The 57,671-nt window shown below is 40.8% G+C and carries 39 protein-coding genes and 1 pseudogene (1 of these 40 running past the window's edge); 23 read left to right on the forward strand and 17 right to left on the reverse strand.

Translation table 11 applies throughout. The features are described from left to right. Positions 1–672: 672 nt before the first annotated feature. Positions 673–2,814: a polyphosphate kinase 1 gene (gene ppk1, locus UYK_RS0111100; RefSeq protein WP_016871410.1), complete on the forward strand. Its 2,142-nt coding sequence runs from the start codon at positions 673–675 to the stop codon at positions 2,812–2,814. Positions 2,815–3,010: 196 nt separating this feature from the next. After that, entirely contained in the window at positions 3,011–4,198 is a 1,188-nt protein-coding gene (locus tag UYK_RS0111105; protein WP_016871411.1) for an MFS transporter, read from the forward strand. Here the strand turns inward: UYK_RS0111105 and UYK_RS0111110 are convergent. From UYK_RS0111110 to UYK_RS0111140, 5 genes are all read right to left on the reverse strand, one after another. After that, positions 4,183–4,413, reverse strand: coding sequence for a type II toxin-antitoxin system Phd/YefM family antitoxin (locus UYK_RS0111110; RefSeq protein ID WP_016871412.1), 231 nt, complete (start codon positions 4,411–4,413; stop codon positions 4,183–4,185). The two genes, UYK_RS0111105 and UYK_RS0111110, sit on opposite strands and share 16 nt — an antisense overlap. Positions 4,414–4,583: 170 nt before the next feature. After that, on the reverse strand, positions 4,584–5,768 hold the full coding sequence (locus UYK_RS0111115; RefSeq protein ID WP_009459406.1) for a M20 family metallopeptidase: 1,185 nt from the start codon (positions 5,766–5,768) through the stop codon (positions 4,584–4,586). A gap of 453 nt (positions 5,769–6,221) precedes the next feature. After that, the gene (locus tag UYK_RS0111125; RefSeq protein WP_009459404.1) at positions 6,222–6,785 is read right to left on the reverse strand and encodes a pentapeptide repeat-containing protein; all 564 of its coding nucleotides are present in this window, start codon (positions 6,783–6,785) and stop codon (positions 6,222–6,224) included. Positions 6,786–7,179: 394 nt separating this feature from the next. After that, on the reverse strand, positions 7,180–8,943 hold the full coding sequence (locus UYK_RS0111135; protein ID WP_009459403.1) for a serine/threonine protein kinase: 1,764 nt from the start codon (positions 8,941–8,943) through the stop codon (positions 7,180–7,182). 251 nt (positions 8,944–9,194) lie between these two features. Then, positions 9,195–10,802 carry a peptide ligase PGM1-related protein gene (locus tag UYK_RS0111140; protein WP_016871414.1) on the reverse strand — a complete coding sequence of 536 codons (1,608 nt, stop codon included), beginning with the start codon at positions 10,800–10,802 and terminating at the stop codon, positions 9,195–9,197. A 651-nt stretch (positions 10,803–11,453) separates the two neighbouring features. Here UYK_RS0111140 and UYK_RS0111145 point away from each other — a divergent pair. Both UYK_RS0111145 and UYK_RS0111150 read left to right on the forward strand, forming a co-directional pair. After that, the gene (locus UYK_RS0111145) at positions 11,454–12,314 is read left to right on the forward strand and encodes an SDR family oxidoreductase (RefSeq protein WP_009459400.1); all 861 of its coding nucleotides are present in this window, start codon (positions 11,454–11,456) and stop codon (positions 12,312–12,314) included. Positions 12,315–12,467: 153 nt separating this feature from the next. Further along, a complete protein-coding gene (locus UYK_RS0111150; RefSeq protein WP_016871415.1) occupies positions 12,468–12,725 on the forward strand; it encodes a hypothetical protein in 258 nt (85 codons plus the stop codon). Between the two features lie 88 nt (positions 12,726–12,813). Here UYK_RS0111150 and mgtE read toward each other — a convergent pair whose 3' ends face one another. After that, positions 12,814–14,217: a magnesium transporter gene (gene mgtE, locus UYK_RS0111155; protein WP_016871416.1), complete on the reverse strand. Its 1,404-nt coding sequence runs from the start codon at positions 14,215–14,217 to the stop codon at positions 12,814–12,816. Positions 14,218–14,551: 334 nt separating this feature from the next. On the opposite strand from mgtE, the gene UYK_RS0111165 reads away from it, so the two are divergent. Both UYK_RS0111165 and UYK_RS0111170 read left to right on the forward strand, forming a co-directional pair. Next, positions 14,552–15,574 (forward strand): IS4 family transposase, encoded by a 1,023-nt coding sequence (locus UYK_RS0111165; protein ID WP_026086440.1) that lies wholly within the window; start codon positions 14,552–14,554, stop codon positions 15,572–15,574. Positions 15,575–16,517: 943 nt separating this feature from the next. Further along, complete coding sequence (locus UYK_RS0111170; protein WP_009459396.1) at positions 16,518–17,915, forward strand: PP2C family protein-serine/threonine phosphatase; 1,398 nt, start codon at positions 16,518–16,520, stop codon at positions 17,913–17,915. Between the two features lie 51 nt (positions 17,916–17,966). Here UYK_RS0111170 and UYK_RS0111175 read toward each other — a convergent pair whose 3' ends face one another. Next, the gene (locus UYK_RS0111175; RefSeq protein WP_009459395.1) at positions 17,967–19,001 is read right to left on the reverse strand and encodes a DUF2278 family protein; all 1,035 of its coding nucleotides are present in this window, start codon (positions 18,999–19,001) and stop codon (positions 17,967–17,969) included. Positions 19,002–19,474: 473 nt separating this feature from the next. Here UYK_RS0111175 and glgP point away from each other — a divergent pair, with 473 nt between their 5' ends. After that, complete coding sequence (gene glgP, locus UYK_RS0111180; protein WP_009459394.1) at positions 19,475–22,120, forward strand: alpha-glucan family phosphorylase; 2,646 nt, start codon at positions 19,475–19,477, stop codon at positions 22,118–22,120. Here glgP and UYK_RS0111185 read toward each other — a convergent pair. Beyond that, on the reverse strand, positions 22,106–22,915 hold the full coding sequence (locus tag UYK_RS0111185) for a DUF429 domain-containing protein (RefSeq protein ID WP_009459393.1): 810 nt from the start codon (positions 22,913–22,915) through the stop codon (positions 22,106–22,108). The genes glgP and UYK_RS0111185 overlap by 15 nt on opposite strands. Positions 22,916–23,514: 599 nt before the next feature. Here UYK_RS0111185 and UYK_RS27240 point away from each other — a divergent pair. Next, positions 23,515–23,751 carry a hypothetical protein gene (locus UYK_RS27240; RefSeq protein ID WP_009459390.1) on the forward strand — a complete coding sequence of 79 codons (237 nt, stop codon included), beginning with the start codon at positions 23,515–23,517 and terminating at the stop codon, positions 23,749–23,751. Here the strand turns inward: UYK_RS27240 and UYK_RS26540 are convergent. Beyond that, complete coding sequence (locus UYK_RS26540; protein WP_162138639.1) at positions 23,659–23,850, reverse strand: hypothetical protein; 192 nt, start codon at positions 23,848–23,850, stop codon at positions 23,659–23,661. The two genes, UYK_RS27240 and UYK_RS26540, sit on opposite strands and share 93 nt — an antisense overlap. Here UYK_RS26540 and UYK_RS27245 point away from each other — a divergent pair. Then, positions 23,809–23,991 carry a high light inducible protein gene (locus tag UYK_RS27245; RefSeq protein ID WP_009459389.1) on the forward strand — a complete coding sequence of 61 codons (183 nt, stop codon included), beginning with the start codon at positions 23,809–23,811 and terminating at the stop codon, positions 23,989–23,991. The two genes, UYK_RS26540 and UYK_RS27245, sit on opposite strands and share 42 nt — an antisense overlap. A gap of 77 nt (positions 23,992–24,068) precedes the next feature. Next, positions 24,069–25,028, forward strand: coding sequence for an orange carotenoid-binding protein (locus tag UYK_RS0111205; protein WP_009459388.1), 960 nt, complete (start codon positions 24,069–24,071; stop codon positions 25,026–25,028). A gap of 421 nt (positions 25,029–25,449) precedes the next feature. Here UYK_RS0111205 and UYK_RS0111215 read toward each other — a convergent pair whose 3' ends face one another. After that, positions 25,450–27,030, reverse strand: coding sequence for a B12-binding domain-containing radical SAM protein (locus UYK_RS0111215; protein ID WP_016871419.1), 1,581 nt, complete (start codon positions 27,028–27,030; stop codon positions 25,450–25,452). Positions 27,031–27,898: 868 nt separating this feature from the next. Between UYK_RS0111215 and trpS the strand changes: the two genes are divergently transcribed. From trpS to UYK_RS0111245, 5 genes and pseudogenes are all read left to right on the forward strand, one after another. Continuing rightward, on the forward strand, positions 27,899–28,912 hold the full coding sequence (gene trpS / locus UYK_RS0111225; protein ID WP_009459381.1) for a tryptophan--tRNA ligase: 1,014 nt from the start codon (positions 27,899–27,901) through the stop codon (positions 28,910–28,912). Positions 28,913–28,961: 49 nt separating this feature from the next. Then, on the forward strand, positions 28,962–29,903 hold the full coding sequence (locus UYK_RS0111230; RefSeq protein ID WP_039990947.1) for a methylenetetrahydrofolate reductase: 942 nt from the start codon (positions 28,962–28,964) through the stop codon (positions 29,901–29,903). Positions 29,904–30,095: 192 nt separating this feature from the next. Next, a pseudogene (locus tag UYK_RS0111235) lies at positions 30,096–30,389 on the forward strand (Uma2 family endonuclease); the annotation flags it as partial. A 169-nt stretch (positions 30,390–30,558) separates the two neighbouring features. Next, entirely contained in the window at positions 30,559–30,813 is a 255-nt protein-coding gene (locus UYK_RS0111240) for a FitA-like ribbon-helix-helix domain-containing protein (RefSeq protein ID WP_009459370.1), read from the forward strand. Further along, on the forward strand, positions 30,810–31,238 hold the full coding sequence (locus tag UYK_RS0111245) for a type II toxin-antitoxin system VapC family toxin (protein WP_009459368.1): 429 nt from the start codon (positions 30,810–30,812) through the stop codon (positions 31,236–31,238). Before UYK_RS0111240 ends, UYK_RS0111245 begins: the two co-directional genes overlap by 4 nt. A 77-nt stretch (positions 31,239–31,315) precedes the next feature. On the opposite strand, the gene UYK_RS0111250 is transcribed toward UYK_RS0111245, so the two are convergent. The 3 genes from UYK_RS0111250 to UYK_RS0111260 all read right to left on the reverse strand — a co-directional run bounded on the left by UYK_RS0111250 (position 31,316) and on the right by UYK_RS0111260 (position 34,520). Then, the gene (locus UYK_RS0111250; RefSeq protein ID WP_016871421.1) at positions 31,316–32,521 is read right to left on the reverse strand and encodes a DUF4336 domain-containing protein; all 1,206 of its coding nucleotides are present in this window, start codon (positions 32,519–32,521) and stop codon (positions 31,316–31,318) included. Between the two features lie 290 nt (positions 32,522–32,811). After that, entirely contained in the window at positions 32,812–33,477 is a 666-nt protein-coding gene (locus UYK_RS0111255) for a hypothetical protein (protein ID WP_009459364.1), read from the reverse strand. A gap of 92 nt (positions 33,478–33,569) precedes the next feature. Continuing rightward, positions 33,570–34,520 carry a class I SAM-dependent methyltransferase gene (locus UYK_RS0111260; protein WP_009459356.1) on the reverse strand — a complete coding sequence of 317 codons (951 nt, stop codon included), beginning with the start codon at positions 34,518–34,520 and terminating at the stop codon, positions 33,570–33,572. Between the two features lie 118 nt (positions 34,521–34,638). Here UYK_RS0111260 and UYK_RS0111265 point away from each other — a divergent pair, with 118 nt between their 5' ends. Beyond that, positions 34,639–35,898 (forward strand): hypothetical protein, encoded by a 1,260-nt coding sequence (locus tag UYK_RS0111265; protein ID WP_009459354.1) that lies wholly within the window; start codon positions 34,639–34,641, stop codon positions 35,896–35,898. Positions 35,899–36,105: 207 nt separating this feature from the next. Here UYK_RS0111265 and UYK_RS0111270 read toward each other — a convergent pair whose 3' ends face one another. The 4 genes from UYK_RS0111270 to UYK_RS0111285 form a co-directional block, all read right to left on the reverse strand. Further along, positions 36,106–36,801 (reverse strand): DevA family ABC transporter ATP-binding protein, encoded by a 696-nt coding sequence (locus UYK_RS0111270; RefSeq protein ID WP_016871422.1) that lies wholly within the window; start codon positions 36,799–36,801, stop codon positions 36,106–36,108. Between the two features lie 27 nt (positions 36,802–36,828). Beyond that, positions 36,829–38,001, reverse strand: coding sequence for an ABC transporter permease DevC (devC, locus tag UYK_RS0111275; protein ID WP_009459350.1), 1,173 nt, complete (start codon positions 37,999–38,001; stop codon positions 36,829–36,831). A 29-nt stretch (positions 38,002–38,030) separates the two neighbouring features. After that, entirely contained in the window at positions 38,031–39,239 is a 1,209-nt protein-coding gene (locus tag UYK_RS0111280; protein WP_009459348.1) for an ABC exporter membrane fusion protein, read from the reverse strand. Between the two features lie 305 nt (positions 39,240–39,544). Next, positions 39,545–39,859: a hypothetical protein gene (locus UYK_RS0111285; RefSeq protein ID WP_009459346.1), complete on the reverse strand. Its 315-nt coding sequence runs from the start codon at positions 39,857–39,859 to the stop codon at positions 39,545–39,547. Between the two features lie 830 nt (positions 39,860–40,689). On the opposite strand from UYK_RS0111285, the gene UYK_RS0111290 reads away from it, so the two are divergent. The 7 genes from UYK_RS0111290 to UYK_RS0111325 all read left to right on the forward strand — a co-directional run. Continuing rightward, complete coding sequence (locus UYK_RS0111290; protein ID WP_009459345.1) at positions 40,690–40,938, forward strand: hypothetical protein; 249 nt, start codon at positions 40,690–40,692, stop codon at positions 40,936–40,938. A gap of 398 nt (positions 40,939–41,336) precedes the next feature. Then, complete coding sequence (locus UYK_RS0111295; protein ID WP_009459344.1) at positions 41,337–48,467, forward strand: type I polyketide synthase; 7,131 nt, start codon at positions 41,337–41,339, stop codon at positions 48,465–48,467. Positions 48,468–48,752: 285 nt separating this feature from the next. Continuing rightward, a complete protein-coding gene (locus UYK_RS0111305; protein WP_016871424.1) occupies positions 48,753–51,971 on the forward strand; it encodes a PfaB family protein in 3,219 nt (1,072 codons plus the stop codon). Positions 51,972–52,201: 230 nt separating this feature from the next. Continuing rightward, a complete protein-coding gene (locus UYK_RS0111310; protein ID WP_016871425.1) occupies positions 52,202–53,854 on the forward strand; it encodes a PfaD family polyunsaturated fatty acid/polyketide biosynthesis protein in 1,653 nt (550 codons plus the stop codon). Between the two features lie 190 nt (positions 53,855–54,044). Next, entirely contained in the window at positions 54,045–54,962 is a 918-nt protein-coding gene (locus tag UYK_RS0111315; RefSeq protein ID WP_016871426.1) for a hypothetical protein, read from the forward strand. Between the two features lie 77 nt (positions 54,963–55,039). Then, positions 55,040–56,188, forward strand: a complete 1,149-nt coding sequence (locus UYK_RS0111320; protein ID WP_009459340.1) for a beta-ketoacyl-ACP synthase III — start codon at positions 55,040–55,042, stop codon at positions 56,186–56,188. Positions 56,189–56,359: 171 nt separating this feature from the next. After that, a protein-coding gene (locus UYK_RS0111325; protein ID WP_009459339.1) for an SBBP repeat-containing protein crosses the window boundary here: on the forward strand, positions 56,360–57,671 show its 5' portion. Its footprint extends 461 nt past the window's final position; 1,312 of the gene's 1,773 nt are visible here — the first part of the coding sequence; the start codon lies at positions 56,360–56,362; its stop codon lies off the right edge, out of view.

Genomic DNA, 57,671 nt, shown 5'->3' on the forward strand with positions numbered 1-57,671 from the left:
TTGTTAATTCATGACGCAACAACCGCGTCAAACTAAATAAACTCAGAGGCGCTCTCTAAAGGGGGCGCTTTTGAGTTTATAACCTGGTAATAGGTAATGGTAAAAACCAATGACCAACAGCGAAGCATTATATTGTAAGCAATTAGCCGAACTTGATATTACTTGAGTTCAATACTCGTGAAATTTATTTCTTAGCGGACGAAAAAGTAGGTGCAAGATCTCAGTTAGCAATTTTTGCTGATGTTCCCTTATGGGATCGCACTTTTTGCTCTAGTTAGTAACAAAACAAAATCAACATTATTTTTTGTGTTGAAAATGTAGTGAACTACTAAATAGGACTTACGCAGTGGTTACGGTAAAACGAACCGCAAAGGACACAAAGAACGCAAAGGAAAGAGGCTTTCAGAGGTTTTTTGCGTAAGTCCTCCTAAATTATTTATGAAAGATAAAATCTCCGACTTTGCAAGAGTTGTTGGAGATTTGAGGTTGGTGGCTGGAGAATTAATTGATACTTAATTTATATTTAAAATTGACTTAATTTTGCTTTTAAGTTTCATTAATCTAAAATTAAGAGACTGATATAGTTACACAAAAAATTAAATCAAAAATTATCTAAATTACTTAAGGATATTAGGTTAAGTCGAAAAAATATTCAGAAGTAATAAAACTAACATGACCAAATCTAAAGAGATAGTCAAAACTATAAACTTCAACGACTCACAGTATTACTTTAATCGTGAATTAAGTTGGTTAGAGTTCAATCGTCGAGTTTTGCATGAGGCGTTAGATCACCGTACTCCTTTACTCGAAAGGCTTAAATTTACGGCTATCTTCAGTTCTAATTTAGATGAATTTTTCATGGTTCGTGTGGCAATACTTAAAGATCAAGTGCAAGCACTCCTAAGCCAACGAACTCCAGATGGACGCACGCCACAGGAACAATTAGAAGCGATCGCTCAACTTTTGCGTCCTATGGTGGTAGAACAACATCATTTGTTTGAGAAGGTGCTACGCAAAGAAATGGCATCTCACGGTATCCATCTTCTCAATTACCCGGACATCACTAGAGAACAGCGTTTTTACCTAGAAGAATTATTTAAACAACGAATTTTTCCGGTTCTTACACCTCTAGCTGTAGATCCGAGTCATCCCTTCCCTTTGATGGCAAATCTCAGTCTCAACTGGGCGGTAGTTGTCAAAGATCCAGTTACAGGAGAAGAAAAGTTTGCTAGAGTTAAAGTCCCCAATATTCTGCCTCGATTTATTGCCTTACCCAAAGAATTAGAAACACAAAACGGCAAATTAAACCATTGGACTGGTATACCAATTGAACAGGTAGTAGCTCATAATTTAGATGCCTTGTTTCCAGGCATGATCATTAAAGAATATCACCTGTTTCGATTGACTCGTAAGGCTGACATCTCAGTAGTAGAAGAAGAAGCAGATGATTTGCTACTAGCAATTCAACAAGAATTACGCGGGCGACACTTTCGTGGTTCTGTAGTGCGGTTGGAAATTCAACCATCAATGCCCAAATCTTTGCGAAAGATGCTGATGCAAGAAATGGAACTGTCTGCAAGTGATATCTATGAAATAGATGGTTTAATCAATTTAAAGGATTTAATGTCTTTCATGGCTTTGCCATTGCCTGAACTTAAAGACAAACCTTGGACACCTGTAATTCCATCTCGTCTGCGTCATTTTCATCAACCAAGTAATATTAGTCAATTAGACGAAGCAGAAAATATTTTCTCTGTTATTCAGCAAAATGATTTGCTAGTACATCATCCCTACGAATCCTTTAGCGCTTCTGTAGAACAATTTATCGCCCAAGCTGCCCGTGATCCTCAGGTACTGGCGATCAAAATGACACTTTATCGCACTTCTGGGGATTCTGAAATTGTGAGTTCGTTGATTTCTGCGGCAGAAAGTGGTAAACAAGTTGCTGCCCTTGTAGAATTAAAAGCCCGTTTTGACGAAGAAAATAATATTAATTGGGCGCAGAAACTAGAAAAATCCGGTGTACATGTCGTTTATGGATTGGTAGGATTGAAGACTCACACCAAAATAGTGCTGGTGGTACGTCAAGAAGGAGAGAGGATTTGCCGTTACGTCCACATCGGTACTGGTAACTACAATCCCAAAACAGCCAAATTATACACTGATTTAGGACTGCTGAGTTGCCGAGAAGAATTAGGCGCAGATTTAACAGATTTATTCAATTACCTAACTGGCTATTCTTGTCAGAATTATTACCGCAAGCTACTAGTGTCCCCCGTAACTATGCGCGATCGCATGATTGCCCTGATTCGCCGTGAAATCGAACATAGCCAAAACGGTGAAAAGGGTCGGATCATCGCCAAAATGAACTCCTTGGTAGACTCCCAAATCATTGCTACCTTGTACGAAGCATCACAAGCTGGTGTAGAAATTGACTTGATTATTCGGGGTATATGCTGCTTACGTCCCGGTGTTCCCGATGTCAGCGCAAATATCCGCGTCATTAGTATTATCGGTCGCTTTTTAGAACACTCACGAATTTTTCACTTCCACAACAATGGACACGATGAAATATATATCGGTAGTGCTGATTGGATGCCTCGCAACCTAGATCGACGGGTGGAAGCCGTGACACCAGTGGAAGATCCAAAGATTTTACAAAACTTGCAAAACATTCTGGAAATCATGCTGGCAGACAATCGCCAAGCTTGGGAACTAAAATCAGATGGTTCTTATATCCAGCGACATCCTGGCAAAAATGAACTAGAACGTCATAGCCAAAATATACTCATGGGAATGGCATCAAAATCATGAAAAATCAGAGATGGTAAACAACAAACTCCAAAACTCCGCGTGCCTTTGCGTTTCAAAACACTATGATTTTCCATGTATGCATGACATCGTAAATATGTAAAAATTAAAAACTATGCATATCTGCAATCAGGTTTACAAGTCTTGCAACCACAGACCTGATCCCAAATAAGCCCAAATCACGCTGAAACAATCTACCATGAAGGCAGTATTCGCTCGAAGTCTCCCTCGTAACGTCTGGTTTTTGGGCTTTGTCAGCCTGCTAGCTGATGTAAATTCCAAGATGATTCAATCTGTCCTACCCTTGTTCTTGGTTTCTGTTTTGGGAACAAATCTGATTACGGTAGGGTTTATTGAAGGCATAGCCGAATCAACTGCCTCTGTATTAAAGGTGTTTTCTGGCGCACTCAGTGATTATTGGGGACGACGAAAGGAACTGGCAGTGGCAGGATATGGGCTATCTACCCTAGTGACTCCACTTTTTGCCCTCTCCACAAGTCCGGCTTGGGTACTAGTGGCTCGGTTTTTAGACCGGATCGGCAAGGGGGTTCGGGTTTCTCCCCGTAATGCTTTGGTTGCAGATGTTACTCCCGTTGCACAACGTGGTGCTGCCTATGGATTGCGACAATCCTTAGATACAATCGGTGCTTTCCTTGGGCCCTTAATTGCAACGGCGCTATTGTTCCTGTCTGCCCAAAATTTTCGCTTAGTATTTTGGTGTGCAGTGCTTCCGGGTATAATTGCGATCGCGCTCTTGGTGTTTGGAGTACACGAATCCCCTCAAGTTTCAGAAGCAAAACACAATCCTCTTCAATGGAGCGCTCTCAAAAGTTTGGGTAAAGATTACTGGATGTTAGTCGTGGTAGCGCTATTGTTTAACCTGGGTAATTCCAGTGATGCATTTTTATTGCTACGTGCCCAACAAACAGGTATTCCTACATCCCTAATCCCCCTGAGTTTTGTTGTTATGAATCTTACCTATGGCTTGAGTGCTTATCCCATTGGTGTGTTATCAGATCGGATTGGGAGAGTAGGATTACTAATTGCTGGATTTACTCTGTTTGCCTTTGTGTATCTTGGCTTGGCTTTTGCTCAGACACCTTGGCAGATTTGGGGACTTTTTGCACTTTATGGTTTGTACTTAGGCAAAACTCAAGGTTTACTGTTGGCTTTAGTTGCTGATCAAGTGCCAAATACCTTGCGTGGTACTGCCTTTGGACTGATTAATCTAGTAACAGGTGTGGCAATTTTGCCCGCTAGTTTGTTTGCAGGAATATTATGGCAAAAAGTTGGTTATCAAGCGACATTTATGCTTGGAAGCGTGTTAGCGATCGCTGCGATTTTGGTCTTGGTACTGAGTTTTAGGTGTAATCACAAGTTTTTGTAGACCTCGCCATCATTTTCTGCAATAGCACGACGCAACTTTTCAGAATTAATGGCATCTTCTGGGGCTTCTAATCGTTTGAGGTCTTCTAACCCGATAATTGCAACTACTGCTTTACCGTGTCTTTCAATTACAATACGTTCCCGTCCATACTCGACACGATTTATTATTTCTTGGAGATTGGTACGGGCTTGTGTTGCACTGATAGAATTTGTCATTTTAAATAAAATGTACAAAATACATATTTTGTACATTTTATTACAGCTATTTTCTTAGCCATCGAAACGTGGTAGATTCCGAATGCCCGGATTTTTGAGTACTGCAAATTTGCTACACAATTTATTTGTTGATTCTCAAGGAAAAGGCTGAATTTTCAAGGATTTAGAGGCTATGAAACCTGTTGCCAATATCGATAAGCTGTATATGCCATCGTCACAACCCCAGTGACGATCGCTGATTCATCGATTTCAAATTGGGGATGGTGTAGTGGGTAGTTAATAACCCTATCTTTAAAACCCACACCTAAACGAAACATACTACCAGGAGAGCGTTCTAAATATACAGAAAAATCTTCCGCACCCAGAGAGGGTTCGGGTAAAACTTGCACGCGATCGCTTCCCCAAGCTTCTTCTGCGGATGATTGCAATAACTGTGTCAGGAAGTAGTCATTTTGGACACTAGGAATACCCTGGCGATAGTTGACTTGATATTTTGCACCGTAGGAATTACAAACACTAGCAACTATTCTTTCAATCCAGTTAGGTAAGTTAGCACGGGTTTCAGGATGGAGCGATCGTACTGTTCCTAACAATTGGACTTTATCAGCTATTATATTCGGCGCTCTACCACCGTTTATTTTTCCTATGCTCAATACTACCGGACGCAAAGGATTCTGGGTGCGGCTAATTGCTTGCTGTAGTGTGGTAATAACTTGCGAAGCTATCCAAATAGCATCTATTGCTTCGTGGGGACGAGCGCCATGACCTGATTCGCCCATAATAATAATCTCTAAATCATCAGCCGCCGCCGTCAACGCGCCATAACGTACACCAATTGAACCTGCGGGGATAGAAGGGAAAACATGAACACCCAATATACCACTAACTTGATCCATTGCCCCATCTGCTACCATCCAGCTTGCCCCCTGGGCAATTTCTTCGGCTGGCTGAAATAAAAATCGTACCTTCCCAGAAATCTCCTCGGCAATTTGAGCCAAGATCATGGCAGTTCCTAAACCAACTGTGGTGTGAACATCATGACCACAAGCGTGCATAATACCTTCTATAAGGGAGGCGAATTCTAAACCACTACGTTCCTGTATGGGCAAAGCATCCATATCAGTACGAATTGCCAAGATCCGTTTATCCTCGCCTGTACCTTGTAATTCTCCAATTACACCTGTTTTACCTACTCCTTCTTGTACATGCAGTCCACTGGAAGATAAAACTCCAGCAACAAACGCAGCTGTTTGGTACTCTTGACCACTTAGTTCTGGATGAGAGTGGATGTGACGACGAATTTCTATTAGGCGCGGAGCTATGGTTGTTGCTAAATCTTTAATACGGCTAAGCATTTTTCAATTATTTTAAAGTCTTTAGTTTAATGATAAAGAAGTGTTAACCGACCAATAACTTTTAGCCCACACCAATAAGTGTTGCTGAGCCAAGTTATTGTAAAATAATTGACAAATACTTTTACATTGAAAGTACTGCACAGTCAAGAGTAATTTAGCTCGTTCTCGGTATTTAGCTCTTGACTATGCCAATTTTAGATTTTGTGAAAAGCATTCCGGAGCTAGGCGACTAAAAGTTGCAGCTACACACACAAAACCCACCTTCGTGGGTTAAACTCCTTGATTTTGAGTTGATCCACGTAGGCGAACGCGTGTTTGTATAGCCGCAATTTCTAATTGTAGGGCTAGGTGCTTTTCAAGACAGCCATTCATAGGCGATTTGCCCACAATGAGCATATGAAAATATGATTCTTCCTACACCCCTACAACTACTTTCAAGCCATTTATTCAGTGTCACTCTGCAAAGCAGGTCGAGCCATTGATATTGTTATTGTTAAATTTATTACACTGCCCCGCTGAGAAACGCTGTAAAGACCACCAATAAGGCTTATTAGAAGTGATCACGCCATTAGGTAGAGTGGTGACTCGGAAGTTTGCGCCTCGATAATTAGTCAATTGTTCTCTAGCACCTTTGAGGTTCGCACCTTCTAGATTAGCACCAATAAAACCAGTAAAACTCAGATTTGTATTGTCCAAGGATGCTGCTTTTAGGTACGCTCCTGTAAAGGAAGTCCCTGTGAGATTCGCTCCGGTTAATGTAGCACTTTCCAGATTAGCACTTGTGAGATCGGCATTTGTGAGATTAGCACCAGTTAAAATAGCTGTTTTTAAGTTAGCCCCGCGTAAATTTGCTCCAGTCAAATTCAATCTACTTAAGTCAGCACCACTTAAATCACACCGAGGACAAGAACCTGTTGCTTTTAACTGGTCTAAATCTAGTTGATTAAAAGCAAAAGCCTGGTTTGTTAATCCTATAAAAGTTAACAAAGTCGCTGTGGCAATAATCTGGCATTTCATGTTTTTTACAGTATTTATAAAGTTGAGAATTCACTTAGGTGATGTATTGTTATCATTATATGACTGATGCAAAAATTTATCGGTATAAAGCAGATATCAAGGAACTGTAAAACTACTGTAAAATCTCACAATTTCCCTGGTCAAAACCAGACAAAGTTCATACAATGAAAAAATCAAACTTTATACTGAAACTCTATAACGAAAATATTACATTCCCCCAAGCTGGATTAAACAATAGGCAAGGGGGAATTCTTATTTTTGGTATGAAAATTTACAGGGATAGAGGACTGGAGAGGTGGGGTGATGGGGTGATGGGGAGAATAATATGGTCACTAATTCTCCCTTGTCCCCCTTCCCTTGTCACCTTTTCTCCGACTCGACCCCTGATCGCTTGTCAATAACGCCAGCCCAACAAGCGCAATCCAGGCACAACTAGGTAATGACTCACTCCCAACCAAAAACTAACCACAACGCCTACAAAGCCAAAAAAGCCTATTTTCCACAATAATTCAGGCAAATGATGGGTAGGGCTAAAAAAATCGTTGAATATGGTCGGTGGTAGTCCCAAATAAAGCAAAAATGCAAACGGTAGCGCTGTACCAAAAGCAGTAACCACAGCATGAACTAGATGATGGCTACGCAGACCTAAGCCCAGGGTAAGCAGTGAAACTGCGGCTAAAATCAATGCTACTAATCCTTCACCATCTTCTTTTGGTGTGATTAATTGTAGAATCAACCAGCCAAATCCATAGCCAAAAATTCCCATCAGTGATGCCACTAAAAACCGTCGTCGCTGACCATAGCCTCCGGCTGTCACTATTCCCCATGCAGTACCAAACCCAGCACCAGCAAACAACAGGATCTCTGATCCCGATATAGAGTGACTGTTTCCTAGCAGGGGGGATAACTGACTAGACAAAAATTCGCCAACTTCTTTTCCCCATTCTGTGCGATAGGCTAAAACATAACCAGAAAAAGTACCCGCAGCAGCGCCAATACTGGTGAGAATCATTGTCCAAATTGTATCTAGACAAGCTCGGAAAACTTGAGCGATCGCGCCGAATACGAAAAGAATAATTTGAACAATGCTTTGAGCAGAATTAACAACAGAGTTTTGAATTTGTTTTCTAAAATCAGATAAAACTCCCAGAATCGGAGATAATTTAGTGTTGGCGATCGCTACAGTTACACTACCAGTATTTGTTCCAACACGATTTGGTAGTGCCTGAACAATCTGTGTCAAACGTCTTTGAAGAATCACCGTATTTGCTGGACGCGATCGCGCTTCTTCCTGCATCATTTCATCTAGCAAATCTGCTAATTGCGGGTCAACATTACGTTGCGATCGCCAGTGCAACTCGCCTGTTAAGGGATCTTCTAAGTCCACCGGATGCTTACCCGTCAACAACTCAATCATTGTCCGCCCCAAAGCATAAAAATCAGCACTAGGTTCAACATGACCACCCAGCACTTGTTCCGGTGGACTGTAACCAGAAGAAAACAACTTTGTAGATCGTGGCTGAGAACCAATATTGGCTGCACCAAATTGTTTTGCTCCACCAAAATCAATCAGTACCAGCTGACTCTCCCATTCCCCCCGTTGAGAAGGGGGAGTACGCAGCATCAAATTAGAAGGCTTGATGTCACGATGAATAATATTGCGTTGGTGCAAGTGGTGTAAAATTTCCACAGCTTGACTTAACCAGTTCAACACCAACTCTGGTGGACATCCTTGAGGATATTGCTTGTATAGTATTTCCTCCAAAGTCTGACCATGAATTTTTTCCATCACCAAACAAGGCAAAGTCTGTTGTCCCTTACCATGAACCCAAATGCGTTGAAAATAACCATCTGGATCGACCCTGGGAACACCTGGATGTCGCAACTTGCTTAAAACCGCCGCTTCTTGGGCAAACAATTCTCGTGCTTTCGGTGATTCTTCTACCAACACTTTCAGCACTTTTTCTGTTTGTGTCTTTTGATCCCAAACTGTGTAAATTTGGGCAAAACCTCCCGATCCCAAACGCGCTGTCGGGACATAACGGTCTATCAGCTGTAGAGGCGCACCACAGCAACTACAAAATTTGTGTCCCCAAAGCTGGGGATAGGGACGCAGACAGTCTGGATTGATGCAGTGAATTTCACTAGTGTTGAACACAACCGCTCAAAGACAATGGCTGATGTTGATTATAATCAGGAGCCGGGGTAATGGGGATAGGGGAAAGGGGATTGAATTAGGGATCGGGGATTGGGGACAACGGGGACAAGGGACAACGGGGACAAGGAGGACAAGGAGGACAAAGAGGACAAGGAGGACAAAGGGGAATTAGTGACTATATTATTCTCCCCATCTCCCCACCTCCCCACACTCCCCACACTCCCCATCTCCCCAGTCCCCACCTCCGGTCCCTAACAACTAAACCCATCCCAGGCTATGGGAAAAGTATGTTCTAAGACGGAACAAAAGTCTTGATTGTTGCTGTTGGTTTCCTCGTCCAAGACTTTGACGACCTTGTTATAAATTTCTTCTGCTTGTTGAGGAGAATCGCCAATGCTGGTTAAACCTAACTTGCCAAATTGGGAAAGACAACCCATCAGATGAAAAACTGTGCCTGTTTCTGTGCCAGTGTCAAAGTGCAGCCTGTGATGGGCGATGATGTCCATTAAGTCGTTGGGTAAGAGTCCTTGATAACGGTCTTTTTGGAGGTTGTCGGTGGCGATGTAGTATTTAGGACGTCCTTGCTGGGAGTAAAACAAGCCTGTGGAAAAGTCGTAACGACCGTTAGTTAATAGTTTTAAGGTCATAAAGGGGTGGGTGGTTCCGCCTTTACGTAGGTTAATTTCTATTGCTTGCATATCCCATTGTCCATTGCCTTGGTCAACAGCGATAAAATCGACGCCAAATCGTTCGAGTGCGCCTTTTTCTGCAAGTTTCATCCCAATTTTGGTTCCTAACAGTTGTAGCTGTAGACGATAAGTTTCATCCGCAGGAAATCGACAACCAAGGTAAACTTGTCCGTCAGGACCGCCAAGAATTTGGTCATGGGTAGAAAGAATTTCTACTTCGCCAAGAGGTGTGATCCGTCCTTGGACACTGGGCGATCGCTTGACTTCACCCTCGACAAACGCTTCTACAATTGCCCCTAACTCACCAATTCGTCCCGAAAAGTTTTCCCATGTTTCTTGGCTAGCTTGAAAACGGATATGGGGTAAGCGATCGCTAATCGCTGCTAAGCGTTCGCCATGGGAACCACCAGGAGGTGCAATATCCGCAATTGGTCTTAAGTCTAATAGGGCATTTCCTTCTCCCGATATGCCCTCGTTCAGCTTAACCACCATTCTTTTTAAGTTTGGCTGGCGTTCCCACAACTGCACGGCTGCTTCTTCCAAATCGGCAACACTCTTAACTAAATCACTGCCATCTGGATGTGGCACTCCGGTTTCTGCAAATATTTGACGGCTACCACTTTTTGTTCCCCAAGTCTGCAATTGTGGTGCAGCAGCATACAGTGGTACACCCAATTTTACAGATAACTCTGCTTCTAATGGTGTGGAATTATAGCATATCATAAATGATTTGTCTAGCCTTAAGGCTTGACGAATGCGATGGAGCAAGCGGGGACGTTCTAAAATTTTTTGACTGAGGGGTTTTAGGGAAGAATCATAGGTGGATAGTAATAGCAAGCGATTGCGAGCGTGGGAAAATGGGATTCCCGGCAACAGCTGTAAATAATAGTCGATAATACTGGGGTGCAAAGGCACAGATGTCACGTAGATGAGACGATTGCGGGGATTCCACAAACGAATAAGTGAGAACAATAATCGCTCTTCGTAGTGTTCGTAACCTTCGACTTTTCTAAGTTCTCGCTGATCGATGCTAAGAGAGGGAACAACTAATATATCTACATCACTGCTTTCGCTAGGGCCTTCAATACTTTGCCAGCGATCGCGTAAAGTTAACTGAAGACATTCAAATGAGTCAGTTTGCTCTAAATTAGTAATGTTAAATATTTGCATAATTTTACCCCTGCTTTGCTCCTTCAGAGGGATTGCTTAATTTCAGATATATCCTAAGGAATAATTGATTGCGATTGTATGCAATACTTCTTTGAAATTGTTTGGTTGATTGCTGAAATTTTACGATGTTGCACGTAAAATTTCCGTGAAAATTAGATATTGGTTATTGGGATCAATATATAGTAAATCATCCATTAATCAGGCCTAAAAAACAAGAGTTAAGTTTATTGCTTAAGTTATACTTAGAAGAAATAATTTTGCTTGCATAAATTTACTTCTCAAGATTGAGAGATTTTTATTTTGTTTATATCTTGAGAATGATAAATCACAATAAGTTAACAGTTAATTTAATTACTGAGAGGAGCGATTTATTAATCAGGTAGAGTCGTGTAGTGAGGTTCCCTTGTCAAATAAAGAGCGTGCTTTTGGTGTGAGGATAAAATATTTTGTTGGCATACTTTTGCTCCGGCGGCAATTAGTAAGCTAAACATTATCTAGAGAGTAAAACAATAGCTCGCCAATGACAACAGGGTGTAGTCGTAAGAACTAAACCTTGGATTGAATTTTCGATCCAAGGTTAGTTTTTGACTAATAGTTAGTAGTTAATAGTTAGTAGTTAATTGGAACAACCAACAACCAAAGGAGAAATGTATGCCAGAAAAAAAACCATTACAACCACCACAACACCAAGAAAAACAACCAGGAATAGAGTCAGAAATGACGCCCAAGCCAAAAGCAGATGATTCTCAGTATCAGGGAAGTGGCAAATTAAAAAATAAAGTGGCACTAATTACAGGCGGAGATAGTGGTATTGGGCGTGCTGTAGCGATCGCTTTTGCAAAAGAAGGTGCAGATGTAGCGATCGCTTATCTCAATGAACATAATGATGCTAAAGAAACTAAACATTTGGTAGAAGCACAAGGACGAAAGGCAGTTACTATTTCTGGCGATATTGGTGATGAAACCTTTTGCCAGCAGGCTATCCAACAGACAATAGATGAATTTGGCAAGCTTGATATTCTTGTCAATAATGCTGCGGAACAACATCCCCAAAAAAGCATTGAAGATATTAGCAAAGAACAACTAGAACGGACTTTCCGCACAAATATTTTCTCAATGTTTTTCTTAACTAAAGCAGCATTGCAGCATCTGCAAGAGGGCAGCAGTATCATTAATACGACTTCTGTTACAGCTTACAAAGGTAGTCCAGAATTGCTTGATTATTCTTCGACAAAAGGTGCGATTGTTGCCTTTACTCGTTCTCTATCGCAAGGTCTAGTAGAAAAGGGAATTCGCGTGAATGCTGTAGCTCCTGGTCCAATTTGGACACCTTTAATTCCTGCTACTTTTCCAGAAGATAAAGTGGCAAATTTTGGTAAACAAGTACCAATGCAACGAGCAGGACAACCAGAGGAAATTGCTCCTAGTTATGTATTTTTAGCATCCGATGATGCTTCTTATATAACTGGTCAAGTCCTGCATACGAACGGTGGTACTATCGTCAATGGTTAAATGTTTATTAGTTGTTTGTTCATAGTTGTTTGTTGTTTGGATGAAAACAATCAACAACCAACAAATTCATTTACCTTTCATTTGAGAGATGAGCTAGCCTTGAACAATTGATAATATAGCAAAAAAGATTGAAATCAATAAAAACTGTCTATTATGTCATCTCAAACACGTTTACATGGTACGGAATTAGTAGATTGTGCTAGAGCAAATGCCAAGCAGGGAATTGAAACTGCTGCTTATCAGTGTGGCTATGGTGATGATTTGAATACCTTTGCCCAAGAATTAAGAAAAGCTTGTGAAGAAATGAACTTGCAAGCTAAGGAACTTACTGATCTGATTATTGATCAAGACATGATGCTGAATTTGGGTGAAGGTGAAATTGTAGCGCCTGATAGCGATTCACAACTTTAACAGTTATCAGTTATCAGTTATTAATTTTATAATTTTGATAACTGTTAGCTGGCTTAACTCCTGACCTAAAACAACTCTGTTAAGGCACTCATACATTTAAGATCATCCTTGCTAGATTGAAGTAAATTAATACACCTAAGACATCCACTGCTGTAGTTATAAATGGTGCTGACATCAACGCCGGATCTAAACGAAATAGGCGAAACAAAAACGGTAGTGCGGAACCAGAAACAGAAGCCAAAACCGAAATTGCTACAAGACTGCTACCAACTGCGATCGCTACTGGTAAATTCTTTTGCAGAAAGAAAGCCCAGATAGTGGCGATCGCACCTAGCATGATTCCCAGCAACGCACCCGCCAACCCTTCGCGGACAACCACTTGCAACGGACCTCCCAGGGCGCGAATTTCTTCGGTATGCATCCCGCGAATAACGACTGTGGAAGATTGAGCGCCGACATTACCACCTGTACCCGTCAACAGGGGAATAAACGCCGCTAACACGACCACTTTTGCCAAAATATCTTCTTGGGACTTAATAATTGTGCCGGTGATCGTGTTGGTGATCAGCAAAACAAACAACCAAAGTACCCGCTTACGAGCCACTGTCAGCAAATTAGCCTGGAAATAGCTGTCACCATCAGATTGCACACCACCACCCACAGTATAGATATCCCTGGTGTTTTCCTCTTGTAAAATATCAATCACGTCATCAACGGTAACAATACCCACAAGCCGCTCTTCTCGGTCTACCACAGGTACAGCTAAAAAGTCATATCTTTGGATCAATCTGGCTACTTCTTCTTGATCTGTATCTGTATGGACAGACAGGACATCGCGAGTCATGATTTCGCCTATTATCTGCTGTGGTTGAGCTGTCACCAACTCCCGCAGCGATAAAATTCCCGTCAAGCGCCTAGCTGCATCCGTGACGTAAAGATAGTAAATCATCTCGCTAGCATTGGCTAAGCTGCGAATCCGCTCTAGAGTTTCTGCGGCGGTAAAATTTTCTTTCACAGAGATCAACTCCGGGGTCATAATTCGTCCAGCAGTACCAGCTTCGTAACCCAACAGTTGCGCTGTAGATTCCCGTTCGGCTGGACTCAGTTGTTCTAAGAGACGCTTGACAATTTTTGCTGGTAACTCATCGAATAACTTGGCTCGGTCATCCGGTGACATTTGCTCGACAATCTCGCGGACTTCCTGACTTCTGAGTTCTTCTATTAATCGTTCTTGTACACCGTAGTCAAGATATTCGTAAACTTCGATCGCCTCATCTTTGGAAAGTAAGCGAAAAGCGATCGCGTGCATTGCTTCTGGTAATCCTTCTATAGCCTCAGCAATATCTACAGGCTGCACGGGGACTAAAATAGCTTTAGCTCCACGTAAGTCTCCTACTTCCAACAAACTTTGTAATTGCGCTCGCACTAGATCCCGCAATTCCCTGCGTGACACATCTTGGAGAGTAGAGGAGTTACTATTTGGAGTTTGCATAGTGACAACGAAGGTGATGCGATTGTGTATAGTTTGCCCAATTTCAACATGGGAAAATAGATTTTACATTGATCCCGGATTTTGCGATCGCAACCACTTTCACAGATCCAATTTGAATCAAACAACCCCCAGTAGAGGGGAAAGTGGGAATGGGAAAAAATAAATTTATTGAAAGCGGCGGGAAACCCTATCTCCTCGTGGGTGGGGAGGAAAGCCGCCCCGCTGCTTTGGTAATGGGTAATGGGCAGAAATGTTGAATGTTAAGAAAAGTTAGATAAAAATAGCCCAAAATATGGTATTTTTGGGCAAAGGATTACAATATATTAGTTTGATTGTGATTATAAATTCATTTCCAACAATTGTCAAAGACATCCTGAAAAGCCTGCCAAAAAATGATTATCCGCTATTGAACAGTCGTTTATTCTTTGAGTGCTGGCTATCGTATGCTCTAGATAACAGTTTAACAAGTATGCGAGATTTATTTAAACGATTAAATAACACAGGATTTGATGTAGATATTTCTACTTTTTCTAAAGCCAGTTCTCACGACGCACACAAACCATGTCAAGAAATTTATCAGAAATTAAATGCGCAATTGCAAAAGAAATCTCATAAAAAATTACATGATAAATATGCAATTTGTCCAATTGATTCAACAATGGTTACTTTAACCAGCAAGTTGTTATGGGTATTAGGACATCATCAAGTTAAGCTTTTCAGCTCTTTCAATCTATCTACTGGGAGTCCAGAAGATAACTTCATCAATTTTGGGCATGACCATGATTATAATTTTGGCTCAAAAATGATGTTTGGTTTAGCAACAAATGCTATTGGAGTAATGGATAGGGGTTTTGCTGCTTTAAAATTTATTCAAGAATTATCTCAAGAAAATAAATATTTTGTTTTGCGAATAAAAAATAATTGGAAGCTAGAATTTTCCGACTCAACTGGATTAATTAAAGTTGGTACATCTGATGATGCCCAAGCCTATAGAGTTATTAGTTTTTGTGATTTAGACACGAAAACAGAGTTTCGCTTGGTGACTAATTTACCTACTGATGGAGACGCAGCAGTTACTGATGATCAAATTAGGGATATTTATCGCTTACGTTGGGGAGTTGAATTGCTGTGGAAGTTTCTAAAGATGCATTTAAAGCTTGACAAATTAATTACCAAAAACGTCAATGGTATTACCATACAAATTTACATTAGTTTAATAGCATATTTGATTTTACAGCTTGTATCTATTCCCCAGCAATGGGGACATACACTATTATATAAATTTCGTTATTTACAATCCTGTATGTGTCAAAAAATCAGTTATGTTCATTGGCTTGAGGAGATAATTTTATGTTGACTATTTTAGGATTTTTAGAGATAGTTTAATCAAATATGTAAAGTTTTGTATCGACATGCAACTTTTCTGATGCAGACAACCTTACTATTATCTGTCTTTCAACGCAGGCAGGTGGTTAGCGATCGCCTATTTCTTCCTGATTCATTCCATGCATTTTATGCCTATTTTGTCAATGCGTAAGTCCTGAAATAACCATTACCAATTACCCATTACCCATTACCTACTGACAACTTTTTGATAACGGCTGAAAACCTCTGCTAGAATTGCAACTTAATACTTTCTTTGAACAACTCTCAAAAGGGCTGTAAAATGTTCCTGCAAAATGGTTAATTGATCTGAGTCGATGGAAAAGGCAGTTAATCGTGCTTTCATCATCGCTTGTTATTTACTTGCCAAACAATATTCTCTCAAGGTAGTTTAAATAGTGTCAATCTAATAACTGCGTGAAAACACCATTTTTAATGTAGAGGTGAAAAATCTTGAGTTATTATTTTTCCGTAAGTCTTCTTTAAAACTTAATATTTGTGTATATAAGAACTTAGAGATCATATTAAATTCATCATGTCAATATGGTTAAGACTGCCTATTTACTTCACCCCTCAGTGCTAATTGTGATATCTAAAAATTTATATCTACTTCTTAATTTGTTTTTATATCTTAGGGTATATGACTTATTCATAAAGTTATGGAAAAATTTATTACCTTCTAACACTTAGTAAAAATGGTTGCTATTGATAGATCGGTTTTAAACTAAGAAGTACTCCTTAAAATACTTAGAGTTGATAAAGAAATCAAATAGAAAATGAAATACTTCTAAAATTTACACTTACGTCTTTCTACTCTTGCTAAACTGACAAATCTTATCTAAATATGGTTTAGCGATCCTAAAGCTAGTTTATTTATTAGTAATCTCAAACCTGCTTACTGAAGTTAAATAATACCTGTGCCTGTGCCTAAACTGCCTTCTGAACCTACCGACAGTAATAGTAGTGCCACAACAGATGTTACTCCAGTTGTGGCGCTGAAAGAACTCGTGGCAAGGCTGCACCGGGAGCAAAACAAAATCCAAGATTTGCTGAGTTCTTTAGGATTTGCCCTGAGAAGCTTCAATAACTTAAACCAGTTTTTGGAGTTAATCCCGCTAATGGCAACAAGAGTAACAGACGCAGATGGTAGCGCCCTGTTTCTCTACAAACCAAATGGTCAAGTTAGGCTAGAACAGCTACACTGGCAGGACAGTCGCCAAAGAAAAAATATCCGTAAAGCATTAGAGACAGTAAGTAGTCAAATTACACATCAGCAAAATGTATCTGGGCTAGCAACTACCACCAGTATTTTAGACGCCCAGATGCATTACCATTTGGGACCGGATGTACAAATCTTTGGTACGGCAATTCTAGTCAAGCATTTAGAAAGGGGATGGCTTTATGTTTTAAGCCGCGATCCTGACTATGGATGGACAGAAACCAGACAAAAGTTAGTTAGATTAGTCGCAGATCAAACGGCAGTCGCAATTGAAAACGATGAATTGGCTGTAGAACTAAGGAAAAAAGAACGCTTAGACCAAGAATTAGAAATTGGTGCCGAGATTCAACGGCGATTATTACCACGTCAATGCCCTAGTATTCCGGGAGTAGTTCTGGCTGCACGCTGTAAACCAGCAAATCGTGTAGGCGGAGATTACTACGACTTTGTTCCTACCAATCACAACTTAATTTTGCCGCCCAATGCCAGAGAAACTGCGGAATCTGGTCGTTGGGCTTTGGTAATTGGTGATGTGATGGGAAAAGGAGTCCCCGCAGGTCTGATTATGACTATGATGCGGGGAATGCTACGGGGCGAGGTGTTGCATAGTAACACCCCAGCACAGATTTTGCAAAACTTAAATCGAGTCATGTATGCGGATTTAGAAAATTCTAACCGCTTCGTCACCTTGTTTTATTCAGAATATGACCCGAAAACCAAGCTGTTATCCTACAGTAACGCAGCACATAACCCTCCCATGTGGTGGCACGCCAGTACAAAAACAGTGACGCGTTTGGATACTCTGGGGATGTTAATTGGTTTGGATGCTAATAGCCAATACGAAAATGGTCAAGCACAGTTAGAGCCAGGAGATACAATTATTTACTATACAGATGGCTTGACCGATGCCGCAGCTGCCAGTGGCGATCGCTTCGACGAAGAAAACCTCGTTCGTGAATTCAGCCTTGCTTGTAGATATTGTAATGGCCCAGAAGAAATACTAGATTACTTATTTGAGCGAGTGCAACAATTCATCGGTGCTGAAAAACAGAACACCGATGATATGACGTTGGTGGTATTGCAAGTTAGTAATTAGTTAGTTGTTAGTTGTTAGTTATTGGGTGTTTGTTCCAATCAACAATCAACATTAAAATACCGTCGTCCACCCTTCCTCTTGAGTATCTTTCTTGGTGTAGGAAACACCATCCACTTTAATACCTTCTTGATTGAGAAGAGATATGGTTCCACCTTTGTTGGAAAACTGAACATCTTTTCCACTCAAAGGCACTTTCACAACTCCACCAGGTTCAATTTTGAATCCATCTAAACTGGCTTTTTGTTTGAGTTGGTTAACGATCGCCCAACCTGTTAAATCTACTTTTTTCGGTGAAGGGTTAATTAAAGTGATTGATTCTTTGCCGAAATCTTCTCCACTAGGATTAAGTAGGGCAGCAATAATTTTTACCTGTGGCTTGACTACTGGAGTATCCGGTATTTCTGGTTCAGCTCCCACATTTTGATCGATGGGATTACCTGTTTTGTCATCTGTATGGAAAGACTGAGATTGGAATGCAAAAAAGGCAGCAACCCAATACTCTTGGGAACTAGATTTATAGTGAATTAATAACGCTCCATCTTGATAAACCCCATTATCCTTGGTAAATCTACCACTGCTGCCTTGATTCATGTGTATGTCATGAACGCCTCTACCTGGTTGGAAACCAAATATTTTATCAGGCTTATCTTCTGGTCCCCAGGGTTCACCAAAAACGTAGATATCAGCTTTCGTTTCAATTGCCCTTTGAATATATGAGTCAATAAACTCATTGAGGTCGTTATTTTCTCCAGGAACAGTATAGGGCAAAGCTTTCATCTTATTGACTTTAAACAAATTGCCCCGGATGTAATCCAGGGCAATTCCTCCAGCTTGTCTTTGAGAAACTTCAATTTTGTTGAACCCAAAGTCTAATTTTTTCAGCTTTTCAGTAATGTAGTGTTCAAAATTACTATCGATTAAGTACAACAAATCATAGGGTTGCTGAACAGACCGAACGTTGATTGCTAAGCGATAGTTAAACTTACCGTCTTTGGCATGTACTTGATAGTGTGGAGTATCATCGTCTAATTCCATCTTGCCAGCGATCGCATGACACTTTAATACACCGTAATCTTTCAAACCCATAAATCTTGTCCTTGTGATGAAAATGACTAAGTTTTTTGTGTTGCTTACGTTTAGTGATCAGCAATCAAGTCTTATATCTAGTTTTGGAATAGCAAAGAGCGATCGCTATTCCAATAACGGTTTCAGATTTTACTCTGTTTTTTTATTAGTAACCTGAGTATTGAAATTAGTTAATCGTATTATTAATTACAATTGTTTACTTGTTTTTACATCATTATCCCAAATCATAACTTGCAATGATCAAACACAGCAGTACCCCCAACGGGTAACATTTATCGAGCAAAAAGAGTTCACCAGAGGGGCTAGGGTTTTTAAACACAACTTGGTATCAGTTATGGAAGCATCAGTTGCTTAATTTTTTTCAAAACTTAACAATATTTAGGACGATTTGCGAACACAGTATAAAAAATTGGCAACATTAGCAAAATACAGACAACAATAGCGATAGCTAGACGTGGAGTTCTGTTAAGCCTATGCAGCCAATTCGTACATTTAATGTCTCACCTTCTTTGCCTGCGCGACTCGAACCACTACGCAAGCTGGCATACAACTTACTTTGGGATTGGAACGTTGAAACTAAAGATTTATTTCGCCGTTTAGATCCTGATTTATGGGAATCTAGCCGTCATAACCCTGTCTTGATGCTAGGAACCATCAGCCAAGCACGGTTGTTAGAAGTAGTGGAAGATGAAGGCTTTTTGGCACAAATGGATCGTGCTGCTTTGCAGATAGAAGACTATCTCAAAGAACGCACTTGGTATGAGAAAACGAGGGACAAGGGATCGGGGACAAAGAACTGGGGACAAGGAAGTAATTCTTCTCCTTCGTCTTTCCCCAATTCCCAATCGCCGATCCCTAATACCCGATCCCCGGAATGCTACGCCTATTTTTCTGCTGAGTTTGGACTTGTGGACTGTTTGCCTATCTATTCAGGGGGCTTGGGTGTACTCGCTGGAGATCATTTGAAGTCTGCCAGTGATTTAGGGCTTCCCCTGGTCGGTGTGGGTTTGCTGTACCAGCAAGGCTATTTTGCCCAGTATTTAAATGCTGATGGCTGGCAACAAGAGCGTTACCCGATTAACGACTTTTATAATATGCCTTTGCATCTAGAACGCAACCCGGATGGTTCAGAACTGCGAATTACAGTGGATTATCCAGGGCGCACAGTCTATGCTAGGGTTTGGCGTGTGCAAGTGGGAAGAGTGCCATTGTACATGCTGGACACCAATATTGAACCCAACAATCCTTATGATCACGACATTACAGATCAACTGTATGGTGGTGATATTGATATGCGTATCCACCAGGAAATAATGTTGGGTATTGGTGGCGTCAGGATGTTGAAAGCGTTGGGGTATAACGTCACCGCTTACCACATGAATGAAGGACATGCAGCGTTTTCTGCCCTAGAACGTATCCGGATTTTAATTCAAGAACAAGGGCTGAGTTATATTGAAGCGAGGCAAGTGGTAGCTTCTACAAATATATTTACCACCCATACACCAGTACCAGCTGGAATCGACTTGTTTCCACCAGATAAAGTTTTGTACTATTTGGGACACTATGCAGAAATTTTTGGTTTAAGTAAAGACGAATTTTTAGCGTTGGGACGAGAGAGTACGGGTGATTTATCTTCGCCTTTTAGTATGGCAGTGCTAGCGCTGAAGATGGCAACATTTTCTAATGGTGTGGCGCAGCTGCACGGTACGGTGTCAAGACAGATGTTCAAGGGTTTGTGGACCGGTGTACCAATCCAAGAAGTGCCAATTACTGCTATTACTAACGGTGTTCATGCCCGTAGTTGTGTAGCTAAATCAACTCAAGAGTTATACGATCGCTATTTAGGTCCAAATTGGTCATCAGCACCAGTGGATCATCCCCTGTGGGACCGGATGAACGCGATTCCCGATGAAGAGTTGTGGCGAAACCACGAACGCTGTCGCTTGGATATGATTTTGTATGTGCGGGAGCGCTTAGTCAAACATTTACGCGATCGCGGTGCATCTCCTAGCGAAATTGCCCAAGCCCAAGAAGTCCTCGATCCTTACGTTTTAACGATTGGCTTTGCCCGTCGCTTTGCCACCTACAAACGTGCTACTTTATGGATGCGTGATATAGAACGCATCAAGCGGATTTTATTAGGTAACAAAGACCGCAAGGTACAATTTGTCATTGCTGGTAAGGCACACCCTAAAGATATTCCTGGCAAAGAACTTATCCGCGAAATTAATCATTTCATCCGCGAAAATAATTTGGAAAAACAGATTGTGTTTGTTCCAAATTATGATATACATATTGCCCGGTTGATGGTGGCAGGTTGTGATGTCTGGTTAAACACACCCCGTCGCCCCCGAGAAGCCTCTGGTACTAGTGGCATGAAAGCAGCGATGAATGGATTGCCAAATTTAAGTGTACTTGATGGTTGGTGGGATGAAGCGGATTATGTCCGCACTGGTTGGGCAATTGGCCACGGGGAAATTTACGATGATCCCAATTATCAGGATGAAGTAGAAGCAAACGCTCTGTATGACATCTTAGAAAAAGAAGTCGTAGCGTTATTTTATCATCGCGATGCGGACGGTTTGCCCAGACGCTGGGTAGCCAAAATGAAAGATGCTATCCGATTAAATTGTCCCTTATTTAACACTGCGCGAATGGTGCGAGAGTATGCACAAAGAGCATATTTCCCTGCAAGCGATCGCTACCATATCCTGACTGGTGATAATTACGCTCCTGCCAAAGAACTGGCTGCTTGGAAATTAAATCTCGGTGAACATTGGTACAATATCACCATCAAAGATATTGATGTCTCTGTCGGCCCTGATATTGAGGTTAACCAAACTGTTACTGTTAAAGCCAAGGTTGATTTGGCAACTCTCACAAATAACGATGTACAGGTAGAACTGTATCAAGGTGCAGTAGATGCCAGTGGTGAGATTGTCAACGGTGTACCACTAGTAATGGAATACCAAGGAGAAGATGACCAAGGTTTAAGTATTTACAAGGCTGATGTTTTGTATACTACTTCTGGTTTGCAAGGATTATCTTTGCGTGTACTACCTAAACATAAGTACCTTTCTAGTCCTTATGAGCCAAGGTTAATTTTATGGGCACAGTAAGTAGTGACTAGGACGAGGGAAGGAGGATAAGGGAGAAAATTCCTCCCCCTCTCCCCGATCCCCTATCCTCTGGGGAACAACTATGTAACCTGTGGTGCGATCGCCTAGTACTAGGTTACGTTGTTCTCCCCAATACCACCAATATGCTGCTACGTAAGCGCAGATTAAGCTATCTAGTTTGTCTTCGGCTGCTTTGAGTGCTGCGCCTTTGGTGGGGATTTGGGGGAGAAGTGAACCGCGAAGGCGCAAAGTACACGAAGAAGGTTCTAAGGTAGGTAGGGTTTGTGTAATGTGATTGTAGAGTTTGATCAGTTCTTGGCGGCGATCGCTCAGGCGTCCTTTTTTATACTTGAGGATGCGTTCTAGGTTGAAGAGATGGACAATAGCAGGGTGGGGAAAGACTTCGATTTGATATCTGCCGGGTTTTTGCGGTTCGATGGTGGGGGCGTGGGCGAAGCCACGAGATTCTAGCTCTAAGCCAAAGTTGACGGTGCGTTGGGCGAAGGGAAGATTAAGATTGGCGGGGTAGCAACCGGCGTGGTATTTACCGAAGTGTTTATGGGTGAGTTTGTCGGGGAGGCGGCTACCGGTGGCGTTGGGGATGAGAGTCGGGGCGTCTACGGCGATGACGGCACTTTCACCTGGTGGAACGCAAGTATCGACCCAGTTGAGGATGTCTGCAATTGCTTCTTTGCGATCTAAATCGAGGATTTGTAGTTGCTGATCTGCCCATTCTATGCAGCATAGTCCACTTGGTTGCGATTTCCAGCCTAAGTCAATGCCTAAAAATTTCATCGGTTTTATCACCAGGTTATTTTAACTGGATACTTTGCTATCAAAGGATCACAACTAACTAAAATTATATTTTCGATATTTGATTGAGTAACTAATAATCTATCAAAAGGATCTTTGTGATGGAAATGTAATGCGCAATTACGAATTACGAATTATCAATACAACTAAATTCGCTCTATACCAAGGAGCCAGAAATCTCTGACAAGGAAATGGCAGCCTTAGCGCAACATGGTAATGGGCGATCGCAATAAGTACCCACGTCTTTATTTTGCAATAAAAGTTGCAAAATTGTAATAAATTTGTTAAATTTAATTTATGTGATGCCCCAAAAACAAAAAGCAGAACTTATAAAAAGCGATTTAGTGGCTGAAGAATTCGGTAGGCTGAACAACTACGCCATCGAACCTAACAATAACGTGATGGATCAGCTTCAGTTTGGCTTTAACTCAGTATGCAGAAAAATGAACGGAGACGTTAGCCATGATTGGTTTTGTTTCGTTCCTGGTTCTAGTAGTCCTGACTAAGCATACACAGGCTTCTAACAAATTGAGCTTCACTAGATATCCTCAACACTTTTGCAAAATATAAGGATGAAACTAATGAGAACTAATGTTGGCTTGACTAATCCCTCTCTGCTCAATCCCGTTGTCTTCAGATCCAGTTTCAATCACTTTGAGAAAATCAACGCAACTCAAGCTTGGTCACTGTTTTTCACTGGAGGTAAAGAAGATAAGGCACTGGGCCTAAGCTCCACAATAGGTCGTTTTTTCAACCTTAGCTTGATCGCGATCGCTATTGCAAGTATCTTCTGGACTTTCTGTCTGCGACCTTTTTAAACGAGCATGGAGACGAGAAGCAGAGTCATTACCAAAATTAACTCCCAGGAAACTGTTATGACCCAGACAAACATCACCTCGCCAATAAACGAAAACCATAAGCGCAATTCTTGGCTTTGGGGATTCACACCCCAGACTGAACTCTGGAACGGTCGTTTAGCCATGATTGGCTTTATATCTGCCGTCCTGATTGAAATGTTTTCCGGTCAAGGCTTCCTTCACTTCTGGAGTATTCTGTAAGTCAGCAGTTGCTGTAACAAGAATCAACAGGTTAATTTGAATCAATTCATGTAATTTCGTTCTGGAGATTTTGAAAAATGTCGTTTACTATCGAATCTGCACGCTCTATTTTTCCTGAAACTGAAGTTGCTAATGCAATTCCAGCTATAGTTGAATCATTCAATCAGCTCAGTGCTGAGGATCAGTTGGCTTTACTTTGGTTCGCCTATACCGAGATGGGAGTTACAATCACTCCTGCTGCTATGGGAGCAGCCAATATGGTCTTCGCAGAAAAAACCTTGACTCAAATCAAGCAGATGTCTGCTAGAGAGCAAACGCAAGTGATGTGCGATCTGATTAACCATGCTGACACTCCTATCTGCCGTACATATTCATCTTTCGGCACTAATGTCAAGTTGGGCTTCTGGTATCAGTTAGGCGAGTGGATGAAACAAGGAATCGTTGCTCCGATTCCAGAAGGTTATAAACTGTCTGCACAGGCATCAGATGTCCTCCAAACCATCCGTCAACTTGAAGGGGGTCAGCAACTCACCGTATTACAAAATATAGTCGTCAACATGGGGTATGCTCCAACAGTTAGCGCCCAAAAAGTTAAAGAACCTGTGGTTCCACCTAAAGATATCGCACCCCGAGCTAAAGTTAGCATTGAGGGCATCGACAACTTGACAGTCCTCAGCTACATGGAGAATATGAACGCCTTTGACTTCCAAGGGGCTGTGGCTTTATTTGCTGAAAATGGTGCCTTGCAACCCCCTTTCCAAGACCCAATTGTCGGTCAGGAGAACATCCTCGCCTATATGCGCGAAGAATGCTATGGACTCAAGCTCATACCAGAGCGGGGGATATCTGAGCCAGCAGAAGGAGGATTCACCCAGGTTAAAGTGACGGGTAAAGTGCAAACTCCCTGGTTTGGTGACAGTGTTGGCATAAATCTAGCATGGCGGTTCTTGCTCAATCCGCAAGGTAAGATTTTCTTTGTGGCAATTGACGTGCTGGCAACTCCCCAGGAACTACTTAACATGGGCTTTATCCAGTAGAACATGTTTAGGGTGTTTTGGGATGTGGATCCGACAAGTTCCTCAATTTAGTTCTTAAATGCTAGAGATTTTTATGAATTGGGTCAAGGTGCTTGCTCAAGATCCCCTCCCCCAAGATGCGCGCAAGGCTCTGACAATTTTTCCAACCCGTGTAGAAGAAGGCAGTGTCTGGGTGGGTCTAGAAGGGTAGAGTTGGTAAATACTCTGTTAGAAAGAGGTTATTGAAGTAGCGCCCAACCCATTTACATCTGCATAACCCTCCAAACCTCTAAAACAGGGGGTTTCTTTGTTTTTATCAAGCTCAATTATTAGCAATACTATTCGTTGAACCTTGGGTGCAAAATGAATTGAAGAAGTCAGAGATCAGAAGGTTAATTACAGGGGGATTCCGACCCCCAGTAATTGCATACCATTAAAGCTCTTAAACAGTGACTAAATCTTGTTCCACAGCATTAGGCATAGTCAGTGGATCAAATCCTAACTGCTGAGTAATGCGCTCTCTAGCTAAAATCCGATATTGCCAAAAATGTTCCCCAGCCGCACATAAACCCAAATACATATTCAGGAATTTAGGCTTGGTACGTAGAATCGCCCACAGCTGTTGCCAAAACTGAAGTCTAGTTTCCCGGCGTTGCCAACCTTGACGCCAGAGTAACTGGATGACTAATCTAATCCCTTTTCCGGGAGGAAAATACACTGTTTGCTGGAGGTAGGGATTAGGTTTGATTTTGAGGCATTGTTCAAAACAACGTCGCAGATAGTTTTTGGGTTCGTACATTGTCCACATCGCCTCTACATATTCTCTGGCAACTTCAGCCATTGGACGAGTTGGGACAAAGTTCATTAAGGCATTTTGATCTCCCACCTCTTCACCACCGAAACCTTCTAATAATCGCTGCTCCTGTTTTAGTCTTTGCCACAGCGCTGTGTTGGGGACAGCTTGTAAAATTCCTAGCATGGGTTGAGCAATGCTAGTTTGTTCTACAAAGGCTTGAATCCGCTCACCCGCACCACTGCGTTCGCCATCGAAGCCAATGATAAATCCTGCATAAATAAGTAATCCAGCTTGATGGATTTTCTGACAGGCTTCTACTAAAGGATTGCGGGTATTCTGATACTTACGAGTTACTTGCAGACTGTCTTGATCGGGGGTTTCTATACCAAGAAAAACTGCGTAGAATCCAGCCTGAGCCATTAAATCCAATAACTCTGCATCTTCTGCGAGATTTACAGAAGCTTCAGTCCAAAAAGTAAAGGGATAATTGCGCTCCTTCATCCAAGGAATTAACTCTCGTAGCAGGCGTTTAACATTACGCTGATTGCCAATAAAGTTATCATCCACCATGAAGATTGAACCACGCCAACCTAAGTCATAGAGGGTTTGCAGTTCTGCTAGAGTTTGACTTGGTTCTTTGGTACGGGGTTTGCGACCATAGAGATTGATAATGTCACAGAATTCGCAGTTAAAAGGGCAACCCCGGGAAAACTGAACTGCCATCATAAAATATTTATCCCGCTGGAGTAAATCAAAGCGAGGCATAGGACTTTGAGTCACATCTGGTTTTTCACTGGCGCGGAAAATACCTTGCTCTTGATTTTGGGCGATCGCTTCTAAAAATTGCGGAACTGTAATCTCCCCTTCGTCTAAAATTAGGTAATTGGCTCCTGCATTGAGGGCAGCTTCTGGTATTGAAGTTGGATAAGAACCACCTACTGCTACTTTTTTCCCTAGCTGTGCTGCTTTCTGAATCTGGGCTAGAAAATCTTCTTTTTGGGCAATCATCGCAGAAAGAATCACAATATCACACCATTGCCAATCTGCATCCGTTTCTGAGCTAACATTGCGGTCATAAAACCGAATTTCCCATTCTGCTGGTAGCATAGCAGCGACAGTAATAATACCCAGTGGTGGAATAGATGCCTTTAATCCTGCGATTTTCATGAATTCATCGTAAGACCAAAAAGTTTTAGGAAAGCGGGGATAAAGTAACAATGCTTTCATAGTTGTAATTCTCTTATTCTGAAGCTTTGCTATTATGAATCCTGATTTCTGCATCTCCATTGCAGATATGCAGAAAAATCACATCTAGTCGTCTGTCTCCAGACAGATATTGAGAGTAAAAGCAAATTTCCAGTCGTCAGGTTTTCAGCAATTTTACAATCTGCCAAATCAAAGTTTTTTTGGTAAAACTACAAGGAATAGGCAATACGAGCCACTCTAGTAAAGCTTTCATCAGCAAATACCCGATGAAAAAATAATCAATTACTTCTAAGGTTACTGCTAGTTTTTCTGAACAGATTTTAAATTTTATCTATTTTTATAAAGTAATTATACCAGCCCTTTGGTGGTGCGATCCTAAACAATAAGTTTTCTTTGTGCCTTGGCGTCTTTGTGGTGAAAAAATAAATTTTATTTAACCACCAAGACACTAAGACACCAAGTTGAATTAGCAAAAAGCAGGAAGATGACGGTTACTGATCTCCAAATCTACGGAATTAGACCAGAAGGTATTATCGAACTTTCCACGTCAAGCAATTTTGGAATTTCGCAAAGGTAGAGGCTTGCAATATCCAAGATTGAATGAAGTATACGATAGTTTGTTTGCTATACTTCGACAGCTAGGGCAACCAACAGATGCTTAACTGGCACTAATAAGGGCTACCCTACAGGGACAAAGGAAGCATATTATCAAACTCAAATGTTTTGTATCTAGCATATCTGCCTGTTGATTCCACAAGTGCTGACTTTGTTGCAGTAGCGATCACGCAAGAAATTGGGGTCGGGTATCGGCTTCCCTTTGATTCCCCAGTCCCCTTTTTGCCCATTTTTAAGTATCTTTGAAAAAAGTTAAAACTATTAATCCTACGTTATGTCTGTCAGGCAAAGAGTTCTTTCTGGTGTTCAACCAACTGGTAACTTACATTTAGGAAATTACTTAGGTGCGATTCGGAATTGGGTAGAAGGACAAAGCCAGTATGATAATTTCCTGTTTATAGCTGATTTACATGCTGTTACTTTACCACACAACCCGGCAGAACTAGCTAAAAATACTTATACCTTGGCTGCTTTATATCTAGCTTGTGGTCTTGATTTAACCCATTCCACGATTTTTGTACAATCTCACGTCCCTGCTCACACTGAACTTACTTGGTTACTCAACTGCATTACACCCCTCAACTGGCTGACAGATATGATCCAGTTCAAAGAAAAGGCTGTCAAGCAGGGTGAAAACGTGGGTGTTGGTTTGTTAGACTATCCTGTGCTGATGGCTTCTGATATTTTGCTCTACGAACCGGATAAGGTGCCAGTAGGGGAAGACCAAAAGCAGCATTTAGAACTAACACGGGATATTGTTAATAGGTTTAATCACTTATTCGCCAAACCAGATCAACCAGTATTGAAGTTACCAGAACCTTTGATTCGTAAGGAAGGGGCTAGGGTGATGAGTTTGACGGATGGGACAAAGAAAATGTCCAAGTCTGATCCTTCGGAATTAAGCCGGATCAACTTGCTAGATTCAGCGGATGAAATTGCCAAAAAAATCAAGAAATGTAAAACTGATCCGACTCGCGGTTTAGAGTTTGATAATCCAGAACGACCAGAAAGTAATAATTTGTTAACTCTGTATATGGTGCTGTCTGGCAAAACTAAGGAAGAAGTCGCTACTGAGTGTCAAGATATGGGCTGGGGACAATTTAAGCCTTTGCTGACAGAAACAGTCATCAATGCCCTCAAACCCATCCAAGAGAAATATCAGGCGATAATGGACGACAGGGGCTATTTAGAGTCTGTTTTACGACACGGAAAACATAAAGCAGAGGCTGTTGCTAACCAAACTTTAGCAAAAGTTAAAGCGGCAATGGGATACTCCACACCATTATGAGGTTTTCTGGGTAGGGTGAGTTGTGTTATAGCTTTACCCAAAGACAGAAATGCTCATTTTTATGCTGGATACTCAAAATCCAACTTCTTTAACTTCTTTTCGGACAGCAGCAAAAGCTGGTCAATTCCTAATTACCGCCGAGGTAGCACCACCAAAAGGCGGTAATCCAGAACACATGCTCAAAATGGCGGCGACCCTTAAGGGGAGGGTTCATGCTGTCAATATTACCGATGGCAGCCGGGCAGTTTTACGGATGTGTCCGGTGGTGGCATCGGCAATTTTATTACAACATGGCATTGAACCAATTTGTCAGATTGCTTGTCGCGATCGCAACCGCATTGGTTTACAAGCTGATTTAATGGGCGCTCATGCGCTCGGCATCAGAAATATCCTAGCCTTGACCGGTGATCCTGTGAAAGCAGGTGATCATGCTGACTGCAAAGGTGTGTTTGACTTAGAATCTGTGCGACTGCTGCAAGTCATACAAAAGCTGAATCATGGCGTTGATTACAATGATAAACCTTTAAATGATGGGGCACTAGATTTATTTCCTGGTGCAGCAGTTGATCCGCAATGTCCAAGTTGGTCAGGTTTGCAAAAACGATTTGAACGCAAATTAGAAGCAGGAGCCCAGTTTTTTCAAAGTCAATTAATTACCGATTTTGAAATCCTAGAAAAGTTCATGGATAAAATCGCTGCTGATTGTGGTAAGCCAATTTTAGCCGGAATTTTCTTGTTGAAATCGGCAAAAAATGCCCTATTTATTAATAGGTGTGTTCCCGGTGTAAATATTCCCCAACATATTATTGATAGATTGGCGCAAGCAAAAGATCCTTTAGAAGAAGGGATGAAAATTGCAGCGGAACAGGTACAAATTGCACAGCAATTGTGTCAAGGTGTCCATATGATGGCAGTGAAACGCGAAGATTTGATTCCGCAAATTTTAGAGATGGCTGGAGTGACACCAGTTAATCAAATGGTATCACTCTAAAATAATGGTTTCTCAGTTCAGATCCCCGACTTTTTGAAAAAATCGGGTATCTATAATCCTTCACAATTAATGTGGTAAAACACTAGGTGAGCGTTCGCATTTTTTTTGTTGATTGAAGAGAGTGCGATCGCTCTTTTTATTCCTCTATTGCTAAACTAAAATACAACCCTCACTTCTGGCAAAGGTAATCTTATGACCTCTGCAACCAATCCAACCACCGACCTCACTCCTTTCCCTGATCACACTCAACTTCCTGAGTCTGACGGTACATTTGTGAAAAATTGGCAAGAACATCCGCAAAGTATTTTACTGACTGACTCCATTACACCCGTCCTTCAGAAATTACATCCCGATAGTCAATATTGTATTGGTCAGGACTTAGGCATTTACTGGCGATTAACTGATCCCCCAGAGAAAGGAGCAGAAGCACCGGATTGGTTTTATGTAGGGAATGTACCGCCCTTGCTCAATGGTCAAACACGGAGGGAGGCCGAACAAGAACGCCAAAGGGCTGAACGTTTGGCTGAACAATTGCGATCGCTTGGGGTTGAACCAGAGGCTTAGTATTTTTGGACTGTGGCTTAAAGGTGCGATCGCCCCAGCAAGCTATAATCTCAAAAAGCTATTCAACATAACAAACTAAAAGAAGTCAACTATGGCTCAAGTCTTGGTTGAAGACCTAGACCCCATCATCCTAGAAAAGCTAGAAATCCTTGCTCAACAGCATGGTCACTCTTTGCAAGCAGAAATCAAACACATCTTGGAGATGGCAGTACAAAGCCAGGCAACTTCAAGCAAGCCAGTCAATATGGCAAAGGCGAGAGAGGCTGCTTTCCAAATGCGGCTACAGTTAGTGGGTAGCATCCATACCGACAGCGCAGAACTCCTTAGAAAGGAGAGAGAAAAGTGAATCGGTACGTGATTGATGCCACTGTCGCTGTCAAATGGTTCATCCCAGAGATTAACAGCGAAAAAGCAGCTCGTCTTTTGGACGGAAATTATGAGTTAATAGCCCCAGATTTACTGCTACCTGAGTTTGGTAATATATTGTGGCAAAAAGTTCAGTTAGGAGAAATTACCCCAGAAACGAGTCGCAGAATTATATATAACTTCAAAACAGTAATGTTGCAGACTTATCCTTCAACATTGTTGTTAGAAACTGCTGTAGAAATGGCTAACACTTTAGCACAAACTGTAGATGAATGTTTTTATCTAGCTCTTGCTTTTATGGAAGAATGTCAGCTTGTCACAGCTGACCGCAAATTTTATAACGCGCTCAAAATAAGCTTTTTTGCCGATAATCTTCTCTGGGTAGAAGATATTGCTAATTTGTAGTCGCACTCTTATTTTATCCACTCGTGTTGCTAATAGGTAATTGGGGTATTATCCCCATCACCCCATCACCCCACCCCTCACACCCTTTCTTTAGCTGGTGGCGTGATACCCCACTTGCTTAATCCTTGTGAAAGTTCATTTAAAAATTTCAAGTCCTCTTTAGGTAAAGAATGAAGGGAATTTTCTGTTCTTTCCAAAAATAGAAAAGCTTGTCGGAACTGAGTTGGTGTTGCTTCAATCGGTGAGTTGAGGTGACAAGGAATAATCCGTTGAAAATCCCAACTCGCTACTTGATTAGCCCATTTGATAGTTTTTTCTGGGTCTCGGTTCAGAATTAAAGTTTGCAGGATGGGTGCAACAAATAAGCGTCCGTCCCCCCTTAGGGCATCAAAAGACTGTTGCCAGTCATTCCACTTAAAGGGAAATAAACCGAAATAGGCTTTCTGAGAACGATCTGGCGCCCCCAAAGCATGACGCAAGACTTGCCTCGTACTAATTACTTCCAGCGCACTCGGTTGGAAGTAAAAAGCAAATAAGACAATTCGCTGCCACCCCTTACGACGGTTAGCCTCAGTGTCAAAAACAATGTGGAAGGCGTCGTCTCTGGCATGAAACAGTAGAGGATAGGGGTCAAGTTGAACTATTGGCGGTGGATTTGCGGGGATAGACAGAACTATATCCGTGACTAGCAATGTACGCGATCGCTTATGGAAAAATGCAACTTCGGCAAATCGTCCTACCCCCAATTCAATCGGTCCAAGAATTGCGTAGTCAAACTCATCGGCAAAGGGTGTATCACTGCTATTGGGTGGAAGTACATGAGTACGTCCTCTTGGTAAACCCAGCCAACTCAGGGGCAGGTTGAGAGGAAAACTCCACTGCTTCGGGGCTACAAAGACTTGTGCTTGGGGAAAACGTCTGGCAAAAGGGCCGACAAAGACTTTATGTTCTAAACCAGAAATGGTAGGCAGAATAATATATTTAACATCCCCGTGTTCTGTCACTAATTCTTCAACAAGGCGGATACATTCTGGGGTTGGTGCGATCGGTGCGTAAACGAGGAGTCCACCTGCTTCTAACTTCACAACAGTCATGCGAATAGGCACGACAACATAGAAAATCCCTTGTATCTGGTCAAATGTCCAAATTGTATCTTTTACTACTTCTTGCCGGAGTGTGCGTCGTCTGCCAAATGGGTAGAGTGGTAAAACAGGCCAGAAAGGCCAAGACCAATCTTTTAAACAGATGTCATCCTGTTGTGTTTGCATATTTTGCGTGTTCATCGTGGTTTTCTCCACGACTCGATCCTCCCGAATCCCCAAGGCTGAGAATATTTTATCTGAATATCTCAAACCAGCTGTCTTGAAAATAGGGTAAAGGGTAAAGGTGAAAGGGGAAGGGGAAGAACATAGGAATCGGAGATTAACTTAACAGCAAACCCATAATCCATCTGTGTACCCTGCAGGAAGCCGCGCTTGGGCGCGTCTACATCTGTGTTCATCTGTGTTCGTTTAATTCATCTCCTCGTTGTAAGCGATCGCCCTGGGGTTCTAGCATGAAAATTCTTAAACCATTATCTGTTTCCTTTTAAAAGCTGTTTAACTTCTGCTTCCTGCCTCTTGTCTCCTTTGATCCAAATCGCCAGTCCACCTCCACGCCCACGTGCTGCGATCAAATCTTCGGTCACAAGAAAGAAAGCAAAAAAGGGTAGTTTGGCAATAGATTGATTGTAGAAATCTTCTGTTTGACTCTGACCGCCTCGAATCTGTTGTTTGTAGACAACACGACCAAACAAGCTGATTTGCATTTGGGTAAAATCAAAAGCCAACAAGTTTTTCTTTCCCAAATATCTGGCTGGCCCTGTAAATTTTAACAACAGACCGCCAAGTTGTACTTGATTACTTATTTCCCCTTTGTCAGCAGCTATGTCTGTTGCAGCAAAACAAATGTGTGCCGCCCCAAACTTTGGTAAATAAAAACCCCTACCTAATTCAATTCCTCGCCTATTTTTACGTTTGCGAGTTCCAGTGGTAAAACATAGTCGCCACTGACCAAGTAAAGATGTCAAGGGATAAGTTAATTTTTTTTGCTTAGCAGCTTTTTCTGCTTGGAGTAAGGCATTTACCACTGTTGGGACGGCAGGGCGATCGCTTGCTTCTCCCCGATATGCAGAAACAGCCTGCTCAAGTACAGTTGTAAAATGTTGTAAAGTTGGTGATGTTAATTCAGGCGATCGCATTGATTTAATCCTCATTGAATTATGTTTATTTGTTGGTGTTTAGTAATTGATGTTCTTTCCAACCAACAACCAACAACCAACCATCAACAATACTACTGAGGCTTGCGGCTAATAATAGTGCGGTGGCGAGGGTCACTGTCAACTGTAACTGGTTTTGAGAAACCTACCTCTTCTAATGCTGCTTCCATATCAAAAGAGTAATAATCATCACTCCAAGGTTCAGTACTTTTCATTAAAGTAAATAAAACTGGTGGCAAATTTTGGATCACAGGAGATTTAGGGTTGTTGTCTACTAACGCAATACAGCCACCAGGACGCAGCAGTCGCAGCGCCTCGGTAAAAATTGCTTTGCTAGCGTAGTGTGGCAATTCATGAGTCACAAATTGTAAAGTGACAAGATCAAAGGAATTACTTTGCAGTTTCGTATCTTCCCCCTTAGCATGAAGCCACTGGGATATTTCACCATTGACATCCAAAGTCTTAGCTACAGCTAGCATATAAGGCGACAAATCTAGACCAATTGTGCGAACAGGATGACTTTGCTTTTTCTGGTAAAAGCGGTGTAAGGCTAAAGTAGAAATACCCACAGAACAACCTATATCTAAGATATTTTTAACTTCTTGAGGGCCATAAGTTGCCAAAACTTGATGAAAGGTGTCTCGCAAGCGATCATGGGCAGTTTCCCAAGTCAGCTTTTCTTGAGGCCATACCCGCAATGCCATTGAGTAAGTAGCACTGGGGGCTTCCAAGGCCGCTTGCCAGCAAAGATTTCCTTGGGAGTAGGCATGAAAGGGAACTTGATAGTAGTCGGGGTAGACAATACTAGAGTCTACAATCTCTGTTAGTTGCTGTTTTACCCCCGATGCTACCAAACTTTCGTAGTTTTTGCGCCAAGGAACACCATTGTTTTCAGCAGTTTTAATGATTACTTGCCTTGCCTGATGTTTCATCAGGTTGTAAATTGGTTTGGTTTGGATAAGTAGATTCACAAATTGAGAGAGCAGTCCTTCACCAGCCCAATCTGGCTTAATTTTGTCTTTCATCTGAGATTATGTGTAATCGACGCAAGATAACTGTTTATATTTTAGGTTTTAATGTTAATTTACTGAGAAACTACAATCGAGAACACGAAAATTTATTAAAAAATAAATTCTTTTACCTATGAGTATTCTATTCAACCCAAAATTTCGCCTTTTCCTCGGTTCTGCTGCTATATTATCTGTTGGTTTCGGTAGTGCCTACTTATATACTCAGTCGAATACTCAACAGCAAATTTCTCTTGCATCTGTTCCAACGAGTTCCATAATTACCAAAAATTTACAAGCTGAGAATCCAGTTAAACAAAGTAATTTGACATCAAGTTCAGGATTGATATCAGCATCTACCCCCTATCAAGTAATTGATGAATTTAAAAAATATAAATATAGCGTTAATGGTAATCAAATTCTCTCTTCTGCCAAACTTCCAACTAATAAGGTGAGTTTCAACCAAAAAGATTTATTATTTGTTCTTACTAATACTAGAAAATATTACCAAGACTACGCAAGTCAAGATCCAGATATTCTCCGAACGGGATTACTAGGGACTGCGGGAGTTAGTGTCCAAGATACACTGAAAACCCTAAATTTTATGATTGCTGTTTTAAAAGAGGATATTGCAAATAATCGCACAACTCGTTTACAAGATCCCAATTTTATCAATACTAATTTTCGAGTCATTAAATGGTCTGCTTATAAACCACAAAATCCTAAGCAGAAGAGGTTAAGAATTACTAAGTATGCCGTTTTTACTCATACAGGCTCTAGGAAAAAAACTGCGAATTACAATATACCAATTTACAGTTTAAAAGATAACTTAAGTGGTGACAAGTTTTATACTAGATATACTAAACAGGATGTTTTATCAGGTATTTATGAACCTGGGGGAAGAGAATACGGTAAAGTTGAACCTCTTGCTTATTTGACTCGTCAAGGCTTGGAAGAAGCTTTGATGCAAGGAACAATCTTGATTAACTTTACTGATGGTTCTCGAGAATTTTTTAATGTAGATAGAAATAATGGAATGTCTTATGTTCGAGGAGTAACACCAACAGCACAAAAGCGCTATTGGTATTTTAGAAAAGTAAATGCCATTAAAGGCTATGGATATAAGATTGATGCAAAAATTTCCATTAAGCCAGGAGTAACTTTTGCTGGGGATGTATTAAATATTGGTTTAGGTCGGGTAATTGTAATTGAGTATGGTCAAGGTAAAAATAAACGCCTCAAAATGGGAGTAATTGCCGATACAGGCGGAGCATTTTTACCAAATTTTTATCAGCTTGATTTTTTAGCAGGTATTTTTAAGACAAATAAAGATTTTAGCAGGTATATCAGTCAGTTACCCGAATATGCCACAGCCTATATTTTAGTGAAAAAGTGAATATTTGATATTTCTGAATCAGCCGTTTCAAAGTAACTCGTAAATCTCTTTTTTCTCTGGTGCATTCTCTGGGTCTCTGTGGTTTGTAAATTATTTATTTAACCGCAGAGGTGCAGAGGACACAGAGATTAAGAGGAGTTGACTGTCGATAATTTTATCCACTTTTAAAAAGCTACACTTATAAATTTAGGTATGGGATTTATCACCTTAAAACAATTCTTCTTTGATTAACCGACCATCTTCTATGTGAATTATTTTATCTGCTATATCTAAAACTCTGTTGTCATGAGTCACCATCAAAATAGCACATTGCTGTTCCTTAGCCAGTTGTTGCATTATTTCTACAACCTCTCTACCAGACTTACTATCTAAGGCAGCAGTAGGTTCATCAGCTAAGACTAATTTGGGCTGGCTCACTAAAGCACGAGCAATAGCTACCCGTTGCTTTTGTCCTCCCGAAAGCTCGCTAGGATAGTAATTAATTCGATGTCCTAATTTAACAGCATGGAGCATTGCTTCTGATCTCAGGCGAGACTTTCGGTAAGAAATATTTCTGTGTAGTTCAAGTGACATTTGTACATTCTGTCGGGCTGTTAAGAAATCCAGTAAGTTGTGAGCTTGGAAAATATAGCCAATGTTGCGGCGTACTTGCACTAATGTTTCATTACTTGCCCCATGTAACTCCCAATCCAAAAATTTGAGGCTTCCTTCTTGGACAGAGCGCAATCCACCAATCAAAGTTAGTAAAGTTGTTTTTCCAGAACCCGATGGGCCAGATAAAATCACAATTTCTCCAGATTTTATCACCAAATTAATGTCAAATAAAATCTGGCTTCGTAATGATTTTTGACCAAAATAGTGATTTAGATTTTTAACGGAAACAACAACTTCTTGTTGAAACATGGATTTTGTAGTTCATTTGATGATAAATTAAAAAATTTCAGCTGGATCTACTACTCGTAATTTATTTGTTGATAAAAATGCAGAAGTTAAGCACATTAATAATGTCGCAAATAATATTATTAATGCCTTGTCATAGCTCATAATAACTGGTAACTTAGTAGCATTTTTTGCTAAATCATATAGAAATATAGATATAAATATGCCCGGGATATAACCTAATATTGCCAAAATGAAAGCTTGTTTAAAAACAACACCTAATAAGTATTTATTTTTAAATCCCATTGCTTTTAAGGTTGCATATTCAGCTAAGTGGCTAGATATATTACTATAAAGTATTTGATAAACAACAACTACACCAACAATAAAGCCCATAATTACCATCAGATTAAAGATAAATCCAATTGGTGTTCTGACACTCCAATAGTTTTTTTCAAAATCAATAAAACCTTCACGTGTCAAAACTTTTACATCTTCGGGTAAGTGAGCTGACAGCATTGCTAAAACTTTTTGGGGATCAGCACCAGGTTTGAGAGTAAGTAAGCCTATATCTATATATTCGGGAGAACGATCTTGGAATACTTTGATGAAAGTTGAGTAACTAATCATTAAATTGCCATCAACTCCAAAGGAAGGCCCTAGCTTGAATAAGCCAGCAACTTTTACTCTATAACCAACTAATGAATTATATCCAAATATTTCAATACTGACAGGTTCGTTTTGGGAAAATTTTTCTGCAATTGGACCAAATTCTGGACGTGAACCACGATCAAATAAAACTACGTTAGGACGTTTGAGTAGATTTAAATTTTCATTAACTTCGGGCAATTTAAAAACCGATTTTGCGGGATCAAAGCCAAGTACATAAATCGGAAATTTCCGACCATTTATTGGATTTTTGAGTTTAGCAAATTGAACGTATAAAGAGTTGACTGATTCTATATCATCAAAGCCTAATGCTTGATATAAGCGGATGCGTGGAAAACTTTGATTTGAAGTCAAGGATTTATATTGGGAACTGATTAAAAATAAATCTCCTTCTAAGTTTTTTTGTACTTGTGTAGCACTGGCATAAAGAGCATCTTGGAAGCCAATTTGCATAAACATCAAAACAGCTACAAATGCAATACCAGCCAAAGCTACTAGAAAGCGAAGTTTTTGTCGAGCTAGTTGTAGCCAGGCTACAGGTATTTTATTTCTCATCTTTTAAACCTCAAAACTGAGATTAGAATTTATTCGTGAGATTGCTCAGTGTTTATGAGTACTTCTACTTGTAAGTTAGTAAGGGCTGCTACTCGTTGATTATCTGCTGGATTATTGATACGGATCTTGACCTCAACTACTTTATTATCTGTATCTGCTCCTGGATTGTTAGTAAAGATATTTTGTTGAGTAACTTGTAAACCTATATCTGTTACTGTTCCTTGTATTTCTCCCAGAAAAGCATTGCTAGTAATAGTTGCAGGCTGATCTAAACGTACTTTTTGAATATCAGTTTCATAGACTTCGGCTACCACATACATCTGATCTGTGCGACCTATCTGAGCAATTCCTTGATTGCCAATGATTTCTCCAGGCCAGGTATAAATTTTTATGATTTGGCCATCTATAGGCGATCGCACTATGCTTAAATTCAGATCCGCTTGAGCCTGTGCTACTGCTGTTTTTGCCTTCTCAACCTCAGCTTGCGCTGCTTGTATATCGGTAGGACGGACTTCAGCAATACTTGCTAGCCTGGCTCTAGCTTCTGTTAACTGTTTTTGCAGAGTGTCGACTGTACGGTTTTGCGTAGCTTTTGCCTCATTCAGTTGTTGTTGAACAGTATCCACTCTCAAGCGTTTAGCATCTGCATCGGATGCTGAAATGGCTCCCTCTTGGTATAACATCTGATATCGGCGATTTTCGCTTTCAGCATTACGCAATTCTGCCTCTAGGCGAGCTATGGTTGCTTGTTGTGCAGATACTTCTCCACGTAACTCAGCTTCTATACGAGCAATAGTCGCTTTTTGGGCAGCTAAATCTCCTGCTTTTGCTCCTACTTTGACTTGATTGAGACTAGCTTGAGCAACTAGAACTTGTTTTTTAGTGTTTTCTAAGGCTGCAAGACGAACATAGAAACTATCAAGAAGTGCAATTGTTTGTCCTTTCCGCACCTTCTCTCCTTGCTGCACCAACAGTTGTGCAACTTGAACACCACCTTGAGAATTAGGAGCAGACAAATTAATCACTTCTCCTTGAGGCTCTAAACGTCCAAGAGCAGCAACAGCACTAATGGTAGGAGAATTAACTGGGTTAACTGAAGTGTTGTCTACGGATTTAGATCGAAATCTAGAAAAGCTGTAGAGAGAAATTGCACCAATACCTAAAGTCATAGCAATTGCCAGAATTATAGGCAAACGATTTATAGGTATCGTGATTGGCTGCCTTTGTTTTTGCACCATAATCTATGCCTTCCTAGTATGAAATTTGTAGACAGACAAATGGCAATAGCTCTGCTCTACAGTCATGGGATTTTCGATTGCTCAGGTACGGGTGGTGTCAATAGCGTCGCTACATCAATTGCCGTTCCAGTTGAAGAATTATCGATTATATAGATAGTGGAAAATAAACCGGATAAGTTTGGCTTTTGAATTTTGGATGTGATTGTTGCTATCAGAGGATGGATTATAGAAAAAGTATCCATCACTCTGTAGCAGTGGGAGCCAATCAGGAATGTGTGTCTGCAATATTGTATTGATTTACGGGTTTAGCATACCTCTTTTTTCCTTTTCATAATGTCTAAGTATTCGCTACGAGTTCCATCGATGCGGTAGTGGTCACAAATTTGACAGAGTTTTAAAAGATCCAATCGACTAAATACTTTTTGATGCTCAATTCCATTGTCGTTTCTCCACCGCCAAAAAGTTGTTCGATCAATACGGCGATTGTTTTCAGGCCATCGTCGCCGTGATAAAAACTCTATAAGTTCTTGTTCATAAAAACAGTAGCCTTTTGGCAATCTGAGGAGTTCTTCTCTTAAATCAGATATTGGTATGAGTGGATCTAGCTCAGATAGTCTCATGCCAGCAACTCCATTTAGTTTCGTGAAATTCTAAGCAAGTAAAAACTGAATGTGACAAGACGTAATCATATCTAATGGCAGATGATGTAATACAGTTATTAAGGTAATTGATGTTTGCAATGTTATTGCCTCCTACTTTATCAAAGAATTGAACTTTGTCTTGACTCAATTTAATCACCAACCATAGTCTTTAAGATACTCAAATGCAACTCATATGCAACGTCTTTAAAGAGAAAAAATAATTGAGACTAAAATATTAGCATTAATGTTTACAAGCACTTCATGAAAGGCAATATGATTAGTAAAATTGAATTAATAATATATTCCAAACATCTATCATGAAGTAGAAGAGCTTGTATCATTTCTATGTGATATTAATAACAGTAGATAAATGTTAGAAACTATAGATTAGTACAATAAATTCTTTTAAATCTCTACTTTTTGGTAGATGCTCATGCTAAGACACTTTCTACATTAGCTTGTATACAATTATCCTCCCTTGTTCTTCTCATCGAAGAGAGTTAGAAGCATAGATTGCAATCTCAGAAATAGTATTACCAGTTTGCATAAAACTCAGAGATTTATCTTGTCATCAGAGACAACATAAGGTAAGTTCATAATCAACAATAAAATTCTCTTCTTTCTTCTGTTTTTCACCTAATTTTCAGACTAATATTCCATCAACACGATTTCTCTCGTAGAAGACATACAATTTATATGCAATTTTAGAAAATAAACTCTTGGTAGATGAGATAGTGTTAGAAAAAGTTTGAAATGGTGATGTGGCTAAAGTTGTTCGCATCCTAAAGAGAATGAAACTACAGCGATTCATGCTCTCATTGACAAGGTTTGATCATCAGCGGCTAATTTTTCATGCAGCCCGCCAGACAGCTCGTAAAGCTGAAATGGCACGTATCGCGGTGCATGAATGGCTTAATCAACACGATGCTGAACTGGAAGAATGGAAAACCAAAACAGCTTCTGAACTGGGAATTAGTATTAGTGAACTTGAAAGGCGGCTATTATCTGCTGCTGAACAACAGACAGAATCTAGAAAGAAAAGTAATGATGCTAATTAACAATACTATTTTGTAGGCAATTGTCAAATTAACGCAGCTAATATAGTTACGTTAATTTACAACTGCCTACAAAAAAGACTCGCTAATAATTTCAAATCATAGAAATAAGTTTGTTGCATTTAAGTTGCTACAAAAAAGCAACTAGTCTACAATGAGCAGCACGAGTAATAGATGTTATTACTCAGATGCACAGAGTTGGATTAATTTCTTTAGATGAGGTAATCCAAGCTCAAGCTGCTTAACTACTTATGTAGCAAGCTTGAAGATAGAAATTCTCAACTGCTCTGTCAAACAATCAATGATTTTTTCTAACAATTAATTCCAAACTTGTTTTTTGTAGAGTACATAAATCTTGGTTATTTCCCTACATTTCCCAAGTAAATAATGAAGATTAAGTCATGGCTCCTTCTAGAATTGAAGTTGACTTTGCAAAGTTACAAAAAGAAGTTAGCAATTGTGAACAGACTTTGGACAAACTTATAAAGGTTAAAAAGATGATGTCTGCAAATGCAACTGAAATCAATAAAATTAACAAAAAACTGCACCAGAATCCTGTTGCTATTATTGGGATGGCTTCTATCTTCCCAGAATCTAAAAATTTACAGGAATACTGGGAAAAAATTATTCGCAAAGTTGATTGTATTACCGATGTTCCTCCATCACGCTGGAACATTAATGAATACTACGATCCTCACCCCAAAACCCCTGACAAAACTTACTGCAAACGTGGCGGATTCATCCCAGATATCGAATTTAACCCTATGGAATTTGGACTTCCTCCCAATGTCTTGGAAGTCACAGATGTTTCACAGTTGCTAGGCTTGGTTGTTGCTAAAGCAGCAATGGAAGATGCTGGTTATGGTGAAAAAAGCCAATTTAACCGAGAACGCACAGGGGTAGTTTTAGGTGTAGCACTGGCAAGGCAGATGTCAATGCCATTGGCTACTAGATTGGAGTATCCTGTTTGGGAAAAAGTCTTAAAAAGTAGTGGCTTATCTGATGAAGATACGCAAAAAATTATCGAGAAAATCAAAAGTGCATATGTGCAATGGGAAGAGAATGCCTTTCCCGGTATGCTAGCGAACATAGTGGCTGGACGAATTGCCAACCGCCTGGATTTAGGAGGAATGAACTGTGTGGTGGATGCTGCCTGTGCCAGTTCCTTAGGCGCACTTGCGATGTCAATTAGTGAACTAATTGAGCATCGAGCCGACATGATGCTCACTGGTGGAGTTGACACTGACAACTCAATTGTTGCCTATATGTGTTTCAGCAAAACACCAGCTGTTTCCCCAAGCCAAAATCCCAAACCTTTTGATGCCCAATCAGATGGGATGATGCTGGCTGAAGGAATAGGGATGTTGGTGTTGAAGCGCCTTGAAGATGCGATTCGGGATAATGACCGAATCTATGCAGTTATTAAAGGTATTGGAACCTCCAGTGATGGTCGTTACAAAAGCATCTATGCACCTCGCCCAGAAGGTCAAGTCAAAGCTTTGCATCGTGCTTATGAAGATGCAGGATTTTCACCTACTAGCGTAGGTTTGATTGAAGCACACGGTACAGGCACCATGGTTGGAGATCCAGCCGAAGTCACAGCTCTCAAAGAAGTTTTCGGGGAAAATAATTGTAAAAAACAACATATTGCACTTGGAAGTGTCAAATCACAGATTGGACATGCCAAAGCTGCTGCGGGTGCAGCAAGTTTGATCAAAACAGCATTAGCTTTACACCACAAAGTCTTACCAGCAACCATTAACGTTACTAAGCCGCACCCGAAACTAGGTCTGGAAAACTCACCGTTGTATTTGAATACAGAAACAAGACCTTGGATTCGTTCTCAAGCAGAAGTACCAAGACGTGCAGGAGTAAGTTCTTTTGGTTTTGGTGGTACGAATTATCACGTTGTGTTAGAAGAATATTCGAGCGAACACGATCGCCCTTATCGTTTACATCATACTCCCCAGTCGGTGCTGTTATTTGCATCCACACCTGAGCAGTTACTAACACGCTGTCAAGAAATTCTACATCAGTTGCAATCCCCAGAAAGAGAACAGCATTATGCAGAACTGATTGCGGCTTGTGCATCATTAGAAATTCCTGCCACAAATGCCAGAGTCGGATTTGTAGCCGAGTCTTTGACTGAAGCTTATAAAGCATTGCAAATATGTATTGATCTACTCACCAAGAAGCCACAAGCAGAATCGTGGGATCATCCCCAAGGAATTTACTACCGCAAAGCTGGTGTGGCAACAGCAGGCAAGGTAGTTGCCCTGTTTTCTGGGCAAGGTTCTCAATACCTGGAAATGGGTCGAGAACTAGTGATCAACTTTCCTTGCTTGCGACAGACCTATGGTGACATAGATCAGCTTTTCTACAAAGATGACTTGCAGCCTGTTTCAGAAATAGTTTTCCCTCCCCCAGTTTTTGATACAGCCCAAAAACAGGCACAGGTTGCAGCATTGCAACGTACAGAGTATGCACAGCCAGCAATTGGGGCATTCAGCGTTGGTCTTTACAAAATATTACAACAGGGAGGATTCAAGCCAGATTTTGTCTTGGGACACAGCTTTGGAGAATTAACGGCTCTGTGGGCTGCGGGTGTTCTCAGTGAGGAAGATTACTTTTTCCTAGTAAAAGCTAGGGGTCAGGCTATGGCTGCACCAAATGATCCTGAGTTTGATGCTGGAGCTATGCTGGCAGTCAAAGGCGATATCTCTCAAGTGGAAGAAGTGATCAAGAATTTCCCCCTAGTGACTATCGCTAACTTGAATTCCCCTCGTCAAGTTGTGTTAGCAGGAGCGAAAGCTGAAATCGCCCAAGTGCAGGAACAACTAAAAGCGAAAGCTTATTCTACTGTCTTACTACCTGTTTCCGCAGCTTTTCATACACCCCTGGTAGCTCATGCTCAAAAACCTTTTGCTCAAGCAATTGAGAAAGTGAGTTTCCAAGAGCCAACAATCCCTGTTTACACTAATGTCACAGGAGAGCGTTACCCCAATGAACCACAAGCCATTCAAAAAATCCTTAAACAACATCTGATTAATCAGGTACTTTTTAAGCAAGAGATTGAAAACATTTACGCTCAAGGTGGCTATTGTTTCATAGAGTTTGGTCCTAAAGGCATTCTCACCAGCTTAGTCAAAGATATCCTTGGTGATCAACCTCATTTAGCTGTGGCTTTAAATGGCAGCTATCAAAAAGATAGCGATCGCTGTTTGCGAGAAGCTGTGACGCTGTTACGTGTCGCTGGTTTACCTTTACAAAACCCTGACCCCTACCAAATTGAGCAGAAAGTACCAGAAGTTCCCAAAAACAAGCTGTTGACTGTACAACTAAATGGTAGTAACTACGTCTCAGAAAAAACTAAACAGGCTTTTGTAAAAGCTTTGCAAGATGGTCATCAAGTTAGTCTGCCAAAAACAAAAGATAATTCCTCGGAGGTAAATACTCCCCTTACTCTCCCTGTCCAACAGACAGACTCTTTACCTGTAAATCCAGAGCATACAAACGGTAATCATGCGGGTGTTGCCCAATCTGGGGATGAAGTAATGAACCGCAAAGACGCGAAGTACGCGAAGAAAGGATTTTTTGATAGACAGATCAAAGAAAATCATCCTGCAAATATGCACAGCCAGGCAGAACAGTCAACAAGTCTAGAGGCTCCCCAAAATTATCAACTAGTTTTAGATAGTTTAGAGTTCACCCTCATAGAATTCAATCGTCATCAACGTGATATTTTGCGTGTTCATGAAAAATCTTTGTTGCATCAGACGGAATATACTAAAATCTTTTTCCAGCTGATGCAGCAACAGAATTTATTACTGGGAAATAGTAAATTCCCTCATCAACATGCAGACACGAAACAAATTATCATCTCCTACTCTGAGCGCAGCATCATGCGCTTTCACCAGCATCATGGTGAAACATTGCGTGTCCATGAGCAATATCTCAACCATCAAACAGAACAAACCAAAAACTTTTTCCAATTACTCCAGCAACATTATGACCAGCTACTTGCTAGCATAAGTACTGAAGAGCTTACAGAATCGCTGCCACAGACAACATCCATTGTCAGCTATCAGGATAGTTCTGCTGTTTCATTTCGAGCTAATGGTGGAACTACCGCAGCAGTTGCTACACCCGCTAACGATTTTGTAACTAACTTTGAGCCTGTTTTAATCAATGGCGCTAGTCATGGTGTCCACCATAGTAAGAGTAATGGCAATGGTACTTATAAAAATGGCAATCATGACACAAAGTCAGTTACTGTAACTATCTCTGATACTCCCGCCGTTCCATCGCCAGATGTACCATCAGTACCATTAACCATTGATGAAGCCACCCTCAGCCAAACTCTACTCAACGTTGTCAGCGATAAGACAGGCTACCCGGTGGAAATGTTGGAACTTTCGATGGATATTGAAGCAGATTTAGGAATTGATTCCATCAAACGAGTTGAAATTCTAGGAGGGCTGCTGGAGTTATACCCAGATTTACCCAAACCTAATCCAGAAGAACTGGGACAATTACGCACTCTTGGCCAAATTGTGGAATACATGCGGACGCTTGTACCGGCAATTTCTCCGGTTGAGTCTGCACCCATACAAACAGCACAAGAAGTTGCTTTGGACGAAGCCAAGACAAGTGAAGAGAGTGATGTGGTGACACAGCAAATAGAAGATGCGGAGAGTAAAGATATACACATAGCTTCTTCTCCAGTTCCAGTTGCTCTCCCTACTCTAGAAGAACCAACTTCCTCACTTCCGTCCCTTGATTTCACTGACCTGAGCCAAATTCTGCTCAACGTTGTCAGTGAGAAGACAGGCTATCCAGTGGAGATGCTGGAACTGTCAATGGATATGGAGGCAGATTTAGGGATTGATTCGATCAAACGAGTTGAAATTCTGGGGGCGCTGTTAGAGTTATACCCGAATTTGCCCAAGCCGAATCCAGAGGAACTAGGAGAATTGCGTACTCTTGGTCAAATAGTTGACTATATGAAGCAACAGGCTGAGACCCTGGAAAAAAAAACATTTCCAGTTGAGTCCAACAGCCAGCCTCCTAAATTAAATCACAATATTCGCCGCAGTCCAGTTAAACTCAAAGTTCTTCCTGAACCAGATGTTTTAGATTTTACCTTACCTGAGCAGCATATCGCCTTGATTACTGATGATGGGACTACCACAACTTCAGAACTAGCTCTTGCTCTTGGGAAGCGCAACTGGAAAGTAGTTGTTTTGAGTTTTCCCCAAACCTTAATTGCCGAACAATTACCTTTACCAGAAGGAATCAATCGAGTTGTGCTGGCAAATTTGAGCGAAGAGCATTTACAAAATCAACTCGAAGCGATCGCTTCTGAGTATGGTCAAATCGCCGCCTTCATCCACCTTAATCCTGCTAACTATGATGCAAGTAATTGTGTCCGTTATCTGGAAACAGAGAAAGCACTCCTGCGTCACGTCTTTCTGATCGCCAAACATCTCAAAGCACCACTGAATCAAGCAGCAAATCAAGGGCGCAGTTGCTTCCTCACTGTTGCTCATCTGGATGGCGAGTTTGGATTAGGGTATAAAACCAACTTTGGTGCAATCAGTAGTGGACTGTTCGGACTAACCAAAACCCTGAATCAGGAATGGGAAGCTGTATTTTGTCGCGCCATTGACCTGAGTCCCGATTTAGATATTCACACATCAGTAAAATATATCCTCGCCGAACTCCACGACCCCAATCAGTTAATTGTTGAAGTTGGATACAGTTCACATGGGCGAACAACGCTGGTGTGTGAAGAGGGAAGAGGAGGACAAGGAAGTAATCTCCCCTCTTTCAATCCCCAATCCCAAGTCTTTCTCGTCAGTGGTGGCGCAAAAGGAATAACCGCTCAATGCGTGATTAAGCTAGCACAGCATTATCAATGCAAGTTTATTCTCCTGGGGCGTTCGTCTGTAGATCCTGAGCCAGTATGGGCTGAAGGCTGCTCAAATGAAGGGGAATTGAAAAAACGGATTATGGATGATTTTATCGCCAAAGGAGAAAAGCCCACACCTGCAATGGTGCAGAAAAAGTATAAGGCGATCGCATCTAGGCGCGAAATTGATACTACCCTGCGAGCGATTGAGCAGGCGGGTGGACAAGCAGAATATCTGAGCGTGGATGTCACTGATGCAACACAACTCCAAGAACAACTTAATGTCGCAGTTGAGCGTTTGGGTGCAGTAACGGGAATTATTCACGGGGCTGGTAATTTGGCAGATAAACGCATTGAAAATAAAACAGAACGGGATTTTGAAACTGTTTTTGCTGCCAAAGTCACAGGTTTGGAAAACTTACTACGCTGTGTTTCACCCAGTCAACTTAATTATTTAGTCCTGTTTTCCTCTGTAGTGGGCTTTTACGGGAATATTGGTCAGTCTGATTATGCGATCGCGAATGAAATTCTCAACAAGTCAGCTCATCTGGTGAAACGCAACTATCCCAATTGTCATGCAGTTGCAATCAATTGGGGACCTTGGGATAGTGGTATGGTGACACCGGAATTGAAGAAAGCTTTTGCTGAACGGGGTATAGAGACTATTCCTATAGAAGTTGGCACTCAAATGCTGGTTGATGAATTGGCACAAGTCAATCAACAAACAACACAAGTAGTCATAGGTAGCCCTCTATTGTATGTACCTCAATCTTGCAATTCTGATTTGCAAAAATATCGTATCCAGCGCCGATTAACTTTAGCAGAAAACCCATTTTTACAAGACCATGTGATTGCTGGTCGTCCAGTTCTACCAGCCACTTGTGCCTTAGCATGGATTGCTAATACCTGTGAACAACTCTATCCTGGTTACAAATCTTTTAATTGCCCAAACTTCAAAATTTTGAAAGGAATTATTTTTGATGAAACTTTGGCAAAAGAATACACTTTAGATTTGCAAGAGATTTCTAAAAATGATATTGCAGAAATAGAGTTTGATGCTAAGATATCTAGTAAGAATCAAGAAGGAAAAATTCGTTATCATTTCAGCGGACAGATCAAACTAAAACGTCAAATTCCAACTGCTCCGGTTTATAATTCGCTTAACTTAAAACAGGAAGAAATAATTCTCGGTTCTACTACATCACTTTATCAAGACGGGGCAGCAAGTTTATTTCATGGACCTTCTTTTCAGGGTGTAAAAACTATCTTAAACATCAGTCCGGAAAAGATCACAATAGAATGCAATTTGCCAAAACTCAGGACAAGACAACAAGGACAATTTCCTGTACAAATATTTAACCCCTATATCGCAGATGTTCAGATTCATGCATTATGGATTTGGACGCAGTATTTCTATCAAGAAGGTTGTTTGCCCTCAGAAATAAAACTCTTTGAACAGTTCGCAGCTATCCCATTTAATCAAACCTTTTACGTTTCTTGTGAAGTCAAATCAAAAACAGATTCATCTGTAACTGTTGATGTCATTGCACATGATCATCAAGGAAAGATATATAATCGCATGATTGGAGCAAAGGGAACAATTTTGCCTACAAAAAGGTGATAGTGACAGCCCTTTCAAGGTCACTAAAAACCTTCAAAAAATTTCCCGAATTTTAGTCTTTTCACCTTTGTGCCTTAGAGCCTTGGTGGTTCAAAAGTTAATTTTTCACCACAAAGACACTAAGACACCAAGAAAATACATGATACTATTTCACGAAAAATCTGATACAGATGTAAACCCTGAAAGTTTTGCTTTATCCAAGTTTTATAATTGCGAATTGCAAATTGTGAATTGGTATGACACCTTGAAAGACTGGATATGCGTTGTTACAAGGATATTTAAGTAATGGGCATAAATGAACAAATGAAAAATCCTAAAATTGCGATTGTTGGTATGGATTGCTTTTTGGGTGGCTGTCAAGGATTAGATACTTTTGAACGCAGCATTTATGAAGGAACTCAACACTTTATTACCTTTCCTTCCCAGGGATCGCAAGAATTAAACAAGCAAAAGCAGTACCTCGCAAACTATGGCTTTGAAAGTAATTTTACGCCTTTAGGAGCGTACATCGAAGATTTTGAAATAGATTTTTCAGATTTCCAATTAGCATCTGAGGAAGCAGAAAAGCTAAAACCTCAAGAACTGTTGATGCTCAAGGTTGCTGATAACGCCCTCAAAGATGCAAAATTAGATCAAAGAAGTAGGGTAGCAGTTGTTATTGTTGCCGCAACGGAACTGTCTCTACGTCTAATTAATCAAGAAGCAAAAGACGCCATTTCCAATCAGTGGAGTATTTCCAGTCTATGGAATTTTCCTGGTCCTTTATTCACACTCATAGCCGAACAACATTCTGTGTGCAAGGCTTTTGAGGTTGCAAAAAAGCTACTTACAATCAGAGAAGTAGATGCTGTTGTTGTTGGTGCTGTGGAACTGGCTGAGAATAGCGCTAGTCTTTTAACGAGAAATCAAACGGCAACAGTCAACACAGGCGTTCATACTTTGAGTTATGACCAGAACGTTAATGGTTGGATGCTAGGCGAAGGTGCAGCCGCCGTAGTCTTGAAACTCCACGAAACAGCACAACAAGATGGCGATCGCATTTATGCAGTGATTGATGCCCTCAATATTTTAAAAGATAATTCTTCTTCTCAAACTATCCCTGACTCGAAAGCGGTAACGCAAGTATGTCAACTCGCTTTTGATATGGCAAGTGTCAAACCCGCAGATATCGGCTATTTAGAAGTTTTCGCCAGTGGAGTTCCCCAGCAAGATGAGTCAGAAATTTTAGGTTTGCTCCAGGCTTATCGGACTTCTGACCCTGGTCTCAATTGTGCGATCGGTAGTGTCAAAGCCAATATCGGGCATACCTATACTGTCTCAGGAATAGTCAGCGTCATTAAAACAGCACTTTGTTTATATCACCGTTACATTCCTGGTGTTCCCCATTGGTCTACTCCCAAAATGCCCCAAGCCTGGGAGGGTAGCCCCTTTTATGTTGCTCCTGAATCAAGACCCTGGTTTTTAGCCACAGGAGCTACTAAAAGAATTGCTGCCATTAACAGTATGGAGATAGATGGCAGTTACGCACATTTAATTTTGTCGGAGGAAGCAACTCAGATACAGCGTAGCAGCAGATATTTAGAGCAAATGCCTTTTTATCTGTTTGCGATCGCTGCTAATGATTGCCCTACTTTATTAGAACAGCTGCGTGCCTTAGAACAAACAATTGCCAATTCTTCTTCTCTATCTGCTGCTGCAAGCCTTACCTTTACAGCTTATCAACAGCGTCAACATGCCACCTACGCGCTGTCCATTCTCGGACGTAATCAAGAGGAATTGACGCGGGAAATTCAGCGCGCTCTTCAGGGTGTTGCTGATGCTTTTAATACAGGCAAAGACTGGCAAACCCCGGTAGGTAGCTATTTTACGCCCAAACCACTGACTAACAAAGGCAATGTTGCTTTCGTTTACCCTGGTGCTTACAGTTCTTATGTTGGCATTGCCCGGAATCTCTTCCGCTTGTTTCCCAAAATTTACGAAGATCCTGTCATTCAAAGCGTTTACAGTCGTGTCCTCAACATAGAGAAACTTCTCTATCCTAGAAGCCTGAGTAAATTATCCACAAAGCAATTAGAAGCCCTCGAACAGCAATTGATCGATGATCCAGTCGCAATGCTTGAATCAGAAGTTGGCGTTGCTGGACTCTTGAGTGCAATTCTCAAGAATTATTTCCAACTACAGCCCCATTCTGTCTTTGGCTATAGCCTGGGCGAAACTAGCATGATGCTTTCTCAGGGAATCTGGGCTCACTTTCACGAAGGTAGTGAGGATTTGAACTCATCTGCTTTATTTAAAACACAATTGTCTGGCCCTAAAAACGCAGTTCGTAAATACTGGGGATTGACTCAGGAACAGAATAGTGAAGGCAAAGAATTTTGGAGTACATATATACTCATGTGTCCAGTTTCCCGTGTCAGGGAGGCTCTCAAAAATGAAGAGCGCGTCTATTTAACTTTAATTAATACTCCAGAAGAAGTAGCGATCGCTGGTGATACACAAGCCTGTCAAAGGATAATTCAAACCCTAAATTGCGATGCTTTTCGTGCCCCTTTCAATCATGTAATTCATTGCGAGGCTATACGTTCTGAACACGACGCACTTGTTAAACTAAATACCTTACCTATCCAAAACATACCAAACACCGTTTTTTATTCGGCAGCAGAATATAAACCTATTACCCTCGATAGTCATTCTGTTGGTAACAACATTGCCAAAGTACTTATTCAACAGCTTGATTTTCCTCGGCTAGTTGAGCGCGTCTGGGAAGACGGTAGCAGAATATTTATCGAAGTAGGCGCTGGAAGTAATTGTTCCAGATGGATTAGTCGAACCCTCAAGCAAAAAGAACACATCACAGTTTCTCTCAATAAGAGAGGAATAGACGAGCATACTTGTATTGTGAAAGCATTAGCCAAACTCCTCAGTCACAGAGTCAACATGGACTTATCACCACTGTATTCTCAAGTCCAAGAAAATACCAGACAAATTCAGCCCAAGCTTAGAACCATAACATTGAACGGTAGCGAGTTTAACTTCACAGCATTAACCAAGAAAGACCAGAAAAATTTCCAAAATCCAACTTCAGACACTCTGATTCAGAATAATAAAAAACAACAATATAAACCACTTGATCTAAGGGAATTTGAACGCTTAAATCCTTACTTTCAGCAAGGTCGTATCAAAAGCTTAGAATTTGTAGAAGAATCACCAAAACCTGACTTTACCACAACAGGTGAACAACAAAAAAAATACCAGTATCCTCCTACTTCTTCTTTAAAAAAACATAGTTATGTTTCTAAATTACATGTACTAAACTTACGCAATGATTTATATCAAAAGCTGAGTGAAAACACATCCCAGTTCACCAAATCTCATGCTAATTTTTTACAATTTCGACAAGAATCACTACTGCAAATTAGTCTAATAATTCAGCGTCAATTAGATTGTTTGCAGCATATTTTCGATAAAAATGACGTAGATAACGAGCATTCAGCCAGAGAGTAATAATTTAGCCTTTCAAGCTAGATAAAAACTTTCTACAATCAACTTCTCTGTAACCTCTTATCTCTGTGTCCTCTGCATCGGGTTATAAGTTATTAATTTAACCACAGAGGCACAGAGAACACAGAGAGAAAAAAGAGATTTTACCTTACCAGTCACCTTGAAAGAGCTGAAATCAACAACTAACTAATAGCTTTAACTACAAACTCCCTAGACAATAAAAGGCTAAAAACGTGACTAGTGTAGACACTTTACCGTATAAAACTTCTCAAAACCTCAAATTTTCCACATTCTTGCCCAATCATAATCAAACTTGGCAAGGTTCTTTAGACTCTGTATCTTTTGATGAAGAGGGTATAAAAGCTAAAGTGCTGAATTTAGATAAACCTTGTTACATTGTCAGGATTGAAAGTCAAATCGGCGTCACCAACGAAGGTTATTTGTACAATTCCAATCATGGACAAGCAGGAAAAGTGGAAATGCTCATAGCTGTTCCACCCCTCAGTATTCAACAATTAGGCGATCCAACTTTCTTGGAATTTCATGGCGTGAAATACGCCTACGCCACTGGGGCGATGGCTCATGGTATTGCTTCTGAAGAATTAGTAATTGCTCTTGGTAGAGAGAGAATATTAAGTTCATTTGGTGCTGGAGGTTTAGCTGCTTCCCGTGTGGAAGCAGCCATTAACCGCATTCAACAAGCCTTGCCAAAAGGACCTTACGCTTTTAACTTGCTCCACAGTCCTAGCGAACCTGCTATTGAACGCAGTGTCGTTGACTTGTATCTCAAATATCAGATGAGAACAATAGAAGCCTCTGCCTTTCTGGATTTGACTGACAACATTGTTTACTATCGAGCTGCTGGGCTGGGTTTAAGTGCAGCTAATGAAATCGAAATCAAAAATAAAGTCATTGCTAAAATCTCTCGCAGAGAAGTTGCAACTAAATTTATTCAACCTGCCCCTACAAACATTCTCAAGCGATTAGTTGAACAAGACCTCATCAGTGAATTACAGGCAAAACTAGCCGAACAAGTCCCAATGGCAGATGACATCACTGTAGAAGCAGATTCTGGTGGTCATACGGATAATCGTCCTCTAGTTTGCCTTTTACCTTCAATTTTGGAATTGAGAGATGAAATTCAAAGAAAATACTGTTACGAACAAGCTGTCAGAGTCGGAGTAGCAGGAGGAATAGCAACTCCCCAATCAGCATTAGCCGCTTTTATGATGGGTGCTGCTTATATTGTCACTGGCTCTATCAACCAGTCTTGCGTTGAAGCTGGAACTTCTCAATATACAAAACAATTACTAGCTCAAGCCGAGATGACTGACGTGATGATGGCCCCAGCAGCTGATATGTTTGAAATGGGAGTAAAACTTCAAGTTCTTAAAAGAGGAACTTTCTTTCCCCTCCGGGCACAAAAACTGTTTGATTTATACAAAAACTATAACTCAATTGAAGACATTCCACCTTTAGAAAGAGAGAAACTAGAAAAACAAGTTTTTAAAAAGAATCTGGAAGTAATTTGGAAAGAAACCACTACTTATTTATCTCAAAGAAATCCCGATAAGTTAATTAAAGCTGCCAACAATCCCAAAATGAAGATGGCTCTAATTTTTCGCTGGTATCTTGGATTGTCGTCTCGCTGGTCTAATTCTGGGGAAAAAGGTCGAGAAACTGATTATCAAATCTGGTGTGGTCCAGCAATGGGTAGTTTTAATGATTGGGTCAGGGGTTCTTATCTTGCTGATCCAAATAATCGCAAAGTGGTTGATGTTGCTAACCATATTATGAGAGGTGCTGCATATTTATTCCGCATCCAAAGTTTGAAAATGCAAGGATTGCAAATGCCAGCTACCTACATGCAGTATCGACCACAATAAGACTTAATATTATGTTCGCTTGAATACTTATATTGTCGCGTGGGCTGGTAATAGGTAATGGGTAATTGGTAATGGGTAATTGGTAATTAAGATACTGATGATTTTCCCATGCCCAACAACGAAGCATAATATCAGTATTCTCCTGTTATCTAGTTCACAACTTTCCTAACTACTTTTTCTACCTACAGTCATGAAACGTGTATTGGTAGTTTACTACTCACAATCGGGAGATGTGACTCGTGCAGTCGAATCTTTTACTAAATTTCTCCAAACAGCAGAAATTGAGCTTACCTGGGAGTGTATAAAACCAAAAGATAATTATCCTTTTCCTTGGAGCTTATATAAATTTTTTGATGTTTTTCCAGAATGTGTGAACGGGGAGCCGCCGGAAATCTATCCACCGAAATTTGGTAATGATGAGAAATTTGATCTAATTATTCTTGCTTATCAGGTTTGGTTTTTAGCTCCATCTTTACCAATTCAGGGTTTTTTAAAATCCAAGTATGCCAAAGTTTTAGAGAATACGAAAGTTATTACTTTAGTAGTCTGTAGAAATATGTGGCACTCTGCCTCAGAAACGATGAAGAAAATGATTGCTGAAGTCGGAGGAATTCATATTGACAATGTGGTTTTGACTCACCAAGGGCCACCTTTGGCTACTTTTATCACCACTCCCCGGTTACTGTTGACTGGGAAAAAAAACAGATTTTTGGGAGTGTTACCTGCTGCTGGTGTTAGAGATGAGGATATTTATGCACTATCAAGATTTGGGAAGCGGATAGCTAATAATCTCGCAGCCTTAAGTGATTCTTCGCGTCAACCAATGCTTCAAGGACTTGGGGCGGTTGAAGTGAATCAACGCTATGTCATTCCAGAATTTATTGGGCGCTTGGTATATCGTCCCTGGGCTAAGATAGCTCGTTTTTTTGGTAAACAGGGGAGCTGGAGCAGAATACCAATAGTCTGCATCTTTGCAGTTCAGCTCATATTTGCTATTCCAATTGTCCTTATAGTTTCCACTGTCGTTCAACTTCTTTTTGCTCCACTGATTCATAAAAAAATAGCATCTTATGTTGAGCTTCTCAAATCCCCATCTGGTGTGGATTAGCAGTGAACAATAACTAATTGCTTTCAGGGAAACACGTTTTAAAATTTAAAGTTTTGCTCAGTTCTTTGGAGAAGATTATGACTTCAGCATATATTACAGGTCTAGGAGTATTTCTACCTAATGAACCGGTAAATAATGAGGAAATTGAAAATGTTCTTGGGTTAGTCAACGGAAAGCCTTCTCGTTCTAAAAATCGCATCCTCAAAAACAACGGTATCAAATCTAGATATTATGCAATAGATCCAAAAACTGGCAAGCAAACCCATACTAATGCACAATTAACAGCCGAAGCAGTACGTATTCTTGTAAAAAACACTAATATTTCGTTAGAAGAAATAGAGTGTTTGGTTTGTGGCACATCTTCTCCAGATCAGATTATTCCTAACCATGCTCTTATGGTGCATGGAGAACTTGGATGTCCTCCCTGTGAGGTTGTAGCTACAAGTGGTGTTTGCTGCTCAGGGATGACTGCATTCAAGTATGGATATATGAACGTATCTTCTGGTTGGAGTAAAAATGCTGTAACAACAGGATCAGAACTTGCATCAACTGCATTTAAGGGAGTGTACTTTCAACCAGAAATAGAAGCAAAAATTCAAGATTTGGAAGCAAAACCGATCATAGCTTTTGAGAAGGATTTTTTGAGGTGGATGCTTTCTGATGCCGCAGCAGCAGTGCTGATAACGGATACTCCTCGTCAAAATGGTATTTCACTTAGAATAGATTGGGTTGAAATCATCTCTTTTGCCAATGAACTAGAGACTTGTATGTATGCAGGGGGTGTCAAGAGAGTTGATGGTTCTTTACAAGGGTGGCGGGAAGTCGAAAATCCAGAAGAACTATGGAAGGAGAGTTATTTTGCCTTAAAGCAGGATGTAAAATTGCTAGGAGAAAATGTAGTGTCCTATGGGAAAAAAGGCTTGTTACAAGTCCGGGATAAACATAGTCTCAAAGCAAATGAGATCACTTGGTGTTTGCCTCACTACTCATCAGAACATTTTAGACAACCGCTTTACGATGAGTTGATGGAAATTGGATTTGAGATTCCTTTGGATAAATGGTTTACTAACTTAACCTACAAAGGTAATACAGGTTCTGCCTCTATCTTTGTTATGTTAGAAGAATTAGTGTCATCTGGAAAACTGGAACAAGGTGATAAAATCTTTTGCCTAGTTCCCGAAAGTGCTAGATTTTTATACGCTTATATGCTTTTGACAGTGGTTTAATGTGTGCTGCGTGGCCACTATTCAACAAACTCAACATCGACGGGTGAAGACAGATGCGGTGAATGTTTGCACTACCCGTTATGAAGGAAAAAAACAAGTCAAACCCTCTTCCCTTATGCTCTCTGCCTTATTGCTTAAAAGATTTAAATAATTGCTCCAGGTTTAATTCAGATGGAAAATCTATTGAGCAAATTGGAAAGTGATATCAATGCCTACTTTTTAAGGGTGTTTAATGTAAGTACACCTGGCACCGACTTGCTTTTCAGGAGCGAAGGCAGTGAAATCATGTGGGGTCGCTCCGGAAATGATACTTTTGTGGGTTTGAAACCTGGTGATGACCATTTCGCTCAACCGCAAATGGATATTATCCTGGGTGATGCAGACTTCATGGCAGCGCTAGAGGGTAGTCAGCTTCGCTGGGACGACAGATTTGTTCTCGGTGATTGGAAACAGCCATATTACACCAGTAGTAAAGGACTTGATTTTGGTTTAAAACAATTTGCTACAATTTTAGACTTCAATCCTTGGCAAGATGTCATTCAGCTACATGGCGCTCCAAAAGATTACTACTTGCTCAAATCTCCCGCAGGAGCAGCAATATTTTGGAAGCAGGGAACTGTACCTGACCTTGTAGCTGTTTTGCCTGGCACTCACCATTTGAGTCTTGAGGGAAACTACTTCCAGTATGAGGGTTACACCCCACCACCTGAACCAGTACAAGGGAGGATCCAGCAATTGGGAACTGCTGATTTTGACATACTTACAAGTTCAACCACAGATCCCTTTGGCAATTTATATGTAGCAGGAGTAATCAGTAGCTCATTCGGAAAAGATAATGCGGGATCTAATGATGTCTTGGTGAGTAAGTATGATAGCGATGGCAATCAGCAGTGGGTTCAACAGTTTGGCACTCCTTATTCTGACTTAGCTACTAGCATCGTTGCTGACAACAAAGGTAACTTCTATGTAGCGGGAATATCGAAAGGCGATTTTGGAGGAGCCAATCAAGGAGAAGGAAATTATGATGTCTGGGTGGGCAAGTATGATAGCGATGGTAATCAGCAGTGGGTTCAACAGTTTGGAACTGAACTGATTGATGCTTCCTTTAGCATGAAAGTTGATGACGATGGTAGTGTTTACCTCACAGGATTCACTATTGAGCAACAACAGGAAGGATTATTTTTTCAGCCTAATGTCTTTGCGGATGATGCCTGGGTAACTAAGTATGATAGCAATGGCAACCAGCTGTGGTTTCAACAGTTTGGCAGTTCCGCTTTTGATGAAGCTTATGCTGTAACTGTCAGTAATGATGGCAGTGTTTATTCTACAGGCTGGACTCTGGGGGACTTGGGAGGAAAGAATGCTGGGCAATATGATGTCTGGATTGCCAAGAATGACAACAATAGTGGTCAGTTGGAGTGGACGAAACAGTTTGGTACTAAGGATTTTGAATTCCCTAAGGGGATTGACACAGACAGCCAAG

Source organism: Fischerella thermalis PCC 7521 (assembly GCF_000317225.1).
GTDB classification, from domain to species: Bacteria; Cyanobacteriota; Cyanobacteriia; order Cyanobacteriales; family Nostocaceae; genus Fischerella; species Fischerella thermalis.

Excerpts from the sequence above, each read along its gene's own strand:
- UYK_RS0111315 (WP_016871426.1), top strand. The coding sequence starts at position 54,045 with ATGAAACGTGTATTGGTAGTTTACTACTCACAATCGGGAGATGTGACT.
- trpS (WP_009459381.1), top strand. The coding sequence starts at position 27,899 with ATGTCTGTCAGGCAAAGAGTTCTTTCTGGTGTTCAACCAACTGGTAAC.
- UYK_RS0111290 (WP_009459345.1), top strand. The coding sequence starts at position 40,690 with ATGCTCTCATTGACAAGGTTTGATCATCAGCGGCTAATTTTTCATGCA.
- UYK_RS0111320 (WP_009459340.1), top strand. The coding sequence starts at position 55,040 with ATGACTTCAGCATATATTACAGGTCTAGGAGTATTTCTACCTAATGAA.
- UYK_RS0111250 (WP_016871421.1), bottom strand. The coding sequence starts at position 32,521 with ATGAACACGCAAAATATGCAAACACAACAGGATGACATCTGTTTAAAA.
- UYK_RS0111145 (WP_009459400.1), top strand. The coding sequence starts at position 11,454 with ATGCCAGAAAAAAAACCATTACAACCACCACAACACCAAGAAAAACAA.
- devC (WP_009459350.1), bottom strand. The coding sequence starts at position 38,001 with ATGAGAAATAAAATACCTGTAGCCTGGCTACAACTAGCTCGACAAAAA.
- UYK_RS0111105 (WP_016871411.1), top strand. The coding sequence starts at position 3,011 with ATGAAGGCAGTATTCGCTCGAAGTCTCCCTCGTAACGTCTGGTTTTTG.
- glgP (WP_009459394.1), top strand. The coding sequence starts at position 19,475 with ATGCAGCCAATTCGTACATTTAATGTCTCACCTTCTTTGCCTGCGCGA.
- UYK_RS0111265 (WP_009459354.1), top strand. The coding sequence starts at position 34,639 with ATGAGTATTCTATTCAACCCAAAATTTCGCCTTTTCCTCGGTTCTGCT.
- UYK_RS0111175 (WP_009459395.1), bottom strand. The coding sequence starts at position 19,001 with ATGGGTTTGAAAGATTACGGTGTATTAAAGTGTCATGCGATCGCTGGC.
- UYK_RS0111150 (WP_016871415.1), top strand. The coding sequence starts at position 12,468 with ATGTCATCTCAAACACGTTTACATGGTACGGAATTAGTAGATTGTGCT.
- UYK_RS0111115 (WP_009459406.1), bottom strand. The coding sequence starts at position 5,768 with ATGCTTAGCCGTATTAAAGATTTAGCAACAACCATAGCTCCGCGCCTA.
- UYK_RS0111230 (WP_039990947.1), top strand. The coding sequence starts at position 28,962 with ATGCTCATTTTTATGCTGGATACTCAAAATCCAACTTCTTTAACTTCT.
- UYK_RS0111240 (WP_009459370.1), top strand. The coding sequence starts at position 30,559 with ATGGCTCAAGTCTTGGTTGAAGACCTAGACCCCATCATCCTAGAAAAG.
- ppk1 (WP_016871410.1), top strand. The coding sequence starts at position 673 with ATGACCAAATCTAAAGAGATAGTCAAAACTATAAACTTCAACGACTCA.
- UYK_RS0111285 (WP_009459346.1), bottom strand. The coding sequence starts at position 39,859 with ATGAGACTATCTGAGCTAGATCCACTCATACCAATATCTGATTTAAGA.
- UYK_RS0111185 (WP_009459393.1), bottom strand. The coding sequence starts at position 22,915 with ATGAAATTTTTAGGCATTGACTTAGGCTGGAAATCGCAACCAAGTGGA.
- UYK_RS0111125 (WP_009459404.1), bottom strand. The coding sequence starts at position 6,785 with ATGAAATGCCAGATTATTGCCACAGCGACTTTGTTAACTTTTATAGGA.
- UYK_RS27245 (WP_009459389.1), top strand. The coding sequence starts at position 23,809 with ATGACCCAGACAAACATCACCTCGCCAATAAACGAAAACCATAAGCGC.
- UYK_RS0111295 (WP_009459344.1), top strand. The coding sequence starts at position 41,337 with ATGGCTCCTTCTAGAATTGAAGTTGACTTTGCAAAGTTACAAAAAGAA.
- UYK_RS0111205 (WP_009459388.1), top strand. The coding sequence starts at position 24,069 with ATGTCGTTTACTATCGAATCTGCACGCTCTATTTTTCCTGAAACTGAA.
- UYK_RS0111110 (WP_016871412.1), bottom strand. The coding sequence starts at position 4,413 with ATGACAAATTCTATCAGTGCAACACAAGCCCGTACCAATCTCCAAGAA.
- UYK_RS0111305 (WP_016871424.1), top strand. The coding sequence starts at position 48,753 with ATGGGCATAAATGAACAAATGAAAAATCCTAAAATTGCGATTGTTGGT.
- UYK_RS27240 (WP_009459390.1), top strand. The coding sequence starts at position 23,515 with ATGAGAACTAATGTTGGCTTGACTAATCCCTCTCTGCTCAATCCCGTT.
- UYK_RS26540 (WP_162138639.1), bottom strand. The coding sequence starts at position 23,850 with ATGGTTTTCGTTTATTGGCGAGGTGATGTTTGTCTGGGTCATAACAGT.
- mgtE (WP_016871416.1), bottom strand. The coding sequence starts at position 14,217 with ATGCAAACTCCAAATAGTAACTCCTCTACTCTCCAAGATGTGTCACGC.
- UYK_RS0111215 (WP_016871419.1), bottom strand. The coding sequence starts at position 27,030 with ATGAAAGCATTGTTACTTTATCCCCGCTTTCCTAAAACTTTTTGGTCT.
- UYK_RS0111280 (WP_009459348.1), bottom strand. The coding sequence starts at position 39,239 with ATGGTGCAAAAACAAAGGCAGCCAATCACGATACCTATAAATCGTTTG.
- UYK_RS0111255 (WP_009459364.1), bottom strand. The coding sequence starts at position 33,477 with ATGCGATCGCCTGAATTAACATCACCAACTTTACAACATTTTACAACT.
- UYK_RS0111140 (WP_016871414.1), bottom strand. The coding sequence starts at position 10,802 with ATGCAAATATTTAACATTACTAATTTAGAGCAAACTGACTCATTTGAA.
- UYK_RS0111260 (WP_009459356.1), bottom strand. The coding sequence starts at position 34,520 with ATGAAAGACAAAATTAAGCCAGATTGGGCTGGTGAAGGACTGCTCTCT.
- UYK_RS0111270 (WP_016871422.1), bottom strand. The coding sequence starts at position 36,801 with ATGTTTCAACAAGAAGTTGTTGTTTCCGTTAAAAATCTAAATCACTAT.